We start from the raw sequence: 56,609 nt of genomic DNA, 5'->3' as shown, positions 1-56,609 counted from the left end.
GCTTCACGCCGAGTCGCTGGGCATTGGAGTCGCGACCGTTCCGGGTGGACGATGCGCCCTTCTTGTGTGCCATTTCTCCTCAGTCCCTTACTTCGCAGCCGCGGGGATCTCAGTGACCTTGATCGCCGTGTACTGCTGGCGGTGGCCCTGGCGACGGCGGTAGCCCGTCTTGTTCTTGTAGCGCAGAATGTCGATCTTCTGGCCCTTGTGGTGGTCCACGACCTCGGCCTGGACCTTGATGCCGGCCAGCACCCACGGGTCGCTGGTCACAGCGTCGCCGTCGACAACGAGCAGGGTCGAGAGCTCGACCGTGTCGCCAACCTTGGCGGTGGAAATCTTGTCAACCTCAACGATGTCGCCGACAGCAACCTTGTGCTGGCGACCACCGCTGCGCACGATGGCGTACACGCGGATCTCACTCTCTCGCTCGGGAACGGCACCCCCGCAGTCCAGCCGCCCGGGCATGAACACGGACAGCCTCTCCCGGCCGCCGAGGCACCCGGGAGGAAGAGGTTTACGGGGATGTGGCGTGTCACTCGACACGCCGACGGTCTAGGTTACGGGGCCACGGCCGAAGGGGTCAAACCGGGCCCCGTGGGCGCGGGGCCGGTCACGTGGACCGGCCCCACTTCCCGGGGCGTCAGCCCTCGTCGCCGGCGGGGACCGTGGTGGTCTTCTTCGCCGTCGTCTTGGCGGCGGCCGTCTTGGCGGTCTTGGCCGCCTTCTTGGCCGTCGTCTTCTTGGCGGCCGTCTTCTTGGCCGCGGTCTTCTTGGTGGCCGCCTTCTTCGCGGTGGCCTTCTTGGCGGTCTTGCGGGCCGCCTTCTTGGCCGGAGCCGGCTCCTCGACGCCCTCTTCGGCCGCCGGAGCCTCGCCCGCCGCCTCCGCGGCGGCCGGGGCCTCCTGCGGCGCGGCCGACGGGACGACCGTCACGGCCGTCTCCTCGGACGCGGTCGGCGCGGTGGCCTTGCGCACCGCACGGCGGCGCGGGCGGGCCGGGGCGGCGCTCTCCGCCTCGGCGGCCGGCGCCGGGGCCTCGGCCTCGGGCTGCTCCACCGGGGCGGCGGGCGCGGTCTCCGACACCGTCACCACGGCGGCCTCGGCTCCCGCGGGGGAACCGGCGGGCGCCGACACCTTCCGGGTCGCCCGGCGGCGCGTACGGCCCTTGGGCGCGGCTTCCTCGGCGGGCGCGGCCTGCGGCTCCGGGACCGTCTGGTCCTCGGCGGCCGCAGGCTCGGCCAGCGCCTCGGCGGCGGGCTCGGGACGCACCGGGCGCGCCGCCGCCTCGTCGGCGGTGACCTCCTGGGCGGTCGGCGCGGCGGCGGCCACGGCGGCCTCCGGCTCCGGAGCCTGCGCGGCCTTCTCCGCCTTCGGGGCCCGCTCCGCCTTCGGCGCACCGGCCGGCGCCGAGGCCCGGCGGCTCGCGCGGCGGCGGGAACGGCCGCGGCCGGCGGCCGCCTCCGCCTCGGCGACGCTGCTGTACAGCTCCTCGTCCGGCGCGAAGTCCGGCCCGGGCAGCGCGACGGGCTCGGCGAGCTCGGCGGCCACCTCGACGGCGGTCTCCACCTCGGGCTCGACGGCCTCGCCGGTCTCCACCGCCACGGCGGCGGTCTCGTGCACGTGCTCCTGGGCGTCACCGCCCCGGCCGCGCTTCTTGCGCTTGCCGCCACCGCCACCGCCGCCGGCCGCGACCGGCTGCTCCATGTGGACGATGACACCGCGGCCGTTGCAGTGGACGCAGGTCTCGGAGAACGACTCCAGCAGGCCCTGGCCGACCCGCTTGCGGGTCATCTGCACCAGGCCCAGCGAGGTCACCTCGGCCACCTGGTGCTTGGTCCGGTCCCGGCCCAGGCACTCCAGCAGGCGCCGCAGCACCAGGTCCCGGTTGGACTCGAGCACCATGTCGATGAAGTCGATGACGATGATGCCGCCGAGGTCGCGCAGCCGGAGCTGGCGCACGATCTCCTCGGCCGCCTCCAGGTTGTTCCTGGTGACGGTCTCCTCGAGGTTGCCGCCCTGGCCGGTGAACTTGCCGGTGTTGACGTCGACGACGACCATCGCCTCGGTCCGGTCGATCACCAGCGAACCGCCGCTCGGCAGCCAGACCTTGCGGTCCAGCGCCTTGGCGAGCTGCTCGTCGATCCGGTAGGTGGCGAAGACGTCGACCTCGCTGGTCCACTTCGACAGCCGCTCGGCGAGGTCGGGCGCCACGTGCGAGACGTAGCCGTGGATGGTCTGCCACGCCTCGTCACCGCTGACGACGACCTTGGAGAAGTCCTCGTTGAAGATGTCGCGGACGACCCGGACGGTCATGTCCGGCTCGCCGTAGAGCAGCGTCGGGGCGTTGCCGCTCTTGGCCTTCTTCTGGATCTCCTCCCACTGCGCCTGGAGCCGCTCGACGTCACGGCGCAGCTCGTCCTCGCTCGCGCCCTCGGCGGCGGTGCGCACGATGACGCCCGCGTCCTCGGGGACGATCTTCTTGAGGATGGTCTTCAGCCGGGCCCGCTCGGTGTCGGGCAGCTTGCGGCTGATGCCGGTCATCGAGCCCTCGGGCACGTACACGAGGTAGCGGCCCGGGAGAGAGACCTGGCTGGTCAGGCGGGCGCCCTTGTGGCCGATGGGGTCCTTCGTCACCTGGACGAGCACCGACTGGCCGGACTTGAGGGCGGCTTCGATGCGGCGCGGCCCGTTGCCCATGCCGAGCGCCCCGAAGTTGACCTCGCCGGCGTACAGGACGGCGTTGCGGCCCTTGCCGATGTCGATGAAGGCGGCCTCCATCGACGGCAGCACGTTCTGGACCTTGCCCAGGTAGACGTTGCCGACGTACGAGGTCGACTGCTCCTTGTTGACGTAGTGCTCGACGAGCACGTCGTCCTCGAGCACGCCGATCTGGGTGCGCTCGCCGTGCTGGCGCACGACCATCACGCGCTCGACGGCCTCGCGGCGGGCCAGGAACTCGGCCTCGGTGATGATCGGGACCCGGCGGCGGCCCTGCTCGCGGCCTTCGCGGCGGCGCTGCTTCTTGGCCTCCAGACGGGTCGAGCCCTTGATGGACTGCACCTCGTCGGACGGCTCGGCGGGCTTGCGGGGTTCGCGGACCTTGACGACCGTGCGCTCCGGGTCGTCGGTGGACGACTCGGCCTCGCCGCCGCTCTCACCGGCGCGGCGACGGCGACGGCGGCGACGGCGGCTGGAGCTGGAGCCCCCGGACTCCTCGTCCCGGGCCTCCTCGGCGTCCTCGTCCTCCTGCTCGGCGGTGTCCTCGGCGTCCTGCGCCGCCTGCTCGGCGGCCAGTTCGTCGGACTCGGCGTCCGCGCCCTCACCGGCCTCGCCCTCGGCGGCGTCACCACGGCGACGGCGACGGCCGCCCCGGCGGCGACGGCGGCGCGAACCGGACTCCTCGGAGCCCTCGGCCTCATCGCCCTCGTCACCCTCGGCGAGGTCCTCGGCGGCCTCCTCGGCCTCCTCCGGCTCCTCGGTCTCGGCGGGACGCGTCTCCTCGGCGGCGGCGCCCCGGCGGCGACGGCGGCGGCGCGCGCCGGCCTCGGCGCGCTCCTCCGCGTACGCCTCGGGCTCCTCCTCGGGCTCCTCGGTCCCGGCCGCCTCGGCCGCGGCCTGGGCGGCGGCCCGCTGCGGGGTCTGGAACTGCGGCTCGGCGAACACCGGCGCCTGGAACACGGCCACGGCGGGCCGGGCCGGGCGGCGCGGCGCCCCGGCCTCGTCGGCCTCGGACTGCGCGGGCGCGGCGAAACCGGTCGCGGCCTGCCGGACGACCCGGCGACGGCGGCGCGGGGCGTCCTCCTGGGCGGGAGCCTCGGCGGCGGGTGCCTTCGGCTCCTCCGGGGTCTTGGTCTCCTCGGCGGCCGCGGGGGCCTCCTCGGCGGCGGGAGCGGCGGCACCGCGGGTGGCGCGGCGGCGGGTGCGGCGCGGAGCGGCCTCTTCGGCCGCCGGGGCGGCCGTGGGCTCCTCCACCGGGGCCTCCGCCTCGGGGGCGGGCTCGGCGGCGGCCGGTGCGACGGCCTCGGCGGTCTCGGCGGCGGCCGGGGCTCCGGCGGGCGCGGACGCACGGCGGGGCGCCCGACGGCGGGTACGGGCGGCGGGCGCGGCATCCTCCGTCGCCTCGGGAGCCTCGGCGGCGGCCGGGGTCTCGACGGCGGGGGCGGCCTCGGCGGCGGCCGGAGCGGACTCCGGAGCGGCTGCGGTCTCCGCGGCCTTCGGCGCACCGGCGGGCGCGGCGGCGCGCCGGGTGGCGCGGCGGCGCGGGCGGGCGGGCGCGGCGTCCTCGGTCACGGCCTCGGGCTCCACGGCTGCCTCCGCCTTCGCCTCGGTCTGTGCGGCCTCGGTCCCGGCGGCGGGCGCCACGGCCTCCGCCTCGGCCGGGGCTCCGGCGGGCGCGGACGCCCGGCGGGTCGCCCGACGGCGGGTACGGGGCGGTGCGGGTTCCTCAGCGGCCTCGGGAGCGTCAGGCGCCACGGCAGCCTCGGCCGGCGCGGCGGACCCGGCGGCCCCGGCGGCCGGTACGACCGTCTCGGCGGCCTCGGCGGCGGCCGGCGACCCGGCCGGCGCGGCGGCACGCCGGGTGGCCCGGCGGCGCGGCCGGGCGGGAGGTGCGGGCTCTTCCGCCGCGGCGGGTGCCTCGACGGCCTCCGCCTCGGCGATGTCGTCGACTTCCGCGGCCGGTATGGCCGGCACGGTGACCTCGGCGGGTGCCTCGGCCGCGCCGGGCGGGCCCGCCGGGCGGGAAGCGGCACGGCGACGCCTGCGCGGGGGCAGGGTGTCGCTCGGCGTGTTCAGTTCGGAACCCTCGTTGGGTTCGGTCGGTTCGAGCATGCGGGCGTTTCTCCCGTCAGGCTCCCGGGCGCCGCGCCTGGTCCGGTGCCGGTCCCGGGGAACCGGTCACCGTTGACGTCCGCGGTCCGCGTGATACGCGGTGACCGCCGTCCGGGGCGCGGGCGCCGCACGGGAGCACTCTGTGTCCTGTCTCGCCGGTTCCGTACGCCTTGTCGGTACGGCCTGGCGAAAGTCTTCTGGTCGGTGCGCTGCCCGACCCAGGTGGCTCCCGAGTACCAGGGCGGCGCTACGACGTCCGTCCCTACGCGGAACCTTCCGGCGTCGGCGCCGTCGCGGCGGCGGCCGGTGCGGCCGTCAGGGCCTCGGCTGCCTCGCGGTCGGGCGCGAGCGGGTCGGTCACCGTGCCGGTCTCTTCATCGAACAGCCCCTGCGCCAGCCTGGTCACCGCTGCGGGGACCGGCGGCGCCAGGTCGGCCACGGCGCGGAGACCGGACAGGACGTCGTCGGGTCGTACGGCAGGCGTCACGTGCCGAACAACCAGCCGCAGTATCGCACAGGGCTGGTCGGTCGGCCCATCAGCGCGCGAACTGTGCGTTTCCAGGTTCGCGACCGCCGGGCGTGCGTCGAAGGTGCGGACGCCGTTCTTGGTCATGCGCTGCACCTCGACGGTGTCGGCCTCGATGAAGGCCTCCACCGCGCGCCGGGCGTCGACCGGGTCGACGCCGTCCAGCCGCAGCTCCCACACGGAGGCCGTGAGCCGGTCGGCGAGTCCCGAGGTCCGCGCCTCGACCGCGTCGACGATGTCGAGCCCGGTGGGCAGCGACTCGTCGAGGAGGACGCGCAGCGTCTCGGGGTCCCGCGCCGCGGTCAGCGCGATCTCCAGGTACTCCGCCTCGCTGCCCGTGCCGGTGGGTGCGGCATTGGCGTACGACACCTTCGGATGCGGTGTGAACCCCGCCGAGTACGCCATGGGCACCTCGGCGCGGCGCAGCGCACGCTCGAAGGCGCGCTGGAAGTCACGGTGGCTGGTGAACCGGAGGCGGCCGCGCTTGGTGTAGCGCAGTCGGATGCGCTGCACCGCGGGTGCGGGCGGCGGGCCTTCGGGCTGTCGCTTGCCCAGTGTCCTAGTCCTTCGTGAGTGCGGTGGTACTCCTACCAAGAGTACGTGTCCCGCGGCCTCCGGGTTCCCGCCGGTCCCCGGCCGCCGGCGGGCCGGGTTCGCCGAGCAGCGTCCGCCTGAGGTCGGCACGGGCCTGCCGTACGGTGGCGCGCGCGGCGGCCAGCGCCTCCCGCACCCCGCGCCCCACCGCGCGCGCCGCCTCGGCGGCGGGCCGCAGCACGAGGTCCCGTACGGCGTGCCCGACGGGGGTGAGCACCGTCCGGTACACCCAGCGCACCGGCTCCACGAAGACCCACCGCAGGACGGTCCCGAGCACCCACCCGACGGCGCGCGAGATCCGCCCGGCGATCCGCCAGGCGTGCCGGAAGGCCTCCGCGGTCTCCCGGGCGACGACGGCCAGGACCCGGCCCACGGGCGCCAGCACCCAGTGCCACAGGGCGAGGGCGGGCAGCACGAGCAGGACGCGGGCCGTCCAGTGGAGGACGGCGCCGACGCCCGTGACGACGGCGGTCGCGAGCCACGCCAGCGCCCGCCCCACGGGCGCGAGCACCCATGCGTACAGCAGGCGCGCCGGGACGACCAGCAGGCACCGCGCCAGCCAGGCCACGGCGGCGAACACCCCGGCCCCGGCCGCCGCGAGCAGCAGGCCCGCGCCCTTCAGCAGCCAGGCGATCCCCCGCCCGACGGGTGCCAGCACGCGCGCGTACAGCCACCCGAGCGCGGCCCCGATCGCCCGCGCGACCCGGGCGAGCCCATGCCCGAGGGGCGTCAGCGCGTACCGGTACAGCCATCGCGCCGGTACCACGACGAGTACGTTCCCGAGCCACCCCAGCGCCTTCCCGGCGGGCACCGCGACCCACCGCCACAGCGCGACGAACGGCCAGACGAACAGGGCCCGTCCGAGCCACCGCACAGCCCGGCCGAGCGGACGCAGCACCGTGCGGGACAGGAACCGCCCCGCGACGGTCAGCGCGTCCCACGCCAGCCGCACGGGCACCACCAGCACGAGCACGGCGATCCGCACGGGAACGCGGATCGCCACGGTCAGGCAGCCTTGCGGATGCTGCGGCCGGGCGGGCGGCTTGTCGAGGTCCATACCCGGGTAGACGCGGCGGACGCCCCCGCGGATGCGCTAGACCGCGCGTGCCTTGTACGACTCCGGGTAGCGCTCGGTGAACCTGACGACCCCGACCAGCAGGACGATCGGGACGACCCAGTTGAACCAGTCCTCCATGGACGGGTTCCGGACGGCCAGCCAGGTGGAGAGCGCCATGAGGGCGAAGACGACGCCCCAGGCCGCGGTCAGCACCCGGTTGATGTGCGCGAAGACCGGTGAGTCCCAGTATTCGCGGGGCGTCTGCTGCCGGGCGTACTGCGCCGTGAAGGGATCGGCGAACAGCGACCCCAGCGCGACGACGGCCACGACGCCGTTGGAGATGACCTGGGCGTAGGTCTCCAGCCAGAGGAGCTGCGAGCGGTCCAGGGCGAGCGCCAGGACCGTGAGGACCGCGAAGAACACGATGCCGACCATGTCCAGGAGGAAGAACCTGCCCCGGAGCATGTCCTTCCCCGACAGCACGATCGCGGCGATCAGCGCGGCGAGCGCCGCGTACTCCCAGGTGCTCGGGCTCGCGACCACTCCGAAGATGATCCAAGGGGCGAACGAGAAGAACACGCCACTCGTGCCCACGGGCTTCTGCGTCGGTGCCTTCGTCGCCGTCTGCTGCGCCATCGGAGTCCTCCCGTCGGCCGTCGGGCCCCCTTCCCCCATCGTCCCGTGACCGGGCGCCCGCCGCCCGCTGACCGCCGAGCTGCCCCGCATCTACTCGACGACCGTCGTCAACGGCAACGGCGCCGCCATCACCCGTGCCGCCACCGCTCCCGCCTTCCGCATCCTCACCGTCGACGGCGGCAACCTCACCCTGCGGGCGCTCACCATCACCAGGGGCGACGCGACGGGCAGCCCGATCCAAACCGGGGCCGGCGGCAGCGTCGTCGTCACCGGCAACGGCACCCTGAACGCCAACGCGGTCGTGATCCAGGGCAACCGGGCGGACTTCGGAGGCGGCGTCAGCACCTTCAGCGGCTCGACCACGACGATCAACGCCAGTGTGGTCGCGGGCAACACCGCCGGCAGCGACGGCGGCGGCATCGCCAACATCGGTCAGCTGACGGTGCGCGCCAGCAACATCAGGAGCAACGAGGCGAACACCGGCGGCGGCATCGCCAACGGCGTCCCCGGCGTCCCCGGCGGCACCTCCACGATCAGCATCAGCAACAACACCGCCCACGGCAACAACCCGGGTGGCATCTACAACAACGGCGGCACCGTGAACCTGACGCTGTCCACGGTCATCAACAACACCCCCAACAACTGCGCGACCAGCCCGACCCCGGTCCCCGGCTGCTTCAACTGACGGACGACGCCGGCACGAGGCGCCCCCTCCGGTCGGGAAGACGGCCGGCGGGGGCGCCCGCATCCGCTCACTCCCCCGCGGGCCCGGGCGACTCGCCGTCCGCCGACGGCAGGTCCTGCTCGGTCCAGAGGGTCTTGCCGGTGGGGGTGTACCGGGTGCCCCAGTGGTGGGTCATCTGGGCGATGATGAACAGGCCCCGGCCGCCCTCGTCGTCGCTCGCGGCGTGGCGCAGGTTGGGCGTGGTGTGGCCGGTGTCGGAGACCTCGCAGATCAACGTCCGGTCGCGGATCAGGCGCACTTGGATCGGGCCGCCGACGTAGCGGATGGCGTTGGTGACGAGTTCGCTGACGATGAGCTCGCTGGTGAACGCCAGGTCCTCCAGTTCCCAGTCCCGCAGCTGCTTGCCGACGGCCGTGCGGATGCCGGCCACCCCCGCCGGGTCCGGCGGCAGCTCCCACTGGGTGAACTGGCTCCGGTCGAGCAGCCGGGTGCGGGCCACGAGCAGCGTGGCGTCCACGTCCACCGGCCCGGGCAGCAGGGCGGTCACCGCGCGTTCGCACAGCTCGTCCAGCGACGCCCGGTCCTGGTCACCGGCGAGGACCCCGGAGAGCCGCGCGAGCCCGGCGGCACGGCCGGGGGCGGCCTGCAGCAGGCCGTCCGTGCACAGGGCGACGAGACTGCCCGGCGGCAGCCGCAGTTCCATGCTCTGGTAGGGCGCACCGCCGACGCCCAGCGGCGGTCCGGGCGGCAGCTCGGGATAGCCGACCACTCCCGTCGGTTCGACGACAGCCAGCACCGGGTTCCCGGCCCGCGCCAGGCTGCACTGCCCGGAGACCGGGTCGTACACCGCGTACAGGCAGGTCACGCCCCTGGCCTCGTCAGCATGCGACTTCGGGGGGCTCGGGCCGCCGTGGCCGTCCCCGCGCTCGTGCGCGGTCTGCTCGACCAGGTCGTCGAGCCGGGACAACAGCTCGTCCGGGGTCAGATCGAGCCGGGCCAGGACGCGGACGCCCGTACGCAGCCGGCCCATCGTGGCGGCGGCGCGCAGGCCGTGCCCCAGCACGTCCCCGACGACCAGGCCGACCCTGGTGCCGGACAGCGGGATCACGTCGTACCAGTCGCCGCCCACCCCGGAGCCGTTGTCGGCGGGCAGGTAGCGGCTCGCCGAGGCGAGAGCGGTGTGCGACGGCAGGCGGCGCGGCAGCAGGCTCCGCTGGAGCTTGAGGGCGACCCCGTGTCCGCGGGTGACCACCGGCATCAGCAGCAGACCGAGCAGCAGGGCGCCCAGACCGATGACGGTGACCCCGCCGGTCGGCCCGAAGAGCGGCAGGTCGACGCTGGTCGCGCCGTAGTCCGGGGCCGCGTAGACGTAGGTGGCGTAGAGGAACAGGGCGAGCATGATCACGCCGCCCAGGCCCGGCAGCACGCCCTTGAAGACGAGGTCCTTGGTGCTGCGGTCGAGGATCTTGCGGTAGTACCAGAGGCAGGCGAAGCCGGTCAGGCCGTAGTGGAAGGTGATCGCGAGGCCGACCGAGTCGACCGAGTCGGCCAGCGCGTTCCCGCTGAAGGACGTCAGCAGCAGGAGGAAGCCGATCGAGACCGCGCCCATCCCGACGGTCGACCAGGTCGGGGTGAGGAACCTGCGGTGCACCCGGGCGAACCGGGCGGGGACGGCCTTGTGGACCGCCATGGAGAAGACCGTCCGGGCCAGCGGCAGGATGGTGGTCTGGGTGGACGCCAGCGCCGAGGTCAGCACCATCAGGATCAGCAGCCTGGACAGCACGAGGCCCGTGTCGCCGCTGCCGAAGACGGCCTCGCCGAGCCCGGAGAAGACGTCGTCCGAGTTGTCGGCGTTGCCGAGCCCGACACCCGAGCCGCCGGTCCCCGCGAAGGCCTGCGCCGACGTGGACACCAGGGCGTACATGATCAGCAGCAGTACGGTGGACATGACCGCCGCGCGGCCGGGGATGCGGGTGCTGTCGACCGTCTCCTCGTTGATCGAGACCGCGGTGTCCCAGCCCCAGTAGATGAAGACCCCGGCCAGCAGACCCGAGGTGAGGGCCTTGACCGAGGTCACCTCGAAGGGGTTGAACCAGGAGGCGGAGACGTGGAGCGCGGTGGGCGGGGGGTCGGTGTAGACCCTGACCAGCGCGGCCACGGCGAAGACGAGCAGCATCCCCACTTCCATGCAGAGCAGCCAGCGCTGCAGGGCGGCGGAGAACTCGATGCCGACGTAGCAGACCGTGGTCAGCACCACGATCCAGACGATGCCGGCCGCGGTGGTCCACAATCGGTCCTCCGCCAGCCCGTCCTGGCCCACCAGCCGGAAGCTGTACGTGCCGGCGATCTCGGCGAGGCTCGCCATGACGATGACGTTGGCGACGACGATGCCCCAGCCGCCCATCCAGCCGGTGCGGGGGCCGAAGGCGCGGGTCGCCCAGGTGAAGGTCGTCCCGCAGTCGGCGTTGCTCGCGTTGAGTTCCCGGAAGGCGTACGCGATCAGCAGCATCGGTACGAACGACAGCATGATGACGATCGGGGCCTGCAGGCCTACCGCCGCGACGATCAGGCCCAGGGTGGCGGCGAGGCTGTAGGCGGGGGCGGTGGAGGCAAGCCCGATGACCACCGAGGAGAACATGCCGAGCGCGTCGTTCTTGAGCCCTTTGCGGCCGGCGCCCGTCCCGGGAGCGGGGCGGCCGGCGGACCCTGCGCCGCCAAAATGCCACACACTCGATTCCAACGCCGGGCCACAGACCCCGCAACAGCGCGGGGCGCCCGCGGATCCCTGATCCGCGGGCGCCCTCCGGCCGGTTCGAGCCGGTCCGCCGCTGGGCGGGGCCGGTCAGAACGCCTGGTTGTTGCAGCCCATGTCCGAGCCGAGGTGGCTCTGCTGCGCGCCCGGGTTGCCCTCGCCGTTCAGCAGGTTGCCCGCGAGGCCGGTGAGGGCGCCGACGCTGCCGAGCACCTCGATGTTCATGTCGTGCGAACGGCACTCGACGCCCTGCGTGACGTCGATGTCGTGGCCGGGCTCACCGTGTGCGGAGGCGGTGGTGGCGCCGAACGAGCCGACGGTGCCGAGCATGGCGCCGACGAGGACGGCCTTGTGGAGCTTGCGCATGGGTTCTCCGTTGTTTCGGGGGGATCTACGACGGGAGTGGATCGGTGGCGCCGCGGGCGTCCGCGGCGGGGCGGTCAGCCGAGCCGGGGAAGCCCGAGCTGGCCGACCGGCGGCGCCGCGACCTGACCGAGGCCGACCGGAGACAGCCCAGGGCCGCTCGGGGGCGCGATGATCGGGTTGACGAGCGGGTTCACCTGCGGGTTGACCTGGGGGTTCACCTGCGGGGCGACATGCGCCGGGGGCTCCTGGGCGGCCTGGGGCATGGCCACCTGCGGGGCGACCTGGGGCATCACCTGGGGCATGACCTGCGGGACGACCTGCGCCGGCTGCGCGGGAGCGGCCTGCTGGTACGGCGCCGGCTGCTGGTACGGCTGCTGCTGCGGGTACGGCGCCGGCTGCGCGTACGGCTGCTGCGGGTACTGCTGCGGCGCGTACGGCGCCGCCGTGGCCTGGGCCGAGCCCTGCGACACGGCCGACGCCGAGGCGTACCCGGTCTGGGGCGCCTGCGGAGCCGGGGCCGGGGCGTAGACCTGGGGGGCCGGCTGCGGAGCCGGGGCCGGGGCGGGAGCGTAGGCCTGCGGTGCCGGCTGCGGGGCCGGGGCGGGTGCGTACGCCTGAGGCGCCGGCTGCGGGGCCGGGGCGGGAGCGTACGCCTGAGGCGCCGGCTGCGGGGCCGGGGCGGGCGCCGGCGCGTAGGCCTGCGGCGCCGGCTGTGGAGCGGGGGCCGGGGCGTAGCCCTGCGGGGCCTGCTGATCGGGACCCGGCGCCGGTGCGGCGCTGCCCTGTCCGACTGGAGAATCGGCATGGCTGACGCCTACGCCGATGACGGACAGACCGCCGGCCGCCGCTACAACGAGCGCGGCCTTGTGAAGCTTGCGCATGAAACCCTCGGCCCTTCGATACCTGAAAAGGGAAAGCAATTGCGTTCGGTGCCGTCACGCGCATAATCGGTGCGATATTCACACCGCACCGTCAGTAGCGTTGCTCCTGATCGGCACGCGGACGTCGCGTGAAGCGGGCAGCGAAATTCCTCGCCCTTAGAGAGTCCACCTCGCTGCCCTCTCCCCGTCGGAACGAGAATTCCCACGCCGTGGTCACGGGTGCCGGAAGGCCTGTCACCCATTTGCCACATCCCGGTGAGAGGCGTCACGGCACATTGCGGCCTGCGCCTTTGCGTCGAATGGGTGACCCCCGGCCCGCGGCCGTGTCCGCGGCCGTTTTCGCCTCGTTCCCCACGGGCCGGACGCGACGGTCCATCGCAGCCGTCGGCCGCGCCGGGCAGCGGGACAGCGAAGGCCGTTCCGCACCGTCACCGTTTCACCAGGTTCCGCGCACAGGTCAACGAAGGGCCGAGGATTCCATGCGCAAGCTTCAGCACGTCGCGCTCGTCATCGCAGCTGCGGGCGGTCTGTCCGCCGTCGGCGCCGGCCCGAGCTCCGCCGCCCCCGCCACCTACAACGGGACCGTTCCGCCACCCGTGTCACAGCCGGACGCCCAGGCCGCGTCGGCCACCTCCTCCCAGGCGACCGCGCAGACCTACGGCTCGCCGGCCCCGCGGCAGGCGGCCGCCGCCCCGGAGCGCGGCGCCGAGGTCGCCCCCCAGCTCAACCCGCAGCTGAACCCGCAGATCAGTCCCCAGATCTCGCCCCAGGCCCAGCAGAGCCCGCAGGGCGCCCCGCAGACGGTCAACCAGGGCGGTGCGGTGAGCCAGAGCAACCTGTTCCGCCCGTACCAGGAGTGCAGCCCGCAGAACCTGCTCGACGCGAACGTCCCGGTCGCCCTGCTGGCAGCCGCGCAGACCCGTGGCGTCGACTGCACCCAGGCCAACAGCCAGTCGAACTCCCTGGCCAGCGCCCAGCAGTACTGACAGCCGGACGCCCCCGTCCGGGCCCGGCCCGGACGGCACGCGATCCGACGGTCCGTCATATCCGCTGCGCGGTACGGGTTTCTCCGAGAGGCGTGATCAAAGAACGGCGCGTCGTTGCCCGTTTTGGGATATTACGCACTAATGTCCCGTAACTGTAAAACGTCGATCTGCCACAGATCGCACCCCCCACTCCACCGGAGATGACATGCGCAAGCTTCGCAATGTTGCCGTCCTGGTCGCCGCCATCGGCAGCCTCGGACTCGTCGGCGGCACGGCCCACGCCGCGGGCGGCAAGGGCGGCGACCACGGTGACAGGTTCAACATCACGCAGAGCTCGAACTGCAAGTCGCACGACCTGAACCTGGACCTGCTCGGTGAGGTCGGCCTGCTCGACGGCGTGCTGGGCAACGGCCTGAACGGCGAGGGCAGCCCGGGCGCCCAGAACACCCACATCGGCTCGACCATGGGCTGCAACAACAGCGCCTTCTGAGCCCCGCTCCGGCGCACCGACGCCGGAGTGTGATCGGTCCCGGCACCGCGGCCCGCGCCCGGTGCCGGGACCGATGACGTTCCCCACGGACCTCACCCCCCTCACTCCTCGGGAGATCACATGCGCAAGCTCCGCACGACCGCCCTCCTCATCGCCACCATCGCCGGCGCCGGGTTCTTCGGGGCGGGCGCCGCCCACGCCGGCGAAGGCTGGGGCGGCAAGAGCGGCGACGAGTTCAACATCCAGCAGAGCAGCACCTGCCGCTCGCACGACCTCAACGCCGACGTCCTCGGCGAGGTCGGCATCGCCAACGGCCTCGGCGGCAACCTGCTGAACGGCGAGGGCAACCCCGGCGCGCAGGCCACCAAGATCGGCTCGACCATGGGCTGCAACAACACCGCCTTCTGAGCCCCGCTCCGGCGCACCGACGCCGTGCAGCGAATGGTCCCGGCACCGCGGCCCACGCCCGGCGCCGGGACCATCGGCGTTTTCGACCCCGGCCCCTGACGGGCCGCACGGCGAGCCCCGGTGTCCCGACCCGCGGTCGGGACACCGGGGCTCGCCGCTTTCCGCGGCGGTCCGCCCGTGCCGGCGGCCTTCAGAAGTCGAGGTGCGGCTTCTTGAAACCCTTGGGCAGCTCCGCCGTGTTGGAGCAGTCCACGACCTGGCCGGTGCTCGTGGACTCCTCGCCGGTGGCCTCGTCCCCCGAGAACATCACGTGCGGACGGTCGGCCGTCGAGCAGTCCTGCTTCTGCTGGACGATGTGCGTGCCGTCCTTGTCGACCCGGGAGTCGTTCTTCTGGACGCACACGGTGCCGCCCTGCGCGGTGCTCTGGCAGCCGCCCGGGAGCCCGGCCGCCTGCGCCTGGCCGCCGCCGAGGCAGAGCGCGGCGAGGCTCCCCACGAGCCCCGAGACCGTGGCGATCTTCCTTGCGTTGAACATGTGTGGTGTCCCCTTTCTCAAAACGGCAGGCCCGGACGCCTCGCCTGTGACCGGCGTGCGTCCGGGCCGATGTTCCTGAACACCGCCCCCGGCGGCCGGACTTGTCGTCCGGCACATCCGACGGCGGAATGGACGCAGCCCGGGCGCGTGCCGTTACGGCCGGCGCGCGCCCGGGCTGTCTTCGCCACGGTGTCACCAGGACACCGGTGGACGGAGTACGTCGTTACTGGTCCTCGCCGTGCTCGCCGTGCTCGCCGTAGCCCTGCTCGGGCTCGTCGTTCTTCTGCTCCTCCTGCGGCGGCTGGGCCTGCTCCTCCTGCGGCTGGGCCTGCGGCTGCTCCTCCGGCTGGCCCTGCGGCTGGACGTAGTAGCCGCCACCGACGGCGACGGCGTTGGCCGAGGAGTTGGCCACCGCACTGATCGCCGGAGGCGCGTCGTTCTCGCCGGCGAAGCTGGCTCCGGCCCCGAGCATGGACAGTCCGGCCACCGCCGCCGCTACGATTGCAGCGCGCTGAAACTTACGCATGGAATGACCCTTTCTTACCCGGGCGAGTGCCCGGATCGACTACGTGGTGTGAGGATATACACACTCTCCGTAGTTGCCGAGGATCTACACTCCCCATGTCGTATCCGCAACTCCAGCGGCGGCGGTCCGGCGGGGCCGGACGGCCGGGCCTCCCGGCGCTCAGGACATGAGGCCGAACAACCCCTTCTCGCCGTCGCTCTCTTCGGGTGGCACGCCCGTCGTCGCCGGATCACAGGTGACCTCGGGTCCGAGCCGGGTGACCCCGGCGCCGAGGGCGGCGGGCAGCCTCACGGGCTGCACCGGCACGCAGGTCTCCCGGTGGGGCATGACGCCGCCCTCGGGCACCTCACCCGTGATCCGCTGCGTACAGCTGATGTTGCCCTGGAGGTCGGGAGTACAGGGCGTCGGACCTGCCGCGGCGAACGCCGGGGTGATGCCGGCGCAGGCCACGGTGAGGCCGCCGACGAGCCCCGAGACGGCCGCGATCTTCATCCTGCTGAACATGTGCTGCGTCTTTCTCTGCGAGGGCGCCCGGGAACCGGTCGCGCCGGGCCGGACTCAGCCGTTGAAGGCGGTGTTGTACTGACCGCAGGTGGTGTCCAGGGTGCCGGCGATGCCGAGCACGCCGACCGGGATGCTGTTCTCGGCCACCGTCTGCGGGCTGCACTCCTGGTAGGGGCGGTAGGAGTCGGACACCTTCGGCCCGTTGTCGGAGGTGACGGCGGCCGCCGTGCCGACGCCGACGGCGGACAGTCCACCGGCCGCCACTGCTGCGATCACGACCTGCTGAAACTTGCGCATGGAACCCTCGGTCCTTTACCTGAACAACGAAACTGATTGCCTAGCGTGACGGGCCAGACACTAGCAGTAGCGATATGGCACATTCCACATCGCCGGTCCGGCCGGGGGCCGGACAACCCCGCAGAGGTCACCGCGGGGACGCCAATTGACCGCACACGGCGTCGTGTTGCCGAACTCCGGTGCGGTGGGCGGAAGTTCGTCAGAGGAAAGCCGGCTCCGCGACCCGCAGGCGACCGTGCGCGGGCACGGAGAGGATCAGGTCGCGCAGCGCCTCCACGTACAGCCGTACGTTCTTGTACGCGACCTCGGTGTCCGGGTACCGGCAGGCGAACCACAGGCCCTCGTGCAGCCGGTTGACCCAGGCGCACACCTGGTCGCCGTACGACACCCGGATCAGCCCGAACGCGTTCTGCTCGGCCCAGCGGGCCGATCCGGGCGTGGGGCGGGCGTCCACGTACGAGATGATCGAGTACATGTCGGGCGAGGTCGGGCGGAAGCCCGTGCCCAGCAGCCGCAGTACGCGGGCCAGCGGAATGCGCGCCAGCGACCGGTTGGCCCTCAGCTCGGCACGGACCGTGGCGAGCGCGCCCTCGAGGTCCCGCGCGGCGGGCACCTCGATCGGGGCGCCGCCGACGTACCAGCCGACCGAGTCCGACCACGCGGACTTCAGCCGGGTGTGGAACGGCACGACCGTGCGGTAGACCGGCTGCCCGCCCAGCTCGTGGACGATCAGGCTGGTCGCGGCCAGGACGCCCACCAGGCTGCCGCCGTAGGGCCTGCAGTACGCCTCGAACGCGGCGGCCGCGTCCGCGTCGACGAGGGGCTCGCACACCAGCTTCTGGGTGGGCAGCGGGTCACCGGGCCGCAGCCCGAGGTCGACGGGGAACTCCGGAAGCCGTCCGTCGCACCGGCCGATGAACTCCCGCCACCGGTCGACGATCGCGTGGGTGTCGTCGATCCCGTCCGCGCTCGTCCGCTCCTGCTCGCAGAAGTCGACGTAGCTGCCGGGAGGCGTGCCGGCCGCAGGTCGCCCCGTGACGTCCGCGGTGTACAACTCGCGGATCTCGTCGGGGATGCGCTGGAGCGAGTAGGCGTCGACGTTGGTGTGGTCGAAGGCCATGTACACACTGGTGGCGTCCTTGCGGACGACCGCGGCGTAGATGAGGTTCGGCCAGCCGAGCGCGTCCGCCGCCACGTCGAATCGGTCCTGCAGGTACCGGATCAGGGCGTTGGCGTCGGCGAAGTCGCCCACCACCTCGCGGTGCAGGGACACGTCGTCCTCGTCGAGGGTGAACCGTTGCATCTCGTCGTCGGCCAGCCGGAAGCCGCTGCGCAGCGTCTCGTGGCGCAACGTCCAGGCGCGCAGCGCCCGTTCCAGCGCGTCGAGGTCGGCCGGCCCCGGCAGGTCGAACGCGGTGCCCAGCCAGGTGGGTACGAACAGTCCGTCCTCCCGCACCGAACGGGCCGTCCGGATGTGCGACTCCTGGATGTACGCCGGCGGCCGCGGGTCCGGCGGCAGCACCGCCGCGGCCTCGACGGTCGCAGGGCTGAACGTCCACTCGACGAGTCGTCCGGGCCGGACCTCGCAGCGCTGGATGTCAGAAATTCGCACGGTGGCGTCTCCTTCGCAGAAGACACCAGCTTGATGAAGGGGGAGCCGCGCGCGAGCGGCGGCCGCCGTGTCGCCGCCATTTCAGCGGGACGTGTGACGCGTCGAACGGCGAAGCGATCATGCGGAGTTAACGCTCCGCCGTGCCTGACCTGTGGGTTCCCGGCGGCTCGGGTGTTCCGCCGGGTCGCGGGCCGCGGCCGGTGCGGGTTCACAGGAGGCTCAGCGTGATCGCGGCGCCGAGACCGCCCAGGCCGAGGGCGAACGCGGCCGCCTTCCAGCCGCCCCCTCCCCAGGCGAAGAAGCGGTCGGCCGCCAGCCGGCCGGGACCGATGGCGGCCACGGCCAGCGCGACGACCGCGATGCAGACGCTGTACTCGACACCTCCGTCCGCCTCCCACAGACCGTGGGCACCGGTGACCGTGGCCATCGCGTTGATCATGACCCCGATCAGGGCGGCGGCGGCCAGCGGCGTCAGCAGTCCGAGAGCCAGGCCCAGTCCGCCGAGGAACTCGGACAGACCTCCGATCACGGCGTAGAGCCGTCCCGGTCGGTAGCCGAGCCCCGCGAAGCCCTTGCCGGTCGCGGTGAGGCCCGGGCCCCCGAAGAGCCCGAAGAGTTTCTGGGCCCCGTGGGCGGCCATCAGCAGGCCGAAGGCCAGTCTGATGAGCAGCAGGCCGGCGTCGGCGGCGGTGACGGGACGCGCCACCGATTCCCCGGAACGGGCGGGGCGGTTCAGGATGCGCTTGGTCAACATGGCAGTGCTCCGGTCGGAACGCCGGAACGGGCGTCTTCCCCCAGCTCGGGCGGACGCCGAGCAACCGGTGGCGGGCCGGGCCCCGCAGGGACGGCGGAGCACCTGCTCCACACACGATCCTTGCGCCGGGAACGGCATCGGGCATCCGGACGCCGTGATCCGGACGACTTGCCCCGCGGCGCGAGGCGACACTTCGCCGGTGTGCGGGCGATATACGCCAGGACTAGGCTTTTTCCCGACAGGGTCAGTGTCGGCCCCGCCTGGTCACCGACCCCCCGCCGTACCGCCGCAGCCCCATCCTCCGCGGCCCGATCCACCTGCGGGTCGCACGGGAAGCGGGCTGACCGGGCGCGGGTTCGAGCCCGGCCCGCCCGGCCGGGGTCAGGTTCGCCGGACCGCGTCCGTGACGCCTCCGGGGCACGCGAGCGTCGCGATGTCCCACTCGGCGCGTCCGGCCCCGGCCCGGTAGGCGCTCTCGTAGAAGGCGAGGACGGCGGCACGGGGATCGGGCTCGGCGCGGGCCGCGTCGTAGGGCAGCACGGCCAGGTGGCTCTCGCCGCGCGTGACCCACCGCGCGGACGCGGGGCTGAGCGGCTCCCCGGCCAGGCCGGCGGGCTCGGGGGCGGTGTAGGAGTAGAAGGCGGGCTCGGTGAAGGTGTCGTCGCCGAACCAGAAGCCGAAGCTGATCACTTCCCTGGAGTACGCCTCCCGGGTGACCGGGTCGGCCTGCCGGGGCTGGTCGGTCCGCCGCCCGGAGAACCGGCTGTGGGCGATGTCGAAGGTGTGCCAGAAGTGGTGCACCGGGCTGCTCTTTCCCGAGTAGCCCGCCGCGAACTCCTCCAGCACGGACGCCACCTGGCTCAGGATCCGCCAGTAGCGGTTGGCGGCCTGCGGATCATAGGTCGCGTGCTCGGTGTCCTCGGCGAACGGCCGGCCCGCGTCGGGCAGGTCGAAGGGCCTGGGAAGGGCGATGTCCGCCCGGACGCCCAGCGCGGCCAGAGCGGCCAGGGTCGCGTCGTGGAAGGACGCGACGGACTGGCCCGTGAGCGGGAAGGACCGCTCCTCGCCGTCCAGCGTCGCGACGACGAGCCGGTGGTCGACGAAGTCGAAGTCGATCGTGAAGATCGGATTCCCGTCGACCTGGCCCATCGGGCGCGTGGTGATGCCCCGTCCCGTGAGATGGAACGGGACGTTCCACCAGTGGTTCCGCCTGGCGCTCGACGCCAGGCGGATCTTGCCGACGATCTGCTCGAAGCGGTGCAGGGTCTCTTTGGTGTCCCGCCACTCCGCCAACGGCATCGGTGGGAATAGCTCCGTCACGGTCCCATGATGACCTCGTGGACGGCGTCCGGCATCCGCGCCGGAGCCGGAGCCCACGAGGTCCGGTCGGCTACTTGTTGACCACGGTCAGAGGCAGGAGCTTCTTGCCGGTCGGGCCGATCTGGATGCTCGTGTCCATCTGCGGGCAGACGCCGCAGTCGAAGCAGGGAGTCCAGCGGCAGTCCTCGACCTCGGTCTCGTCGAGGGCGTCCTGCCAGTCCTCCCAGAGCCAGTCCTTGTTCAGGCCGGAGTCGAGGTGGTCCCAGGGGAGGACCTCCTCGTAGGTGCGCTCGCGGGTGGTGTACCAGTCGACGTCCACGCCGAAGGGGGCGAGCGCCTTGTCCGCGCACGCCATCCAGCGGTCGTAGGAGAAGTGCTCGCGCCAGCCGTCGAAGCGGCCGCCGTCCTCGTAGACCGCGCGGATGACGGCGCCGATGCGGCGGTCGCCGCGGGAGAGCAGGCCCTCGACGATGCCCGGCTTGCCGTCGTGGTAGCGGAAGCCGATCGAGCGGCCGTACTTCTTGTCGCCGCGGATCTTGTCGCGGAGCTTCTCCAGGCGGGCGTCGGTCTCCTCGGCGGAGAGCTGCGGCGCCCACTGGAAGGGGGTGTGGGGCTTGGGGACGAAGCCGCCGATCGAGACCGTGCAGCGGATGTCGTTCGACCGGGAGACCTCGCGGCCCTTCTGGATCACGTGCGTCGCCATGTCGGCGATCTGCAGGACGTCGTCGTCGGTCTCCGTCGGCAGGCCGCACATGAAGTACAGCTTCACCTGGCGCCAGCCGTTGCCGTAGGCCGTGGAGACGGTCCGGATCAGGTCCTCTTCCGAGACCATCTTGTTGATGACCTTGCGGATGCGCTCCGAGCCGCCCTCGGGGGCGAAGGTGAGGCCGGAGCGGCGGCCGTTGCGGGTCAGTTCGTTCGCCAGGTCGATGTTGAAGGCGTCGACACGGGTGGAGGGCAGCGACAGGCCGATCTTGTCGTCCTCGTACCGGTCGGCCAGGCCCTGGGCGATGTCGCCGATCTCCGAGTGGTCCGCCGAGGACAGCGAGAGGAGGCCGACCTCCTCGAAGCCCGTGGCCTTGAGGCCCTTGTCGACCATGTCGCCGATGCCGGTGATCGAACGCTCGCGCACCGGGCGGGTGATCATGCCGGCCTGGCAGAAGCGGCAGCCGCGGGTGCAGCCGCGGAAGATCTCGACCGACATCCGCTCGTGCACCGTCTCGGCGAGCGGGACCAGGGGCTGCTTGGGGTAGGGCCACTCGTCCAGGTCCATGACCGTGTGCTTGGAGACACGCCACGGGACGCCGGACCGGTTGGGGACCACACGCCCGATCCGGCCGTCGGGGAGGTACTCCACGTCGTAGAACGCGGGGATGTAGACGCCGCCCGTCTTCGCCAGGCGGAGCAGGACCTCCTCGCGGCCGCCGGGGCGGCCCTGCGCCTTCCACTCGCGGATGATGCGGGTCATGTCGAGGACGGCCTGCTCGCCGTCGCCGATGACCGCCGCGTCGATGAAGTCGGCGATCGGCTCCGGGTTGAAGGCCGCGTGGCCGCCGGCCAGCACGATGGGATCGTCGATCGTGCGCTCGCGGGATTCCAGCGGGATGCCCGCCAGGTCCAGGGCGGTGAGCATGTTCGTGTAGCCCAGCTCCGTGGAGAAGCTGAGGCCGAACACGTCGAACGACTTCACCGGGCGGTGGGTGTCCACGGTGAACTGCGGGACGCCGTGCTCCCGCATCAGCGCCTCGAGGTCCGGCCACACGCTGTAGGTGCGCTCGGCGAGGACGCCCTCCTGCTCGTTGAGTACCTCGTAGAGGATCATGACGCCCTGGTTGGGCAGTCCGACCTCGTAGGCGTCCGGGTACATGAGCGCCCAGCGGACGTCGCACTCGTCCCAGTCCTTGACGGTGGAGTTGAGCTCACCGCCGACGTACTGGATCGGCTTCTGCACGTGGGGGAGCAGAGCTTCGAGCTGCGGAAAAACCGACTCGACAGGCATCTCGCGAACCTTCATGAGCTGACAGGGGTGACCATTCAGCCTAACCCGCTCCGGGGGCTGCCCCGTACGCTCAGACGGACGCCTCCGATTCGATCTTCGCCCACAGGCCGGGCAGCTCGGCCTCCGCCGCTGCCGCCCGCCGCTCCTCCCGGCCGTACAGCAGGCCGTAGGTGAAGGTGCTCTCCCCCGCCGCGTGGGCGACCGCGGCGAACTCACGCAGGGTGTGGCGGGCCATGACGCTGTCCTGGTGGTCGCCCAGCAGGGAGGTGAGGGACTTCATCGACTTGGCCAGGGCGGTGGCCGGGGAGCCCAGGGCGGGGATGGCGGCCTCGGCGGCGTAGCGGGTGCGCTTGGCCTTCTTGCGGGCCTCGTGCAGGGCGACGTCGCGTTCCTGGCCGGGCGGCAGGTCGAGCGCGTGGGTGATCAGGCGGGCGACCTTGGCGAGGTCCTTGCGCACGGCCTTGGCGAGCACCTTGGCGGGCTTCCGGGCGGCTTTGCCGCGCAGGGGCGGGTCGGCGAGAAGGGCGTCGAGGGTGTCGAGCAGCGCCTGGTGGCGGGCGGAGTCGAGGATGGCGAGGAGGTGGCCGCGGGTGCTGCCGTGCCGGGCCTCGGCCCAGGCGGCGACGCGCTGGGGCACGGGGCCGAGGACCAGTTCGCCCGGGAGTTCGTCCAGGGCGTTGGTGAGGCGCTCGGCCAGCACTTCCTGGTCGCGGTCGGCGCCCAGCTCGCGGGCCAGCCACTTCAGCTCGGCGGCGACGGGGGTGGTGACGGCGGGATCGAGGACCGTGCGGAAGGTGCGGAAGGTGCTGCGCATGCGGCGGGTCGCCACGCGCATCTTGTGCACCGAGTCCGGGATGTCCCTGCGTACGGCCGGGTCGCGGTCGAGGATCTCGTCGCGTTGCTCGCGCAGGTAGGCGAGGACGTGGTCGCCGGCGGTCACGGGGGGTGCGGGCTTGGCGGAGCGGGTCCGGGTGCCGCCGGTCCGCTCCAGCGCACGGGCCAGCTTGGACGGTGAGGTGGACGGCCGTACGCCCGCCTTGCGCAGGCGTTTGTCGACCTTGTCGAGGAGGGCCGGGTCGGCGCCTTCGGCCAGTTCCACCTCGATCTCGGTCCACCGGGTGGTGCCGCCGGCCCGGTTGAGCCGTTCGGCGGTGACCGTGTCCACGCTGGCCTCGGCCAGCAGCGCGCCGTCCGCGTCGACCAGGTGCCGTACGTCCCGGGCGGAGCGGAGCCGGACGACGGGGACCAGTTCGGCGCCCCGGACCCGGGAGCGGACCAGGGCGGCGAGTTCCTCGGGCACGGTGTCGGACAGGGGCGCCCTGATCTCGTCGCGGACGCCGGGGGCGACCGGGAACTTCAGGTGCCAGCCGGCGTCCGAGCCGCCGGTGCGGCGGCGCAGGGTCAGGGCGGCGGCGGCCAGGCGTTCGTCGGCGGTGTCGTAGTAGGTGGCGTCCAGCTCGACCAGGCCCTCGTCGAGGACGTCCGCCACCTTGCCGGCACCCGTCAGGTCGGGCAGCCCGTTCTCTTCGGCTTCGTACTTGCGCTCGATCTCGCGTTTCGTATCCGCCATGAACAGAATCTAGCCGCGATACGCCTGCTCAGTCCCCTTTCGTGCGGTTCGGTTATGCGGACATCGGACGTTGCACCTTGATGGACTGCAGGAGGCCGACTGCGATCCACACCGCGAACATCGACGTGCCGCCGTAGGACACGAAGGGCAGGGGCAGGCCGGTGACGGGCATGATGCCGAGCGTCATGCCGATGTTCTCGAAGGCCTGGAAGGCGAACCAGGCGATGATGCCGGCGGCGACGATCGTGCCGTACAGCTCGGTGGAGTCGCGGGCGATGCGGCAGGCGCGCCACAGGACGACGCCGAGGAGGAGGATTATCAGGCCGGCGCCGACGAAGCCGAGCTCCTCCCCGGCGACCGTGAAGACGAAGTCCGTCTGCTGCTCGGGGACGAACTGGCCGGTGGTCTGCGAGCCGTGGAAGAGGCCGGCGCCGGTGAGGCCGCCGGAGCCGATGGCGATGCGGGCCTGGTTGGTGTTGTAGCCGACGCCGGCCGGGTCGAGGTCGGGGTTGGCGAAGGCGGCGAAGCGGGCGATCTGGTACTCGTCCAGGATGTGCAGCTGCCAGACGGCGATGGCGCCGACGGTGCCGGCGGTGATCAGGCCGAAGACCCAGCGGTTGGAGGCGCCGGAGGCGAGCAGCACGCCGAGGATGATGACCACCATGACCATGACCGATCCGAGGTCGGGCATCAGCAGCACGATGAGGATGGGTACGGCGGCCAGGCCCAGGGACTGCAGGACCGTGCGGTGGTCGGGGTACTTCTTGTCGCCGGCGTCGACCCGGGCCGCGAGCAGCATGGCCATGCCCAGGATGATCGTGATCTTCACGAACTCCGAGGGCTGCAACGAGAAGCCGCCGCCGAGCACGATCCAGGAGTGGGCGCCGTTGACGGTGGAGCCGAGCGGGGTCAGCACGGCCAGGATGCCGAAGACGGACAGGCCGTAGAGGATCGGCACGGCGTTGCGCAGGGCGCGGTGGCCGAGCCAGAGCGTGCCGATCATCAGGGCGAGCCCGATGCCGGTGTTCATCAGGTGCCGGAGCAGGAAGTAGTACGGGTCGCCCTGGTTGATCTCGGTGCGGTTGCGGGTGGCCGAGTAGACCAGCAGGGAGCCGATGCCGGAGAGGGCGAGTGCCGACAGCAGCATCGGCCAGTCGAGCCGGCGGGCCAGTGAGTCGCGGGCGAAGAGCCGGGTCCAGCCGGCCCGCTCGGGTCCGTAGCCGGAGACGGAGAAGCTGTTCGGGCTGGTCATGTGAGCGTCCTCCGGCTCCCCCGCCTGCGGTGGCGCCTTCGGGTGTCGCGGTTGCCCGTGGTGGGCGAGGGCGAGGTGGCCGGGGTCTGGCCGCCGTCGTCGTTGCTGGGGTTGTCCTGCTGGGAGGCCTCGACGTCCTTGGCCGGATCGCCGGTGATCTTCGGGGAGGCGATGGTGCCGTCGGCGCGGACCTTGGGCAGGCTCTTCTGCGGTTCGGGCAGCAGGGCCCTGTTCTTGTCGATGGAGCCGTCGCCGCCGACGCCGTACATCGCGCTGTAGATGTTGCGCACGGCCTCACCGGAGGCTCCGGAACCCGTACCGGCCTGGGCGATCGTCATGATCACCGTGTAGTCCTTGGAGTAGGTGGCGAGCCAGGAGGTGGTCTGCTTGCCGTAGACCTCGGCGGTGCCGGTCTTGGCGTGCAGCGGGATCTTGTCCTGGGGCCAGCCGCCGAACTTCCAGGCGGCGGTACCGCGCGTGATGACGCCGGCGAAGGCGTCGTTCATGCCCGCGAGGGTGGCCTTGGAGACCGGCAGCCGGCCGTTCTTCCTCGGCTTGATCTCCGTGACCTTCTTGCCGTCCGCGCTGACGATCGCCTTGCCGATGGTGGGCTGGTACATGGTGCCGCCGTTGGCGACGGCGCCGTAGATCGCGGCCTCCTGGATGGGGGTGACCAGGGTGTCGCCCTGTCCGATGGAGTAGTTGATCGAGTCGCCCTCGCGCATCTTGTTGCCCTCGAGGCAGTTCTCGTACGCGATCTTCTCGACGTAGGTGCCGTCCTTCTTGCCGGACTTGCACCAGGCGTCCTTGTTGGCCTTCCAGTAGTCCAGCTTCCACTGGCGGTCCGGGACGCGGCCGGTGACCTCGTTGGGCAGGTCGACGCCGGTCTCCTTGCCGAGGCCGAACTGGTGGGCGGCCTTGTAGAAGTAGTCCTTCGGCTTGCCCTTCTTGGGGTTGATGCCGCCGTCGCGCTTCCACTCCCTGTCGGCGAGACCGTAGAAGACGGTGTCGCAGGAGACCTCCAGGGCCCGGCCGAGGGAGATGGGGCCGAAGTTCTCGCCCTCGAAGTTCTTGAAGACCTGGCTGCCGACGGAGTAGGAGCTGGTGCAGGGGTAGCGGCCGTCGAAGGGGTAGCCGGCCTCGACCGCGGCGGCCGTGGAGACCACCTTGAAGGTCGAGCCGGGCGCGGCCTGGCCCTGGATGGCCCGGTTGAGCAGGGGGTAGTCCGAGTCCTTGCCGGTGAGGGCCTTGTAGTCCTTGGCGGAGATGCCGCCGACCCAGACGTTCGGGTCGTAGGTCGGGGCGGAGGCCATGGCGACTATCCGGCCGGTTTTGGCCTCCATGACCACGACGGCGCCGGAGTCCGCCTTGTAGTTCTCGCCGGTGATCTTGTCGTACTGCTGGCGGGCGACCTTCATCGCCTTGTCCAGCTCGTACTCGGCGACGCGCTGCACCCGGGAGTCGATGCTGGTGACCAGGTTGGAGCCGGACTCGGCCGCGTCGGACTGGGCCTTGCCGATGACCCGGCCGAGGTTGTCCACCTCGTAGCGGGTGACGCCGGCCTTGCCGCGCAGCACCTTGTCGTACTGGCGCTCGAGGCCGGAGCGGCCGACCATGTCGGAGCGCAGGTAGGGCGAGTCGGTGTCCTTGGCCTTCTGGATCTCCTCGTCGGTGACCGGCGAGAGGTAGCCGAGGACCTGGGAGGTGTTGGACTTGCCCGGGCCCGGGTAGCGGCGCACGGCCTCCGGCTCGGCGGTGATGCCGGGGAAGTCCTCGGCGCGCTCGCGGATCTGCAGGGCCTGCTTGGCGGTGGCCTCGTCGGTGATCGGGATGGGCTGGTAGGGCGAGCCGTTCCAGCAGGGCTGCGGGGTCTCGGCGTCGCACAGCCGGACCTTGCGCATGACGTCGGCGGGCTTCATGCCGAGGACGCCGGCCAGCTTGGTGAGGACGGCCTTGCCGTCGTCCGCCTGCTTGAGCAGGTCGGTGCGGGAGGCGGAGACGACCAGGCGGGTCTCGTTGTCGGCGAGTGGCACGCCGCGGGCGTCGAGGATGTCTCCGCGCACGGCGGGATCGACGACCTGCTGGACGTGGTTGCCGGAGGCCTCCTTCTGGTACGCGGCGCCCTCGCGGATCTGCAGGTACCACAGGCGGCCGCCCAGGGTGCCGAGAAGGGAGAGCACGAGGATCTGGATGACGACGAGGCGGATCTGGACCCGTGGGGTCCGTCCGGTCTCGGGAATGTTGGTCACTGCGGCTGTCTCCCCCTCTCAGTGCGCTGACGTGTGTGCGCGGACGAATGATGAACGATCGGCCTGTGCGCCGCCGTTCCGCCGCGATTGCCCCGTTCGGGTGAACTCTGGTGCGTTCACAGCCGCTTGACCCCCTTGATACGGCCGACCCTGGTGGAGCGGGTGCGGGCCTTGGCCTTCAGGGTGCCGAGGCGGCGCCGGTTGCCGACGCTCAGTCCGGTGCCGGAGGAGAGCCAGCCGGAGGAGATGTCCCCGGCCTTGGCTGCGGGGCTGGTCTCGGCGAGCGGGTCGTTGTCGGAGCGGCGCGCCAGCCACATGATCCCGGGGACCACGAAGGGGGCCAGCAGCAGGTCGTACAGGGCGGCCGAGAACAGCAGTCCGGGCAGGCCGACATGGCGGGCGGCGGTGTCGCCGACCAGGGCGCCGACGCCCGCGTACAGCAGGGTGGAGCCGACGGCGGCGGCGACCACGACGGCCATCGGGCCGGTGGCGGACTTCAGCCGGCCGTTCTCCGGCTTGATGAGCCCGGCGAAGTAGCCGATGACGCACAGCACCAGGGCGTAGCGGCCGGCCGCGTGGTCGGCGGGCGGGGCGAGGTCGGCGAGCAGTCCGGCGCCGAAGCCGACGAGGGCGCCGCCGACGTGGCCGTAGACCATGGCGAGGCCGAGGACGGTGAGCAGCAGCAGGTCGGGGACGGCGCCGGGCAGGTGCAGGCGGGCGAGGACGCTCACCTGGATCACCAGGGCGACGACGACCAGCGCGATCGAGAGCAGGATCCGGTTGAGGCGCATGGGGATTCCGCTCCTACTGCTGCTCGTTGGTGTCGGACGCGCCGGCCGAGGCCGACGGACTGACCGTGACGGTCACGGTCGGCGTCGGGGTCGGCTTGGGCTTGGCCGGCAGGACCTCGTCGCGCGGGTCCCGCTTCGGGCCCTGGACGACCACGCCGACGACGTCCAGCTTGGTGAAGCCGACGTACGGCGTGACGTAGAGGGTGCGGGTGAGGCCGCTGCCGGAGGGGTCGATCCGGGAGACCACGCCGACCGGGACGCCGGGCACGAAGGGCTTGTCCGCCTGCGAGCCGAAGGTGACGAGCCGGTCGCCCTTCTTCACCTCGGCCTTGCCGTTGAGGAGTTCCACCCGCAGCGGGCGGTCGCCCTGACCGGAGGCGAAACCGAGTTCGTCGCTGTTCTCCATGCGGGTGCCGACGGTGAAGTCGGGATCGTTGGCGAGCAGGACGGTGGAGGTGTCCGGGCCGACGGTGGTGACGCGGCCGACGAGTCCGTCGCCGTTCAGCACGGTCATGTCCCGCTCGATGCCGTCGTTGGCGCCCGCGTCGATGGTGATGGTCCAGGAGAAGCCCTGCGCCGACCCTATGGCGATGACCTGGGCGCCCTTGATGCCGTACTGGCCCTCGCCGGCGATCTTCAGCATCCTGTCGAGCTGGTTCAGGCGGCTGCGGTTGCGGTCGTCGCTGCCGAGCTTCGCCTTGAGGGCCGCGTTCTCCTTCTCCAGCGTGGCGAGCCGGTCGTGGCGGGTGCCGGAGTCACGGACGGCGGAGACGGCGTCGCCGACCGGGTTCACCGCCGAGGACAGCCCGTTCTCGATCGGGCCGAACGCCGCCGCGGCGGCCTGCCGGGCTCCGTCGACGGGGGAGTTCCGGCCCCCTCGGATGTCCACCGTGATCAGCGCGAACGCGATGGCGACCAGCAGGACCAGGAGCAGCCGGCTCTCTTTCGTGTCCCTCACGTGCGGCGGCCGTGCCCTTCCTCGAGTGGAATTGGGGGACCCCCGGTGGTGCGCCGATGGTGGAGCGCCGAGCCTGGGGGTCTGTATGCGGGAGCTTGTGCCTATGTCAACGACCCGCCGTACGAGAGGGATCGTCTCGTACGGCGGAGTCCCGGAGCCGCCCGTTCGGCGGATCCGGGGAGCCCGCTCATCGGCGGGGCTGGGCGTCCAGTACCTGCTGCAGCGCCTCGAACTCCTCGACGCACTTGCCGGAGCCGAGCGCCACGCTGTCCAGCGGGTCCTCGGCGATGTGGATCGGCATTCCGGTCTCGCGCCGCAGCCGCTCGTCCAGACCGCGCAGCAGGGCGCCGCCGCCGGTCAGCACGATTCCCCGGTCCATGATGTCGCCGGACAGCTCCGGCGGGCACTTGTCGAGGGTGGTCTTGACGGCGTCGACGATGGCGTTGACCGGTTCCTCGATGGCCTTGCGGACCTCGGCGGCGGAGATGACCACGGTCTTCGGCAGCCCGGAGACCAGGTCGCGGCCGCGCACCTCGGTGTGCTCGTCGGCGTCGAGTTCGTACGCGGAACCGATCGTGATCTTGATCTGCTCGGCCGTGCGCTCGCCCAGCAGCAGGCTGTACTCCTTCTTGATGTACTGGATGATCGCGTTGTCCAGTTCGTCGCCCGCGACCCGGATGGACTGGGCGGTGACGATGCCGCCGAGCGAGATGACCGCGACCTCCGTGGTGCCGCCGCCGATGTCCACGACCATGTTGCCGGTGGCCTCGTGGACCGGCAGGCCGGAGCCGATGGCGGCCGCCATGGGCTCCTCGATGATGTGCACCTGGCGGGCGCCGGCCTGGGAGGACGCCTCGATGACGGCGCGGCGCTCGACGCCCGTGATGCCCGAGGGCACGCAGACCACGACGCGCGGGCGGGCGAGGTAACGCCGCTTGTGGATCTTGAGGATGAAGTAGCGCAGCATGCGCTCGGTGATCTCGAAGTCGGCGATCACGCCGTCCTTCAGCGGACGTACGGCGACGATGTTGCCCGGCGTGCGGCCGATCATCTTCTTCGCCTCGGCGCCGACCGCGAGGATGCCGCCGGTGTTGGTGTTGATGGCGACGACGGACGGCTCGTTGAGCACGATGCCGCGACCCCTGACGTACACCAGCGTGTTGGCGGTCCCGAGGTCGACAGCCATGTCACGGCCGATGAACGACATTGAGTTCCCCATCCGGATTCATCTGGCCTTCCTGGGCTTTTGAGGGCATATCAGGTCGGCGAGGCGGGTGCTGTGACGTGAAGGCTTCCATCGTAAACGCGCCTGCACGAACACTGCGCGAGGGTCTCCGCCATTGTCATCAGATGGCGGGCCGCCCCGCTTCTGGAGACGGCCCATCGGGGGCACACGTTCCCCCGATCGGCAACGCATATGCCGAAGGACGGCCGAAAAGGTACGGCCGTCCCTGGTCAGGGCTCCGAGCAGACCTGACGGCCCATCAGAAAAATTCGCGGAAATTCCGCCAGGTGGGGGCTCAGGCGCGGCCCGGGAAGAAGATCTTCACCTCGCGTTCGGCGGACTCCTCCGAGTCCGACGCGTGGATCAGGTTCTCCCGGACGATCACGCCGTAGTCGCCCCGGATGGAGCCGGGCGCGGCGGCGATCGGGTCGGTCGGGCCGGCCAGCGCGCGCAGCCCCTCGATGACCCGCTCGCCCTCGACGATCAGCGCCACGACCGGGCCGGAGGCCATGAACTCCACCAGCGGCTCGTAGAAGGGCTTGCCCTTGTGCTCGCCGTAGTGCTGCTCCAGCGTGTCCTGGTCCAGGGTGCGCAGCTCCAGCGCGGTGATCTGCCAGCCGGCCTTGCGCTCGATACGGCTGATGATCTCGCCGGTCAGGCCGCGACGGACGGCGTCGGGCTTGAGGAGGACGAGGGTGCGCTGGCTCACGAAGGGCTCCTTACGACTGACATGTGCGGTGGCTCGAGGTTACAGGGCGTGTCCGCGCCGCCGTCACGCAGCGTCAGGTGTAGAGGGGCCGGACTCGGCCGGCTCCCCCTGGGCCGCGAACCTGGCCTTCGCCTCGTCGACCTTCCGCCCGTAGTGGACCGAGGCCCACCACAGGGCCGCGAACACCGCGCCCATGAAGTACATGGTCGGGACGAAGACGCCGGAGGCGATCAGGGCGAGCTGGAGCGCCCAGCCGAGGGCGACGCCGCCCGGCCGGGTCACCACGCCGCACAGCAGCACGCACAGGACCATGGCGATGCCGCTGACCAGCCATACCGTGGACGTGGACAGGTCCGGGTCCTTCATGGCCACGAGGGCGGCGAACCCGATGACGAAGAACTCGCCGATCAGGGTCGATGAACAGAGCGTACGCACGACGGACTCCTCAGCCCTTTCCCAGGAGCAGGCGGGCCTCGCCCACCGTGATGACCGAGCCGGTGACCAGCACCCCGCCGCCCGCGAACTCGCCCTCCTCCTCGGCCAGCGTGATCGCGGCCTCCAGGGCCTCCGGCAGCCGCGGCTCGACCTGGACGCGGTCCTCGCCGAACACCTCGACGGCGATCGCGGCCAGCTCGTCCGCGTCCATGGCGCGGTGGCTGGAGTTCTGGGTGACGACGACCTCGGCGAAGATCGGCTCGAAGGCCTCCAGCAGGCCGCGGACGTTCTTGTCGCCGCTCGCCCCGACCACGCCGATCAGCCTGCTGAAGTCGAAGGCCTCCCGCACGGCCTCGGCGGCGGCCTCGGCGCCCGGCGGGTTGTGGGCGGCGTCCAGGACGACGGTGGGAGAGCGCCGTACGATCTCCAGGCGCCCCGGCGAGGAGACGGCCGCGAAGGCCCTGCGCACCGCGTCGATGTCCAGCCGCTCCGCGCGCTGCGCGCCGACCCCGAAGAACGCCTCCACGGCGGCGAGCGCGACGGCCGCGTTGTGCGCCTGGTGGGCGCCGTGCAGCGGGAGGTAGACCTCCTCGTACTCACCGCCCAGGCCGCGCAGGGTGAGGAGCTGGCCGCCGACGGCGATCTGCCGGGCGGTCACGCCGAACTCCAGGCCCTCGCGGGCCACGGTGGCGTCGACCTCGACGGCCTTCTTCAGCAGCACCTGCGCCGCGTCCACCGGCTGCTGCGCCAGGATCACGGTCGCGCCCTGCTTGATGACGCCGCCCTTCTCCCCCGCGATCTCCCCCGGCGTGTTCCCGAGCCGGTCGGTGTGGTCGAGCCCGATGGGGGTGATCACGGCGACGTCGCCGTCGATCACGTTGGTGGCGTCCCAGGAGCCGCCCATGCCCACTTCCACCACGGCCACGTCGACCGGGGCGTCGGCGAAGGCCGCGTAGGCCATTCCGGTGAGCACCTCGAAGAAGGACAGCCGGTACTCCTGCGAGGCGTCGACCATCTCGATGTACGGCTTGATGTCCCGGTACGTCTCGATGAACCGCTCGGCGGCGATCGGCGCGCCGTCCAGGCTGATCCGCTCGGTGATCGACTGCACGTGCGGGCTCGTGTAGCGCCCGGTGCGCAGCTCGAAGGCGCCGAGCAGGGCCTCGATCATGCGGGCCGTGGAGGTCTTGCCGTTGGTCCCGGTGATGTGGATCGAGGGGTACGAGCGCTGGGGCTCGCCGAGGACGTCCATCAGGGCGGCGATCCGGCTGACGGACGGCTCCAGCTTGGTCTCGCCCCAGCGGGTGGCCAGCTCCGTCTCGACCCCGCGCAGGGCCCTGTCGACCTCGGGGTCCTCCGGCCGGGCCGGTACGTCGGCCTCGGGCGGGCCGCCCTGGGTGCGCAGGGTGCGGCTGCCGGCCTCGATCACGGCGAGGTCGGGGTCGCGGGTGGTCTCGGCCTCGATGATCTCGTCGAAGCCGTCGAGGGGGTCGGGGGTGTCGCTGGTGCCGGGGTGGTCGCTCACGCTGCCAGTCTACGGAGGCGCGGTGACATGGGTGGGCGAAGGCCCCCGGAGCCGTGGAGCACCGGGGGCCTTCGGCCGCCGTTCACGCGGGTCCCGCGCCCGCGCGGGCCGCGGCGCTAGGCCTGCGGGAGCCTGTCCAGCTGGGCCTGGATGCGGGCGATGTCCTCATCGGCCTTGGCGAGGCGGGTGCGGATCTTGTCGACCACGTTCTCCGGGGCCTTCGCCAGGAAGGCCTCGTTGCCGAGCTTGGCGGTGGACTGGGCCTTCTCCTTCTCGGCGGCGGCCAGGTCCTTCGCCAGGCGCTTGCGCTCGGCGGCCACGTCGATGGTGCCGGAGAGGTCGAGGGCGACCTCGGCGCCGGCGACCGGCAGGGTGGCCGTGGCCGTGAAGGACTCGCCCTCCGGCTGCAGGCGCAGCAGCTGGCGGATGGCGGCCTCGTGCGGGGCCAGCGCCGTGCCGTCCAGGGCCAGCCGGGCCGGGACCCGCTGCCCCGGCTGGAGGCCCTGGTCGGCGCGGAAGCGGCGGACCTCGGTGATGACGGACTGGAGGGTCTCGATCTCCCGCTCGGCGGCCGCGTCGCGGAAGCCGCTGTCCTTCGGCCAGTCGGCGATGACGACCGACTCGCCGCCCGTGAGGGTGGTCCACAGGGTCTCGGTGACGAACGGGACGACCGGGTGCAGCAGCCGGAGCGTGACGTCGAGGACCTCGCCCAGGACGCGCTTGGAGACCTCGGCCGCCTCGCCGCCCGCCTGGAACGTGGTCTTGGACAGCTCGACGTACCAGTCGAAGACCTCGTCCCACGCGAAGTGGAAGAGGGCGTCGGACAGCTTGGCGAACTGGAAGTCGTCGTAGAAGGCGTCGACTTCGGCGACGACCGAGTTGAGGCGGGAGAGGATCCAGCGGTCGGTGGCGGACATCTTCGCCGCGTCCGGCAGCGGGCCGTCCACCGTCGCGCCGTTCATCAGCGCGAAGCGGGTGGCGTTCCAGATCTTGTTGGCGAAGTTGCGCGAGCCCTGGACCCAGTCCTCGCCGATGGGCACGTCGACACCGGGGTTGGCGCCGCGGGCGAGGGTGAAGCGCAGGGCGTCCGAGCCGTACTTGTCCATCCAGTCCAGCGGGTTGACCGCGTTGCCGAAGGACTTCGACATCTTCTTGCCGAACTGGTCGCGGACCATGCCGTGCAGGGCGATGGTGTGGAACGGCGGGGTGCCGTCCATCGCGTACAGGCCGAACATCATCATCCGGGCGACCCAGAAGAAGAGGATGTCGTAGCCGGTGACCAGGACGGAGTTCGGGTAGAACTTCGCGAGGCTCTCGGTCTGTTCGGGCCAGCCGAGGGTGGAGAACGGCCACAGGCCGGAGGAGAACCAGGTGTCGAGGACGTCGGTGTCCTGCTTCCAGCCCTCCGCCTCGGTGCCGGGCGGCCGCTCGTCGGGGCCGACGCAGACGACCTCGCCGTTCGGGCCGTACCAGACCGGGATGCGGTGGCCCCACCACAGCTGCCGCGAGATGCACCAGTCGTGGAGGTTGTCGACCCAGTCGAAGTAGCGCTTCTCCATCTCCTGCGGATGGATCTTGACCTTGCCGTCGCGGACGGCGTCGCCGGCGGCCTTGGCCAGCGGGCCGACCTTGACCCACCACTGCATGGACAGGCGCGGCTCGATGGTGGTCTTGCAGCGCGAGCAGTGGCCGACGGAGTGGACGTAGGGGCGCTTCTCGGCGACGATCCGGCCCTCGGCGCGCAGCGCGGCGACGATGGCGGAGCGGGCCTCGAGGCGGTCCAGGCCCTGGAAGGGGCCGTGCGCGGTGATGACGGCGTGCTCGTCCATCACGGTGAGGGACGGCAGGTCGTGCCGCTGGCCGATCTCGAAGTCGTTCGGGTCGTGGGCCGGGGTGACCTTGACCGCGCCGGTGCCGAACTCGGGGTCGACGTGCTCGTCCGCGACGACCGGGATGGAGCGGTCGGTGAGCGGGAGCCTGATGAGCTTGCCGACGAGGTGCTTGTACCGCTCGTCGTCCGGGTGGACCGCGACGGCGGTGTCGCCGAGCATGGTCTCGGCACGGGTGGTGGCGACGACGATGGTGTCGTCCCCCTCCCCGTACTTCATGGAGACCAGCTCGCCGTCGTCGTCCTGGTACTCGACCTCGATGTCCGAGATCGCGGTGAGGCAGCGCGGGCACCAGTTGATGATGCGCTCGGCGCGGTAGATCAGCTCGTCGTCGTAGAGGCGCTTGAAGATGGTCTGGACGGCCTGCGAGAGGCCCTCGTCCATGGTGAAGCGCTCACGCGACCAGGCGACGCCGTCGCCGAGGCGGCGCATCTGGCCGGAGATCTGGCCGCCGGACTCGCCCTTCCACTGCCAGACGCGCTCGACGAACGCCTCGCGGCCGAGGTCGTGGCGGGACTTGCCCTCCTTGCCCAGCTCGCGCTCGACGACGTTCTGGGTGGCGATGCCGGCGTGGTCCATGCCCGGCTGCCACAGCGTCTCGAAGCCCTGCATGCGCTTGCGGCGGGTCAGGGCGTCGATGAGCGTGTGCTCGAAGGCGTGGCCCAGGTGGAGGCTGCCGGTGACGTTCGGCGGCGGGATGACGATCGTGTACGGCGGCTTGTCGCTCTTCGCGTCCGCCTCGAAGTAACCCCGCTCCACCCAGCGCTCGTACAGCGGCCCCTCTACATCGGCCGGCGCGTACTGGGTCGGCAGTTCGGTGTCGGGCGCGGGTGGCTGCTGCTGAGCGTTCTCGGTCACGGGGGTCAGTTTAGGGGTGTCACGGGGTGGTCCCGAAACGCGTTTGTTCTGTAACGGTGCGGCCCCCGGTGCCGTAGGCCCCCGCCACCTGGGACAGGATGTCAGGAACACATAAGCATCTGAGGGGGAACCCAGAAATGAGCAACAACCAGCCGGGCCCGTACGGCCAGCAGCCGCCTTCCGGTCAGCCGGGGCAGCCCGGTCCCTACGGCCAGCCGGGACCCTACGGCCAGCAGCCGCAGGCACCCCAGCCCCAGCCCGGCTACGGCTACCCCCAGCAGGCTCCCCCGGCCCCGCCGCAGCCCGGCTACGGCTACCCCCAGCAGGGCGGTGTGCCGCAGCAGCCGAACCCGTACGGTCAGCAGCCGGGCGCCTACCCCCAGCAGCCCTACGGCGTGCCGCAGCCGCCGGCCCCGAGCGACGGCAAGAAGAAGACGGGCCTGATCATCGGTGCGGTGGCGGTCGTCGCGGCGATCGCGGTGGGCGCGTACTTCGTGCTGGGCGGCAGCGGCGGCTCGGACGTCGCGGACGACGGCCCCCACAAGCTGACGACGCCGGCGACCGTGCTGGGCGACTACAAGAAGTCGGCCGCCCAGGACAGCGGCGGCTTCGACGAGAACGATGTCAAAGACGCCGAGAAGCACGGCGTGAAGAACGCCGAGGACGTTCACGCCGGCTACCAGTCCGGCGACAAGAGCAATCCGCTCGCCGGCAAGGTCATCAACTTCATGGGCGTATACGGCGACATCGAGAACCCCGAGGCCGTCGTGGACGGCATGTTCGCCGAGATGAAGAAGAGCGCCGCGAAGGACGGGAAAGAGGGCCAGGTCATCGGCAGCCCGCAGTCCTTCTCGCCCAGCGGGCTCGACGGCGCGATCCTCAAGTGCCAGGAGATCAAGTACAAGAGCGACTCGTCCACCGGATCCTCGTCCGGCGGCCCCAGCGCGATCAGCATGCCGGTCTGCATCTGGGGCGACCACAGCACGATGGGCGCGATCATCAGCCTCGAGATGGCGGACGCGATGGCGGGCAAGAGCGCCGATCTCGCCGGTGCGGCCGAGCTGACGGCCAAGTTCCGCAAGGAGGTCCGCGTCAAGGCCTGACGCTCCTCTGCGCAGCACTCCTCTTCCGGAAAGGCGGCTCGGGATCCGAGCCGCCTCTGCTGTCTCACCAGGTCCGAAGCCGGAGGAGGGCGATCAGCCGTCCTCTTGATCAGGCGCGCATGCACGCGTTCTGGACGACCTCGCCCTTGTTCACGCCGGCCCTGGTGAGTCCGAGGATGCAGGCGGCATTGGGAACCTTGATGACGCCCGAGAAGAGGGCCCCATGGCTGCAGGCCGCCTTCACCTTAGGGCCGACCAGGTATCCGTGGCTCCTCACGTAGTTCGCACAGGCGCCCTGTGTGGCGCTCGCTGGTGCGGCCGCCATGACCGGCAGGGCAACTGCCGCTGCCACCGCGCTTGCCGTCCCTAACATCCGCACCATTTGGAGCTTCATTCGAACCCTCCCGTTTTCGAGAGCCGACGACTCGCACGAGTGCCCGACTCGGTCTGGGTTCAGAAGATCACGGAGCTCTGCCGGATGCCAGAGATGTCCGGGAAACATGGCGCATATCGCCCGCGATGGCGCGAACGCGTCAGCGGGCAGGCGTACATCGAAAGGCGGCCTGCCTGCTGACGCGCGCCGCGGTGGCACGCGAAGGGGCCCCGGTCGGTGACCGGGGCCCCTTCGCGTGTTCCGCCGCGGCGGCTACGCCGTCTTCTGCTCGCCGGTGCCCCGGCCGCGGGCGTCCCGGGGGATCAGGGTGGGGTTGACGTTGGAGTGGACGACGTCGGCCGTGATGACGACGCGGGCGACGTCCTTGCGGGACGGGACCTCGTACATCACCGACATGAGGACCTCCTCCATGATGGCGCGCAGGCCGCGGGCGCCGGTCTGGCGGAGGATGGCCTGGTCGGCGATGGCCTCCAGCGCCTCGCGCTCGAAGTCCAGCTCCACGCCGTCGAGTTCGAAGAGGCGCTGGTACTGCTTGACCAGGGCGTTGCGGGGCTCGACCAGGATCTGGAGCAGGGCCTCGCGGTCCAGGTTGTGCACGGAGGTGATCACCGGCAGGCGGCCGATGAACTCGGGGATCATGCCGAACTTGACCAGGTCCTCGGGCATGACGTCCTCGAACTGGTCCTTGGCCTCCAGCTCGCGCTTGGAGTGGATCGTGGCGCCGAAGCCGATGCCCTTGGCGCCCGCCCGGGACTCGATGATCTTCTCCAGGCCGGCGAAGGCGCCGCCCACGATGAACAGGACGTTCGTCGTGTCGATCTGGATGAACTCCTGGTGCGGGTGCTTGCGGCCGCCCTGCGGCGGAACCGAGGCCGTGGTGCCCTCGAGGATCTTCAGCAGGGCCTGCTGGACGCCCTCGCCGGAGACGTCGCGGGTGATCGACGGGTTCTCGCTCTTGCGGGCCACCTTGTCGATCTCGTCGATGTAGATGATCCCGGTCTCGGCCTTCTTGACGTCGTAGTCGGCCGCCTGGATCAGCTTGAGGAGGATGTTCTCCACGTCCTCGCCGACGTAGCCCGCCTCGGTCAGCGCCGTGGCGTCGGCGATCGCGAAGGGCACGTTCAGCATGCGGGCCAGGGTCTGCGCCAGGAGCGTCTTGCCCGAGCCCGTGGGGCCGAGCAGCAGGATGTTGGACTTCGCCAGCTCGATGGCGTCTTCACGGCTCTGGGCGCCGCCGTTCTCGCCCGCCTGGACCCGCTTGTAGTGGTTGTACACCGCGACGGAGAGGGCCTTCTTGGCGGCCTCCTGGCCGACCACGTAGCCCTCGAGGAACTCGTAGATCTCGCGGGGCTTGGGAAGCTCCTCCCAGCGCACCTCGCTGGTCTCCGCGAGCTCCTCCTCGATGATCTCGTTGCAGAGATCGATGCACTCGTCGCAGATGTACACACCGGGCCCTGCGATGAGCTTCTTGACCTGCTTCTGGCTCTTGCCGCAGAACGAGCACTTGAGCAGATCGCCGCCGTCACCGATGCGTGCCACGGTGTGCTTCCCCTTCGCCTGGGAGACGACTGGACGCTTTCGAGTCCAGCGGCTCCTGGTGCTGCCTTATGTCCGACGGTACCTTGCCGGGCCCCGTGTTCGGGTCCCCCTTGGCAGGGTTCACTTTGACGTGAGTCCTGCCAAGGGGGCCTGAGCGTACGCCGCCCTGGGTCAGCGGACCGCTTCGTTGTTCATCTTCCGGGTGGAGATGATCTGGTCGACGATGCCGTACTCGAGCGCTTCCTCGGCGGTGAGGATCTTGTCGCGCTCGATGTCCTCGCGGACCTGCTCGATCGCCCGGTTGGAGTGCTTGGCCAGCATGTTCTCCAGCTGCTCACGCATCCGGGTGAACTCGTTGGCGATGATCTCCAGGTCGGAGAGCTGGCCGCGGCCGGTGGAGCCGGCCGGCTGGTGGATCAGCACGCGCGAGTTCGGCAGCGCCATGCGCTTGCCCGGGGTGCCGGCGGCGAGCAGGATGGCCGCGGCGGAGGCCGCCTGGCCCATGCACACCGTCTGGATGTCCGGCTTCACGAACTGCATGGTGTCGTAGATGGCCGTGAGGGCCGTCATGTCGCCACCCGGGCTGTTGATGTAGATCGAGATGTCCCGGTCGGGGTCCATCGACTCCAGGCACAGGAGCTGCGCCATGACGTCGTTGGCCGAGGCGTCGTCGATCTGGACGCCCAGGAAGATCACGCGCTCCTCGAAGAGCTTCGCGTACGGGTCGTACTCGCGGATGCCCTGGGAGGTGCGCTCGACGAAGCGCGGGATGACATAGCGGCTGTCGGGCCGGGGCCCTTCGTACATGCCGCTGGCGGCGCCGGGGAAGTTGCTCATGAGGGTGTTCACCGTCCTGGTGGCGTTCGGGGGGCTGGTTTCTCGGCGGTGCGTGGCGTGGCCGGGCCGGTCAGGCACCGGTGCCGCCGCCTCCCGGAACACCCGAGGCGTTCCTGATGATCTCGTCGATGAGACCGTACTCCTTGGCCTCTTCCGGGGTGAACCAGCGGTCGCGGTCGGCGTCGCGGAGGATCGTCTCCACCGACTGGCCGGAGTGCAACGCGGTCAGCTCGGTCATGGTCTTCTTGGTGCGCAGCAGGTACTGGGCCTGGATCTTGATGTCCGAGACCGTACCGCCCAGGCCCGCGGAGCCCTGGTGCATCATGATGTCCGTGTGCGGCAGGGCGAAGCGCTTGCCCGCGGTGCCGCCGGTGAGCAGGAACTGGCCCATCGAGGCCGCCATGCCCATGCCGATCGTGACCACGTCGTTCGGAATGAACTGCATGGTGTCGTAGATCGCCATGCCGGCCGTCACCGAGCCGCCCGGGCTGTTGATGTAGAGGTAGATGTCCTTGTCGGGGTCCGCGGCGAGGAGCAGCAGCTGTGCGGTGATCTTGTTGGCGATGTCGTCGTCGACCTGCTGACCGAGGAAGATGATCCGCTCGTTGAGCAGCCGGTTGTAGACCTGGTCGCCGAGGCCACCACCGATGGAAGGCTCGCCGGCGGCTGAAGGCATCAGATTCGTCACGTATCCACCTGCTCGTCTTACGACGGCGCCGGGCCGTCTCACGTCGTCCTGCCGGAGGCTTGGCTGGGGTCTCAGGAGACTCCCCTGCCCCCGTATTCAAGGACCCTAACGCTCAGGTCCCCTCGGGGAATCCCGGAGATGACAGTGTTCGCCGGGGGCGTAGCGGCCGCGCCGCCGGGGCGGGCGCGGATCCCGAGGCCGAACGGCACGGGCCCCCGGGAAGCACACTCCCCGGGGGCCCGTCCTACGCGCTTGGAAGGCGCCGTGGTGGCGCTCAGCCCTCGGCGTTCTCCTCGGAGGTCTCCGACGCCTCGACGGCCTCGGTCTCCTCCTCCTCGTCGTCCAGGTCGACGACCTCGCCGTTGGTGTCCTTCACCGTGGCGGCCTCGACCACGACGGCCAGGGCCTTGCCGCGGGCGACCTCGCCGACCAGGAGCGGCACCTGGCCGCCCTCGACGACGGCCTGGGCGAACTGGTCGGGGGACATGCCGGAGGAGGCCGCGCGCCGCATGAGGTGCTCGGTGAGCTCCTCCTGGTTGACGTTGAGGTTCTCCTTCTTGACCAGCTCGTCGAGGACGAACTGGGTCTTGATGCCCTTGACCGCGGCTTCGCGGGTCTCGGCGTCGAACTCCTCGGCGGTCTTGCCCTGGATCTCCAGGTACTTGTCGAGGTCGAGGCCCATCTGGCCGAGCTGGTGGTGCTCCAGGTTGTGCTTGCGGGTGTTGATCTCGTCCTCGAGCAGCTTCTCGGGGACCGGGACCTCGACCAGCTCGAGGAGCTTCTCCAGCACGCGCTCCTGGGCCTGGGTGGCCTGGTCGTACTGCTTCATGTCGGCCAGGCGCTTGCGGCTGTCGGCCTTCAGCTCGTCCAGGGTGTCGAACTCGGAGGCGAGCTGCGCGAACTCGTCGTCCAGCTCGGGCAGTTCGCGGGCGGCCACCTGGGTGACCTTGACGGTGACCTCGGCCTCCTTGCCCGCGGCGGAGCCGCCCTTCAGCTCGGAGGTGAAGGTGCCCTCCTCGCCGGCGGACAGGCCCTTGACGGCGTCGTCGATGCCGTCCAGCAGCTCGCCCGAGCCGATGGTGTAGGAGACGCCGTCGGCGACGCCGTCCTCGAGGACCTCGCCGTCCACCTTGGCCTGCAGGTCGATGGTGACGACGTCGCCGTCCTGGGCGGCGCGCTCCACCGGGGAGGTGGAGGCGAAGCGCTCGCGGAGCTGCTCGACGGACTTCTCGACGTCCTCGTCGGTGACCTCGACGGCGTCGACCTCGACCTCGATGCCGGAGTAGTCCGGGATCTCCAGGGCCGGGCGGACGTCGACCTCGGCCGTGAAGTTCAGCGTCTCGCCGTCCTTCAGGTCGGTGATGTCGACCTCGGGCTGGCCCAGCGGGCTGAGCTCGGCCTCGTTGACCGCCTCGGTGTAGAACTTCGGAAGCGCGTCGTTGACGGCCTCCTCCAGCACCGCACCGCGGCCGAACCGCTGGTCGATGACGCGGGCCGGGATCTTGCCCTTGCGGAAGCCCTTCACCGTGACCTGCTGGTTGATCTTCTTGTACGCCGCGTCGAGGCTGTCCTTGAGCTCCTCGAAGGGCACCTCGACAGTGAGCCGAACCCGGGTCGGGTTCAGGGTCTCCACGGCGCTCTTCACGGTTCGGTCTCCTTGTGGCTGACTTCTTGGTTTCTGCCGGAGCCAGACTGGTCCGGCGGATTTCGCCGCCCGGAGGAGTTCGTAGGCCGAGTGGGCCGGGACACACGGGCGCGCAGCTTGCATAGTAACCGCAGCCGGTCAGCGCCCCAAAAGGCGATCATCAGGATGCCGCGAGCCGGTGGTCGGGGTGGCGGGATTTGAACCCACGGCCTTCCGCTCCCAAAGCGGACGCGCTACCAAGCTGCGCCACACCCCGTCTGGTGCGACACGTAGGGTACATGTCCCGGCCGGTTCCGTCGGCCGGTTTCACCACCGCCGCGCACACGACATCGCCGCAGTCCAACACGTTGGCCTCCGCGGCGGGCGACCCGCTACGATGCTCTCCAGTGCCACGGTCGCAGACCGGCGGCGCCTTGTCGCGGGCGTAGCTCAATGGTAGAGCCCTAGTCTTCCAAACTAGCTACGCGGGTTCGATTCCCGTCGCCCGCTCCACACGGTCCAGGGCCGGGTCGAGGATCACTCCTCCGCCCGGCCCTGATCGTTTCCCGCGGAGCCGCCGCCGCTCGGAAGCGGAGCGGCTCAGAAGCTGATCTGGTTGATCGTCTCCGCTATCGAGTTCATGAAGCGGTTGATCGACGGCGCCATGCCGGTGGAGGCGAGGAAGAAGCCGAAGAGGACGGCGACGATGGCCGGGCCGGCCTTGATGTTCCCCCCTCGGATCAGCACCACAAGGATGATCGCCAACAGCAGCACCACGGACAGTGAAATGGCCACAACTGATCACACCTTCGGTCGGTCCGCTCTCCCGGCCCTGGGATGCGGCCCCGCGCACCCCAGCCAGAACCATCGTGCCACCAACCCGGCCCTTGTATGCGGGTCGTGACGCAACGTCGGGCGGCGGACCGCCGCCCGCGAGACCCCGCACAGTAATTCGACGCGCACACCGGCACCTGCGGCACTGGGAATTGCGCAGCTTGGTTTCCATGTCCACACATCACGTGCGCAGGTAATTCGAATTGATGACACACGGGCGACGTATGCCCCAGTTGGTCACGATGAATCGGGACATCAGGGGTCAACGAGGGGTACCGCTGTGCCCACCATCACGTGGACAGCGGAGGCAAGTTATGAAAATCAGGGGGTACCCGGACGGGATAACCAGGAATAACAGGCGGGGTTTTACGGAATCCCACCGTCGACGCTAGGGTGCCTGAGATGTTTGAAGCCGCCTCGTCCCCCGGCCAGAACCGCAGACCACTCCCCCCGGCGCAGTCGCCGGCCGACGGAGTGCCCGGCCCGCGTACCCCAGTGAGCGAACAGAAGGGGCGGACGGCGGCGGACAGACCGGGCAGACAGCGCGACTCGTTCTTCGACAACGCCAAGTACCTGGCCATCGTGCTCGTCGCGATGGGCCACGCCTGGGAGCCGCTGAAGGGCGACAGCCGCATCCTGGAAGGCCTCTACACGGTCGTGTACACCTTCCACATGCCGGCGTTCATCATCATCTCCGGCTTCTTCTCCCGCAGTTTCGACATGCGCCCGGACCGGCTGAAGCGGCTGATCACCGGTGTGGCCGTGCCGTACGTCCTCTTCGAGACGGCGTACCCGCTCTTCAAGAACGCCGTCGACCACTCCCACGAGGAGATCAGCCTCCTCGACCCCTGGTACCTGACCTGGTTCCTGGTCGCCCTGTTCGTCTGGCGGCTCACCACGCCCGTGTGGAAGCTGGTGCGCTGGCCGCTCCCCGTCGCCATCGGCATCGCCATGCTGGCCAGCGTCAGCCCGAGCATCGGCGACGACCTCGACCTCCAGCGCGTGCTGCAGTTCCTGCCGTACTTCGTGCTCGGCCTGTGCATGAAGCCCGAGCACTTCCACATGGTGCGCCGGCGCTGGGTGCGGATCGCCTCGGTGCCGGTGTTCGCGGCCGCGCTCGCGTTCGGCTGGTGGGCGGTGCCGCGCATGAACACGGCGTGGTTCTACCACCGTGACTCCGCGCAGGAGCTGGGCGCGCCGTGGTGGATCGGCCCGGTGATGGTGCTCGCGATGATGGGCTGCTCGCTGCTGCTGACGGCCTGCTTCTTCGCCTGGGTGCCGCGCCGCCGGATGTGGTTCACGGCGCTGGGCGCGGGCACGCTCTACGGCTACCTGCTGCACGGCTTCCTGGTGAAGTTCGCCGACTACCGGGGCTGGTTCGACCACCCCGGGCTGCACCACCCGCTCGGCGAGATCCTGGTGACCGCCGTCGCGGCCGCCGTCGTCACCCTGCTGTGCACCGCCCCGGTGCGGCGGGTGTTCCGCTTCGCGATGGAGCCGAGGATGGCCTGGGCGTTCAAGCAGGACGCGGCCGAACTGGCCCGCGAGCGGCAGCAGAAGGAGCGCGAGCGCGAGAAGGTCAGCGCCTAGGACTCCGCCCTCTCGGCACCCGGCCCCGCCTGGCCCAGACCGAGAAGTGCCCGCATCCGCGCGTACTTCTCGGTCAGTCGTTTCCGGGTCGTCTCGTCCAGGACCGCCAGCCGGGCCGGATCGGCGTTGTGCGCCAGGTCGGCCTCCTTCACCAGCAGCGCGCCCGGAGTGGCGAGGATGCGCCGGGCGTACTCGCCGGGTTCCTCACCGGCCCGCTTGGTGACGGCGCGCACGACGGCCTTGGTGCGCTCCGTCAGGGCGGCCGACTCGAGCCACTCCTCGCTCAGCGCGCCGTCCTCCACGGCGTCGTGCAGCCAGGCCGCCGCGACCTGCTCATCGTCCCCGCCCCGGGCCCGTACCCCCTCGGCGACGGCGGCGAGGTGTTCGGCGTAGGGCCGTCCCGCCTTGTCGGTCTGTCCTTCGTGCGCGGCCCGCGCGAGGCTCTCCACCTCGCCGGGGCCGAGTGGCGTCCCGTTCATCGCCCCAGTGTCCCCGGTGCGCGGGGCTCCGGGTAGCCCGGTCAGCGGGGAGCCGAGGTGGCCTCGCGGCAGATCAGCAGCAGGGCCCGGTCGTCGTTGACGTCCTTGGCCACCGCCTCGATCAGGTGCCAGGCGGCGCCGTGGAAGCCGCCGGCGACATAGCGGTCGGCTTCGCCGGTGAGGCGGTCGATGCCCTCGACGATGTCCCGGTCGGAGGTCTCCACCAGGCCGTCCGTGAAGAGCATGAGCACGTCGCCGGGCCGCAGCGAGCCCTTGGTGGAGTCGAACTGGGCGCCGTCGTACACCCCGAGCAGCGGGCCCTCGGCGGCCTTCTCCTCCCAGCGGCCGCTGCCCGCGCTGAGCTGGAGCCCCGGCGGATGCCCGGCGGAATACAGCTCGTAGTCGCCGGAGTCCAGGTCCAGGACCAGGTGGATGGAGGTGGCGAAGCCCTCGTCCCAGTCCTGGCGGAGCAGGTAGCCGTTGGCCGCCGGGAGGAAGGCGTGCGGCGGCAGGGAGCCGAGCAGGCCGCCGAAGGCGCCGGACAGCAGCAGGGCCCGCGAGCCGGCGTCCATGCCCTTGCCGGAGACGTCCGTGAGGACGACCTCCAGGGTGCGGCCCCCGTTGGTGCGGGCCGCGACCACGAAGTCGCCCGAGAAGGACTGGCCGCCCGCCGGGCGCAGCGCCATCTCGTGGTGCCAGCCCTGCGGCAGCTTCGGCAGCGTGCTCTGCACCCGGATCCGCTCGCGCAGGTCGAACAGCATGGTGCCGCCGCGCCGCCAGGGCACGCCGACCCGGCTGCGGAACTGGGCGGTGAGGAGCCCGAAGAAGCCGCACGCGGCGACCACCAGGACCACGCCCGGGGTGACCCGCGAGGGCCCCTCCGTGTACGGGCCGAGCCGCACCGACTCCACGATCAGCGCGGTGGCCGCGGCGGCGTAGAGGCCGAGCAGGCTGGCCGGGCGCAGCACCAGGCCGCCCGCGACGATCGGCAGCACCAGCGCGCCCGGCGAGAACCACACCGAGTTGCCGAGTGTCAGGGCCGCGAGGACGGGAATGGTGAGCAGCAGGCCGACGAGCGCGATCCAGTCCGAGCCGTCGCCGCGGAAGTAGTCCACGGCGCTTCTGCGCAGGCCGATGCGGACCCGGTGCCACTGCATCTTCCACCGGGCCGTGAACGTCTCGGCCTTCGAGCGCCGCTCTCGTCCTGCTGCCATCAGTTCGGGACCCTATCCATCGGACCAGCCACTTGGCACGGGAGGTCCCACTTGTCCCCCGTGCGAGGCTCCGCTTCGCGGTTGGACTTCACAGTGAACGGCACTCGGGGCCGTCGCGCCCCCGCCTGGGAGAAATTCGCTGGCTCGTCCCGGGAGGCGCTGGTAGGCATGGCTCATGGCGACCGAGCGTGTGACCGAGCTGACAGTGCTGCGCCCCGAGGAGTGGGACGGGTGGTTCGACCACCTGATCCGCGCCTTCGGCGCCGGTGAGGCCTCCGCGGAGGAGCGCGAACTGGATCGGTCGGTCACGGAGTTCGACCGTTCCCTGGCCGCCCGGGACGGGGACACGCTCGTGGGGACGGCCGGGGCCTTCAGCTTCCGGATGACCGTCCCCGGCGGCGCGCGGGTGCCCACCGCGGGCGTCACCATGGTGAGCGTGGCCGCCACGCACCGGCGGCGCGGGGTGCTGACCTCGATGATGCGCCGGCAGCTCGACGACGTGCGCGCGCTCGGTGAGCCGCTGGCGGCGCTGACCGCCTCCGAGCCGGCGATCTACGGCCGGTTCGGGTACGGCGCGGCGACCTTCCAGTTGCAGGCGGAGATCGACACGAGCCGGGTGGCCCTGGCCCCGGTCGCCGGCGCCGGGGAGGTGCGGCTGCGGTACGCGGAGCCCGCCGAGGTGCTGGCCGAGTGCGAGGCGGTGTACGCGGCGCTGGTGCCCCGCAGGCCCGGGATGCTGGCCCGGCAGCCGAACTGGGAGCGGGCCGGCCTGGTCGACCCGCCGGGCGACCGGGACGGCGCGTCGGCGCTGCAGTGCGTGGTGGCCGAGCGGGACGGCGCGGTCACCGGGTTCGCCCGGTTCCGCACCAAGCTCGGCTGGGGTCCGAGCGGGCACGACGGCACGGTGACGCTGGAGGAGCTGGCCGCGCTCGACCCGGCGACCGACGCGGCGCTGTGGCGCTTCCTGTTCGACATCGACCTGATGACGACCCTGAACCTGCGCGGGCGGCCGGTCGACGACGCCTGGCAGTATCTGGTCTCCGACATCCGGCGCTGCCGGCCCCGCTTCCGGGACGCGTGCCATCTCCGGCTGGTCGAGGTCGGGGCGGCGCTGTCGGCCCGCACCTACCAGGCGCCGGTGGACGTCGTGTTCGACGTGGAGGACGCCTTCTGCCCCTGGAACGCGGGGCGTTGGCGGCTGACCGGCGACGCGAAGGGCGCGTCCTGCGAGCGCACCCGGGACCCCGCGGACCTGGAGCTGTCCGTGCGGGAGCTGGGGGCGGCGTACCTGGGCGGGGTGTCGCTGCTGTCGCTGGCGGCGGCCGGGCGGGTGCGGGAGCTGCGGCCGGGGGCGCTCGCGGAGGCGGCGGTGGCGTTCGGCTCGCCGGTGGCGCCGTGGCTGCCGCACGGCTTCTGACGCGGCTCGCCGGGCCCTTCCGGCCGCCTGGTCAGTGGTCCTGGCAGGTGGGGCACCAGAAGAGGTTGCGGGCGGCCAGCCCGGCGGTGCGGATGCCGGTGCCGCAGATGTGGCAGGGCTGGGCGGCCCGGCGGTAGACGTACACCTCGCCGCCGTGGTCGTCCACGCGGGGCGGGCGGCCCATGGCCTCGGGGGTGTGCTCGGGGCGGACGGTGTCGATGCGGTTGTGGCGCACGCCCTCGCGCATGAGCGCGACCAGGTCGGCCCAGATCGCCTCCCACTCGGCCGGGGTGAGGTCCCGGCCCGCGCGGTAGGGGTCGATGCCGTGCCGGAAGAGGACCTCGGCCCGGTAGACGTTGCCGACGCCCGCGATGACCTTCTGGTCCATCAGCAGCGCGGCGACGGTCGTACGGCTGCGGGAGATCCTTCGGTACGCGGCGCCCGGGTCGGCGTCCGCGCGGAGCGGGTCGGGGCCGAGCCGGTCGTGCACCGCGCGCTTCTCGGCGTCGGTGACGAGCGCGCAGGTGGTGGGGCCGCGCAGGTCGACGTACCCGGTGTCGCCGGCGAGCCGGAGCCGGACGGTGTCGGTGGGCGGGGGCGCGGGGGCCGGGCCGAAGGCGACCTTGCCGAAGAGGCCGAGGTGGATGTGGACCCAGTCGGCGTCGCGGAACCGGAGGAAGAGGTGCTTGCCGTGGGCCTCGGTGCCGGTCAGGAGGGCTCCGTCCAGCAGGTCCGCCGCGTCGGAGAACTTGCCCTGGGGACTGGTCACCCGGGGGGCGGTGCCCTGGAAGCGCTCGGCGTAGTCCTGGGCCAGCCGGTGGATGGTGTGCCCTTCTGGCACGGCTGAGGTGTCCTTTCCTGCCGCTTCCGGCCAGCCCGTCCCGGCCGGTGGAGAGGCTGCGGGGGCCCGGTACCGGTCCGGGCCCCCGGGGGTGCTACTGCTGCGGGTGGTGGGCCGGGATCGGGGGCAGGTCGCCGGTCGTCTCGTAGCCGGCGAGCATGTCGATGCGGCGGATGTGACGCTCGTCACCGGAGAACGGGGTGTTGAGGAACACCTCGACGAACTTCGTCGCCTCCTCCGTGCTGTGCATGCGCGCGCCCACCGCCACGACGTTGGCGTCGTTGTGCTGGCGGCCGAGGCCGGCCGTCTCCTCGCTCCAGGCCAGCGCCGCGCGCACGCCCTTCACCTTGTTGGCGGCGATCTGCTCCCCGTTGCCGGAGCCGCCGATCACGATGCCGAGCGCGTCGGGGTCGGCGGCGGTCCGCTCGGCCGCGCGCAGGCAGAAGGGCGGGTAGTCGTCCTGGGCGTCGTAGATGTGGGGCCCGCAGTCGACGGGCTCGTGCCCCGCCGCCTTGAGCCAGTCGACGAGGTGGTTCTTGAGTTCGTAGCCCGCATGGTCGGAGCCGAGATACACGCGCATGGGACGAGTGTGACACGCCGGTTTCGGGGCAGCAGCCGCGGGTGTGACATCGGTCGAATGTGAATCGGGCCATAGATCCTCAAGAGAACCTCAAGTAACAATCCGGATTCAGAGGTTCCTGAATTCGTTCACCTCGGATTCACTGGACCGGCTCGTACACCGCTCGTACGGGCAGCTCCACCTGGCGTAAAGGAAATCCGTCCATGACCCCTGGTTCGGGCCTTCAAGCAGGACTGAAAAACCGCCACCTGACGATGATCGCGATCGGTGGCGTCATCGGAGCCGGTCTCTTCGTCGGCTCCAGTACCGGTATCGCTACCGCGGGACCGGGCATCCTTCTGTCGTACGCCCTCGTCGGCACGCTCGTGGTGCTGGTGATGCGCATGCTCGGCGAGATGTCCGCCGCCAACCCCACCTCCGGTTCGTTCTCCGCGCACGCCGACCGCGCGCTGGGGCCCTGGGCCGGCTTCTCCATCGGCTGGCTCTACTGGTTCTTCTGGGTCGTCGTGCTGGCCGTGGAGGCCACGGCCGGCGCGAAGATCCTGGAGGGCTGGATACCGGCCGTGCCGCAATGGGGCTGGGCGCTCATCGTGATGACCGTCCTGACCGCGACCAACCTGATCTCGGTCGGCTCCTACGGCGAGTTCGAGTTCTGGTTCGCCGGCATCAAGGTCGTGGCGATCGGCGCGTTCATCGTCGTCGGCCTGCTGGCCGTGTTCGGCGTGCTGCCCGGCGCGCACACCGACAAGGCGAGTTTCGCCAATCTGACCTCGCACGGCGGCTTCCTGCCGCACGGCCCGGGCTCGATCCTCACGGGTGTGCTGCTGGTCGTCTTCTCCTTCATGGGAAGCGAGATCGCCACCCTGGCGGCCGGCGAGTCGGAGGACCCGCGGCGCGCCGTCACCAAGTCCACCAACAGCATCATCTGGCGTATCGGCGTCTTCTACCTCGGCTCGATCCTGATCGTCGTGACCCTGCTGCCGTGGAACGACCCGGCCATCGCGAAGGACGGCTCGTACGTCGCCGCCCTCGGCTCCCTGGGCATCCCGCACGCCGGCGAGGTCATGAACTTCATCGTCCTGACGTCGGTGCTGTCCTGCCTGAACTCCGGTCTGTACACGGCCTCCCGGATGGCGTTCTCGCTCGGCCAGCGCGGTGACGCGCCCAAGGCGTTCGCGCGGACCACGTCCCGCGGTGTGCCGCGGGCCGCGATCCTCTCGTCCGTGGCCTTCGGCTTCGCCGCCGTCTTCTTCAACTACAAGTTCCCGGACACGGTCTTCCTCTTCCTGCTCAACAGCAGTGGCGCGGTGGCCCTGTTCGTGTGGCTGGCGATCTGCTTCTCGCAGCTGCGGATGCGGCGCATCATCCAGCGGGAGGCGCCGGAGAAGCTCGTCGTGAAGATGTGGCTGTACCCGTACCTGACCTGGGCGACGGCCATTCTGATCATCGGCATCTTCGGTTACATGCTGACCGACACCGAGGGCGAGAGCAGCGGTCGCACGACCGTCGAGCTCTCCCTGCTGGTGGCCGCCCTGGTGATCGCGGCCTCCCTGATCAAGCAGAAGATCGCGGGCAGTCGGACGGCCCCGGCCGTGGAGGACACGGCGGAGAAGGTGTCCGTCGGCTGATCCCGCACGGCCCACCGGCATGACGAAGGGGAGGGAGTCCCACGGGACTCCCTCCCCTTCGTCATGCGTTCGCCCGCCCGGGGCGTCAGCGACGGCCGGTGAGCTTCCAGGCGGCGGGCAGCACGCCCATGGCCAGCGCGGCCTTCAGGGCGTCGCCGATCAGGAACGGAGTGAGGCCGGCGGCGACGGCCTGGGAGAAGGACAGGTGGGCGGCCAGGGCCAGGTACGGCACGCCGACGGCGTAGATGACCGCCTCGCCGAGGACCATCGTGCCCGCCATGCGCAGCGGGGAGCGGTCGGCGCCGCGGCGGGCCAGGGCGCCGACGGCGGCGGAGGCGAGCAGCATGCCGAGGACGTAACCGAAGGAGACGGCGCCCGCGCCGGAGCCGCCCTCCGCGAACCACGGCAGACCGGCCACGCCCGCGAGCGCGTACAGGGCGAGGGAGAGGAAGCCGCGGCGGGCGCCGAGGGCGGTGCCGACGAGCAGCGCGGCGAAGGTCTGGCCGGTCACCGGCACCGGGGAGCCGGGCACGGGCACCGCGATCTGGGCCGCGATGCCGGTGAGCACGGCACCGCCGAGCACCAGCGCGATGTCGCGGGTCCGCGAAGCGGGCAGCAGGTCGGCGAGGACTTCACCGGGGCGGACGGTTGCGGTGGCGGTGCTCATGGGGACTCCGCGGGAGGTGGGGACGGCTGGGACACCGTGACGCTATCCCGGCGGCCTCGCGGTGATCACCGTCAGCGGTCGACAAAGGGGGGAACGAGGGCTTGGTGGGCTCCCGACAAATGATGGTGGTTACACCCGGTACGGCGTGACAACGGTCACTGAGGCGGGGATGCGCAGCTCACTCGGGGAGCCGTCGGCGGGACTGTGGGACCCCGCCAACGAACCCTAGTGGACTGGTCGGATTCCCCCTTTCTGCCCTACGCTTCCGGCATGGTTGCCCAGGCCCGGTACTTCACGTCGCGTCGCTACGTCGACCTGCGACGGCAGGGCACGGCCACCTGTCGCCGTCCGGGGTAGGGCGCACCCCGGCGCGCCCTCGCCCTCCGAGAGGCTCCGAGACGTGTCGGCCCCGTTCCCGAGGACGGTCCCCATGCCCCGTACCGCGGCATCCACCCTTGCCTCCCCCGTTCCCCGCGCCGCCGACAGCGACCGGCGGCGCACCAGCGCCAGTGTCGTGCTGCGGTCCGTGCTGGAGCACGGCCCGGTGGCGCGCAGCACCGTCGCCCGGCTGACCGGGCTGTCCCCCGCGGCCGTGACCGAGCACTGCGCCCGGCTGGCCGGACTCGGGCTGCTCCGTGAGGAGACGGCCCCGCGCCGCTCGAACGGCGTGGGCCGGCCGCACGTCCCCGTCGACCTCGACACCGGACGGTTCGTGGTCGGCGGGGTGCACGTGGCCGTGCCGTACACGACGGTGGCGCTGCTCGATCTGCGCGGCCGGGTGCTCGCCCGATGCGAGCTGAAGCACGAACGGCCGGATCCGGGACGGGTGCTGGCCCGCGCCGCCGACGCGCTGGGGGCACTGCTCGCGCGGGCGCCGGAGCGCCGCCCGCTGGGGGTCGGTGTCGCCGCCGGCGGCTGGGTGGACCGGGAGTCCGGCACCGTCGTGGAGCACGAACTCCTGGGCTGGCGCGAGGTGCCGGTGCGGGAGCTGCTCGCGGACCGCACCGGTCTGCCCGTCCACGTCGACGGGCACGCGCGGGGGCTGGTGAGCGGTGAGCGGCTGTTCGGGCGGGCCCGGGACAGCCGGAGCGTGCTGCATCTGTTCGTCGGCAACATGGTCGACGCGGCGTTCGCCACGGGGGACGAGGTGCACCACGGGCCCCGCTCGCAGGCCGGCGCGATCGCCCACCTCCCGGTGCCGGGCGGCACCGAGCCCTGCGTCTGCGGCCGTACGGGCTGCCTGCAGGCCGAGTTGAGCGAGCGGACGCTGTGCCGCCGGGCCCGCGCGGCCGGCGTCACCGGCTCGGGCAACCCGATGCACGTGGTGGCCGCGGCGGCGGCCGGCGACGCGGTGGCCCGGCGGCTGCTGGTGGAGCGGGCCCGGGCCACGGGACGGGCGGCCGGGCTGCTGCTGGACGTGCTCAACCCGGAGACGGTCGTGGTCACCGAGGTGGGCACGATGCGCTTCGACGACTGCCTGACCGCGCTGCGGGAAGCGGCCGGGGAGCGACGCGCGGCGTCCGTGCTGCCGACGAGTTTCCCCGATTCGGTGCTCGCGGTCGCGGGCGGCTCGGTGATGCTGGACGTGCTGTTCCGGGATCCACTGGGCGCATCACCAGAGACTATTTAATTCAGAAACTCGGAATGTTGACAGGGGGCGGCGATGGCGACGAACATGCTGGTCATGAACCCGCTCACGAGTTGTCGCACCCTCTGTTGCTGACATGTTGCCGCGCATGAAGCGCGTGTTTCCGTCTGCGTGAGTTCTCTTTCCACAAGCTCTTCCATGAGCTTTTCTTCCGGCATTCCGCCGGAAATTCCGGCTGCCTTCCGGCCTGCCTTTCCGCTGTGCGTACCCAGGGAGTCCTCCCATGTCTGCTCCGCCCGTCACCGGTCTCGACCGCCGCCTGTTCCTGACCTCCCTGCTCGGCGCGTCCGCCGCCGTCGCGGGTCTCAGCGGCTGCGCGGACGGCAGCGCCGCCGCCGACACCGAGGGCGCCCTCACCCGCCCCCTCGCCGCCAAGGTCCCGGCCGGCACCAGCCTGAAGATCTCCTCCTACCAGAACGTCCAGCAGCTCCAGTTCAAGCTGGCCAAGCTGCCCCCGCTGCCGTTCGAGGTGTCCGACTGGCTCAACATCGGGGCCGGCCCGGACGTCATCAACGCCTTCCGCGCCAAGTCCCTCGACCTCGCCAACAACGCGGGCATACCGCCGATCCAGGCGCACTACCAGGGCTTCGACGCGAAGATCGTGGCGATCAACGTGACCCGCAAGCCCAACTACCTCTTCGCCACCAAGCCCGGCAGCGACATCCGCACGGTCGAGGACTTCCGCGGCAGGAAGATCGCCTTCTCGCAGGGCCAGGCCCAGGGTGTCGTGCTGCTGCGGGCGCTGAAGAAGGCGGGTCTGAAGTACGACCAGGTGAAGCTGGTCCCGCTGACCAGCAACCAGTTCCTGACCGCCCTGCAGTCCGGCCAGGTCGACGTGGCCCCGCTCGGCAACAGCCAGGCGCCCGCCTACCTCAAGCAGTACGGGGGCAAGGGCGCCCGCGTCATCAAGACCGACGTGGTCGACCTGCTCAGCCTGCTGTGGGCACCGCGGTCCGTGCTCGCCGACCCGGCCAAGGCCGCCGCGGTCGCCGCGTACATCCCGCACTGGGCCAAGGGACTGGTGTGGCAGTACGAGCACCCGGACGTGTGGAACGAGGAGTTCTACGTCAAGACGCAGAACCTGACCCTGGACCAGGCGAAGTCCATCACCGAGCTCGCCAACAAGCCGCTTTTCCCGCCGAGCTGGGACGAGGCGGTCAGGTGGGAGCAGGAGACGGCCGACCTGCTCGCCGAGGGCGGCTTCGTGAAGAAGTTCGACGTCTCCTCGCTCTTCGACCACCGCTTCGAGGCCATCGCCGCCCGGGCCGTCCCGGCGGAGTACCGGAGGTGAGCGCCGTGACCACGACCACGACCGCCGTGGCGGCACCGGCCGCCGCGGAACCGCCCCAGGTCCGCCGGCGCCGGCGGCTCTCCCCCGGGCGCCGGCTGCCCGCGGCCCGGCTCACCGGACCGCTCTTGGTGCTCGTCCTGTGGGCCGCCGCCTCGGCCGCCGGCGCCCTCGACCCGGGCGCGATACCGGCGCCCTGGACGGTGCTGCGGACCGCCGGCCACCTGTGGACCGACGGCACGCTGCCCACCGACGTGCTCACCTCGCTCCGCAGGGCCGCCTACGGCTTCGCGATCGGCCTGACCGCCGGGGTGCTGCTCGCGCTGGTCTCCGGGCTCAGCCGGGCCGGGGAGGCGCTGATCGACGGGACCGTGCAGCTCAACCGGGCGATCCCGACCCTCGGCCTGATCCCGCTGTTCATCCTCTGGCTGGGCATCGGCGAGACCTTCAAGATCGCCATCATCGCGATCGTCGTCTACATCCCCATCTACCTGAACACGCACGCCGCGCTGTCCGGCATCGACACCCGGTTCGTCGAACTCGCCGAGGTGCAGGGGCTGTCGAGGTTCGCCTTCGTCCGGCGGGTGGTGATCCCCGGGGCGCTGCCCGGATTCTTCGTGGGTCTCCGGCTCGGCGTCACCGGCTCCTGGCTGGGTCTGGTGGTCCTGGAGCAGATCAACGCCACCAGCGGCCTCGGCTACCTGATGTTCCAGGCGCAGAACTACGGCCAGAGCGACGTCATCCTGGTCGGCCTGCTGATCTACGGCGTCTTCGGCCTGATCTCCGACAGCGTGGTCCGTCTCGTCGAACGGAGGGTGCTGTCATGGCGCCGCACACTGAGCAACTGACCCGGCCCGCCGTCCGGCTGCGCGAGCTGACGAGGTCGTTCGACGGCCGCACGGTCCTCGACGGCATCGACCTGGATCTGCCCGCCGGCCAGTTCACGGCCCTGCTCGGGCACAGCGGCTCGGGCAAGTCCACCCTGCTGCGGGCCGTCGCCGGACTCGATCACGGAGTCGCCGGCAGCGGTCGGCTCAGCGCCCCCGAGCGGGTGTCGGTGGTCTTCCAGGACTCCCGGCTGCTGCCCTGGGCCCGGGTGCTGGACAACGTCCTGCTCGGCACCGAGGGCAAGGAAGCCGAGCCGCGCGGCCGGGCGGCCCTGGAGGAGGTGGGGCTGGGGGGCCGCGAACGGGCCTGGCCGGGCGAGCTGTCCGGGGGCGAGGCGCAGCGCGCCGCGCTCGCCCGCTCCCTGGTCCGCGAGCCCGAACTGCTGCTGGCCGACGAGCCGTTCGGCGCGCTTGACGCACTGACCCGCATCAAGATGCACAACCTGCTGCGCGAGCTGTGGAAGCGGCACCGGCCGTCGGTACTGCTCGTCACCCACGACGTGGACGAGGCGATCGTGCTCGCCGACCGGGTCCTCGTCCTGGACCGGGGCCGCATCGGCCTGGACCTGACCATCGACCGTCCCCACCCGCGCTCCTACCGGGAGCCGGTGCTGGGCGAGTACCGCGAGCGGCTGCTGGCCGCGCTCGGTGTCACGGAGGACCACGAGTGACCACGAGAGAACTGCACCTCAACGCGTTCCTGATGAACACCGGCCACCACGAGGCGTCGTGGCGGCTGCCGGAGAGCGACCCGTACGCGCACGTCGACCTCGCCCACTACGTGCGGCTGGCCCGCATCGCCGAGCGCGGCACCTTCGACTCGCTCTTCCTCGCCGACGGCCCGCAGCTCTGGAGCAACCTCGCCCAGCGTCCGGCCGGCGCCCTGGAGCCGCTCACCCTGCTCACCGCGCTGGCGACGGCCACCGAGCACATCGGGCTGATCGCCACCGCCTCCACCTCCTACAACTCCCCCTACAACCTGGCCCGCCGGTTCGCCTCGCTGGACATCGTCAGCGGCGGCCGGGCCGGCTGGAACATCGTCACCACCGCGGGCCGGGAGGCCGCCCGGAACTTCGGCCTGGACGCCGAGCCCGCGCACGCCGAGCGGTACGCCCGCGCCGCCGAGTTCCTCGACGTGTCCCTCAAGCTCTGGGACAGCTGGGAGGACGACGCGATCGTCGCCGACAAGGCGGCCGGCGTATGGGGCGACGACCGCAAGATCCACCCGCCCCGGCACAAGGGGACGTACTTCGCCGTCGAGGGCGCCCTCAACGTGCCGCGCTCCCCGCAGGGCTACCCGCTGCTGGTGCAGGCCGGCTCCTCCACGGACGGCAAGGCCTTCGCCGCCCGGTACGCGGAGGCGGTCTTCACCGCCCAGCAGACCCTCGCGGACGCCCAGGCCTTCTACGCCGACCTGAAGTCGCTCACGGCCGGGGCCGGACGGGACCCGGAGCACATCAAGGTGCTGCCCGGCATCGTCCCGGTGCTCGGCGCGACCGAGGCCGAGGCGCGGGCGAACGAGCGGGTGCTGGAGGACCACATCGTCCCCGAGCACGGCCGGGCCCGGCTGGAGAGCCTGCTGCACCTGGAGCCCGGCGCCCTCGACCTGGACCGGGAGCTGCCCGGGGACCTGCCGCCGGAGTCCGCCATCGAGGGCGCCAAGAGCCGCTACACCCTGGTGGTGGAGCTGGCCCGGCGCGAGCGGCTGACCGTACGGCAGCTCATCGGCCGTCTCGGCGGCGGACGCGGCCACCTCACCTTCGCCGGGACGCCCGAGCAGGTCGCCGGCCAGATAGAGACCTGGTTCACCCAGGGCGCCGCCGACGGCTTCAACATCATGCCCGCCGTGCTGCCCTCCGGTCTGGAGGCCTTCGTCGAGCACGTCGTGCCGCTCCTGCGCCGGCGCGGCCTGCTGCGCGACGCGTACGGCCCCCGCCGGACCCTGCGGGAGCGCTACGGCCTGCCCCGCCCCGCCAACCAGTACCTCACCCCCGCCCTCGTCTGAAAGGACCACCGCACATGTCCCTCGAGATCACCAAGGTCACCGCCCGCATCGGCGCCCGCGTCTCCGGCGTCGACGTCTCCCGGCCGCTCGCCGCCGAACAGGTCGCCGGCATCCGCGAGGCGCTGAACG

52 protein-coding genes and 2 tRNA genes (2 of these 54 only partly in view) are annotated in these 56,609 nt (G+C 71.4%); 15 read left to right on the top strand and 39 right to left on the bottom strand.

Annotation, left to right across the window (positions count from 1 at the left end):
* From rpmA to ACZ7JA_RS06405, 6 genes are all read right to left on the bottom strand, one after another.
* Positions 1-73 carry the beginning of a 50S ribosomal protein L27 gene (rpmA, locus tag ACZ7JA_RS06430; protein WP_018846648.1) on the bottom strand. 182 nt of this gene lie to the left of the window's left edge, so 73 of the gene's 255 nt are visible here — the first part of the coding sequence; it begins with the start codon at positions 71-73; its stop codon lies off the left edge, out of view.
* Between the two features lie 14 nt (positions 74-87).
* Entirely contained in the window at positions 88-408 is a 321-nt protein-coding gene (gene rplU / locus ACZ7JA_RS06425) for a 50S ribosomal protein L21 (RefSeq protein WP_004931419.1), read from the bottom strand.
* 232 nt (positions 409-640) lie between these two features.
* Positions 641-4,828 (bottom strand): Rne/Rng family ribonuclease, encoded by a 4,188-nt coding sequence (locus ACZ7JA_RS06420; RefSeq protein ID WP_470807478.1) that lies wholly within the window; start codon positions 4,826-4,828, stop codon positions 641-643.
* Between the two features lie 262 nt (positions 4,829-5,090).
* On the bottom strand, positions 5,091-5,867 hold the full coding sequence (locus tag ACZ7JA_RS06415; RefSeq protein WP_351659381.1) for a TIGR03936 family radical SAM-associated protein: 777 nt from the start codon (positions 5,865-5,867) through the stop codon (positions 5,091-5,093).
* Positions 5,868-5,913: 46 nt separating this feature from the next.
* Complete coding sequence (locus ACZ7JA_RS06410; protein WP_470807473.1) at positions 5,914-7,005, bottom strand: hypothetical protein; 1,092 nt, start codon at positions 7,003-7,005, stop codon at positions 5,914-5,916.
* 36 nt (positions 7,006-7,041) lie between these two features.
* Positions 7,042-7,641, bottom strand: coding sequence for a DUF3159 domain-containing protein (locus ACZ7JA_RS06405; RefSeq protein WP_470807471.1), 600 nt, complete (start codon positions 7,639-7,641; stop codon positions 7,042-7,044).
* Positions 7,642-7,942: 301 nt separating this feature from the next.
* On the opposite strand from ACZ7JA_RS06405, the gene ACZ7JA_RS06400 reads away from it, so the two are divergent.
* Positions 7,943-8,326 (top strand): hypothetical protein, encoded by a 384-nt coding sequence (locus tag ACZ7JA_RS06400; protein WP_470807469.1) that lies wholly within the window; start codon positions 7,943-7,945, stop codon positions 8,324-8,326.
* A gap of 67 nt (positions 8,327-8,393) precedes the next feature.
* On the opposite strand, the gene ACZ7JA_RS06395 is transcribed toward ACZ7JA_RS06400, so the two are convergent.
* The 3 genes from ACZ7JA_RS06395 to ACZ7JA_RS06385 form a co-directional block, all read right to left on the bottom strand.
* On the bottom strand, positions 8,394-10,964 hold the full coding sequence (locus ACZ7JA_RS06395) for an amino acid permease (RefSeq protein WP_470807467.1): 2,571 nt from the start codon (positions 10,962-10,964) through the stop codon (positions 8,394-8,396).
* A 204-nt stretch (positions 10,965-11,168) separates the two neighbouring features.
* Positions 11,169-11,444, bottom strand: coding sequence for a hypothetical protein (locus tag ACZ7JA_RS06390; RefSeq protein WP_351659367.1), 276 nt, complete (start codon positions 11,442-11,444; stop codon positions 11,169-11,171).
* 74 nt (positions 11,445-11,518) lie between these two features.
* A complete protein-coding gene (locus ACZ7JA_RS06385; protein ID WP_470807465.1) occupies positions 11,519-12,325 on the bottom strand; it encodes a hypothetical protein in 807 nt (268 codons plus the stop codon).
* Between the two features lie 479 nt (positions 12,326-12,804).
* Between ACZ7JA_RS06385 and ACZ7JA_RS06380 the strand changes: the two genes are divergently transcribed.
* The 3 genes from ACZ7JA_RS06380 to ACZ7JA_RS06370 all read left to right on the top strand — a co-directional run bounded on the left by ACZ7JA_RS06380 (position 12,805) and on the right by ACZ7JA_RS06370 (position 14,209).
* Entirely contained in the window at positions 12,805-13,311 is a 507-nt protein-coding gene (locus ACZ7JA_RS06380; RefSeq protein ID WP_351659362.1) for a hypothetical protein, read from the top strand.
* Between the two features lie 205 nt (positions 13,312-13,516).
* Positions 13,517-13,801 carry a hypothetical protein gene (locus ACZ7JA_RS06375; RefSeq protein ID WP_351659359.1) on the top strand — a complete coding sequence of 95 codons (285 nt, stop codon included), beginning with the start codon at positions 13,517-13,519 and terminating at the stop codon, positions 13,799-13,801.
* 120 nt (positions 13,802-13,921) lie between these two features.
* Complete coding sequence (locus ACZ7JA_RS06370) at positions 13,922-14,209, top strand: hypothetical protein (protein WP_351659356.1); 288 nt, start codon at positions 13,922-13,924, stop codon at positions 14,207-14,209.
* Between the two features lie 190 nt (positions 14,210-14,399).
* Here ACZ7JA_RS06370 and ACZ7JA_RS06365 read toward each other — a convergent pair whose 3' ends face one another.
* From ACZ7JA_RS06365 to ACZ7JA_RS06280, 18 genes are all read right to left on the bottom strand, one after another.
* A complete protein-coding gene (locus tag ACZ7JA_RS06365; RefSeq protein WP_470807463.1) occupies positions 14,400-14,744 on the bottom strand; it encodes a hypothetical protein in 345 nt (114 codons plus the stop codon).
* Between the two features lie 223 nt (positions 14,745-14,967).
* The gene (locus tag ACZ7JA_RS06360; protein WP_351659351.1) at positions 14,968-15,270 is read right to left on the bottom strand and encodes a hypothetical protein; all 303 of its coding nucleotides are present in this window, start codon (positions 15,268-15,270) and stop codon (positions 14,968-14,970) included.
* A 159-nt stretch (positions 15,271-15,429) separates the two neighbouring features.
* Entirely contained in the window at positions 15,430-15,774 is a 345-nt protein-coding gene (locus ACZ7JA_RS06355) for a hypothetical protein (protein WP_351659348.1), read from the bottom strand.
* A gap of 54 nt (positions 15,775-15,828) precedes the next feature.
* On the bottom strand, positions 15,829-16,071 hold the full coding sequence (locus tag ACZ7JA_RS06350) for a hypothetical protein (protein ID WP_351659346.1): 243 nt from the start codon (positions 16,069-16,071) through the stop codon (positions 15,829-15,831).
* Between the two features lie 199 nt (positions 16,072-16,270).
* Positions 16,271-17,683, bottom strand: coding sequence for a condensation domain-containing protein (locus ACZ7JA_RS06345; RefSeq protein WP_470807460.1), 1,413 nt, complete (start codon positions 17,681-17,683; stop codon positions 16,271-16,273).
* Between the two features lie 208 nt (positions 17,684-17,891).
* A complete protein-coding gene (locus tag ACZ7JA_RS06340; RefSeq protein ID WP_351659340.1) occupies positions 17,892-18,437 on the bottom strand; it encodes a DoxX family protein in 546 nt (181 codons plus the stop codon).
* A 381-nt stretch (positions 18,438-18,818) separates the two neighbouring features.
* Entirely contained in the window at positions 18,819-19,736 is a 918-nt protein-coding gene (locus ACZ7JA_RS06335) for a DUF5996 family protein (protein ID WP_351660164.1), read from the bottom strand.
* Positions 19,737-19,827: 91 nt separating this feature from the next.
* Positions 19,828-21,756, bottom strand: coding sequence for a TIGR03960 family B12-binding radical SAM protein (locus ACZ7JA_RS06330; protein WP_470807458.1), 1,929 nt, complete (start codon positions 21,754-21,756; stop codon positions 19,828-19,830).
* Between the two features lie 70 nt (positions 21,757-21,826).
* Positions 21,827-23,326: a CYTH and CHAD domain-containing protein gene (locus ACZ7JA_RS06325; protein WP_389446729.1), complete on the bottom strand. Its 1,500-nt coding sequence runs from the start codon at positions 23,324-23,326 to the stop codon at positions 21,827-21,829.
* Positions 23,327-23,378: 52 nt separating this feature from the next.
* Positions 23,379-24,578: a rod shape-determining protein RodA gene (rodA, locus tag ACZ7JA_RS06320; RefSeq protein WP_351659333.1), complete on the bottom strand. Its 1,200-nt coding sequence runs from the start codon at positions 24,576-24,578 to the stop codon at positions 23,379-23,381.
* Positions 24,575-26,827 (bottom strand): penicillin-binding protein 2, encoded by a 2,253-nt coding sequence (gene mrdA, locus ACZ7JA_RS06315; protein WP_470807456.1) that lies wholly within the window; start codon positions 26,825-26,827, stop codon positions 24,575-24,577. Before mrdA ends, rodA begins: the two co-directional genes overlap by 4 nt.
* Positions 26,828-26,943: 116 nt before the next feature.
* On the bottom strand, positions 26,944-27,618 hold the full coding sequence (mreD, locus tag ACZ7JA_RS06310) for a rod shape-determining protein MreD (RefSeq protein ID WP_351659327.1): 675 nt from the start codon (positions 27,616-27,618) through the stop codon (positions 26,944-26,946).
* 13 nt (positions 27,619-27,631) lie between these two features.
* Complete coding sequence (gene mreC, locus ACZ7JA_RS06305; RefSeq protein WP_351659324.1) at positions 27,632-28,576, bottom strand: rod shape-determining protein MreC; 945 nt, start codon at positions 28,574-28,576, stop codon at positions 27,632-27,634.
* A 187-nt stretch (positions 28,577-28,763) separates the two neighbouring features.
* Positions 28,764-29,783: a rod shape-determining protein gene (locus ACZ7JA_RS06300; RefSeq protein WP_116151120.1), complete on the bottom strand. Its 1,020-nt coding sequence runs from the start codon at positions 29,781-29,783 to the stop codon at positions 28,764-28,766.
* A 313-nt stretch (positions 29,784-30,096) separates the two neighbouring features.
* Positions 30,097-30,510, bottom strand: a complete 414-nt coding sequence (gene ndk / locus ACZ7JA_RS06295) for a nucleoside-diphosphate kinase (RefSeq protein WP_104780585.1) — start codon at positions 30,508-30,510, stop codon at positions 30,097-30,099.
* A gap of 63 nt (positions 30,511-30,573) precedes the next feature.
* Complete coding sequence (locus ACZ7JA_RS06290) at positions 30,574-30,945, bottom strand: DUF4233 domain-containing protein (RefSeq protein ID WP_351659320.1); 372 nt, start codon at positions 30,943-30,945, stop codon at positions 30,574-30,576.
* Positions 30,946-30,955: 10 nt separating this feature from the next.
* A complete protein-coding gene (gene folC, locus ACZ7JA_RS06285; protein WP_470807455.1) occupies positions 30,956-32,470 on the bottom strand; it encodes a bifunctional tetrahydrofolate synthase/dihydrofolate synthase in 1,515 nt (504 codons plus the stop codon).
* 116 nt (positions 32,471-32,586) lie between these two features.
* On the bottom strand, positions 32,587-35,217 hold the full coding sequence (locus tag ACZ7JA_RS06280; RefSeq protein ID WP_351659314.1) for a valine--tRNA ligase: 2,631 nt from the start codon (positions 35,215-35,217) through the stop codon (positions 32,587-32,589).
* Positions 35,218-35,354: 137 nt separating this feature from the next.
* On the opposite strand from ACZ7JA_RS06280, the gene ACZ7JA_RS06275 reads away from it, so the two are divergent.
* Positions 35,355-36,320: a hypothetical protein gene (locus ACZ7JA_RS06275; protein WP_351659311.1), complete on the top strand. Its 966-nt coding sequence runs from the start codon at positions 35,355-35,357 to the stop codon at positions 36,318-36,320.
* A 109-nt stretch (positions 36,321-36,429) separates the two neighbouring features.
* Here ACZ7JA_RS06275 and ACZ7JA_RS06270 read toward each other — a convergent pair whose 3' ends face one another.
* From ACZ7JA_RS06270 to ACZ7JA_RS06245, 6 genes are all read right to left on the bottom strand, one after another.
* A complete protein-coding gene (locus tag ACZ7JA_RS06270) occupies positions 36,430-36,672 on the bottom strand; it encodes a hypothetical protein (protein ID WP_351659308.1) in 243 nt (80 codons plus the stop codon).
* A 294-nt stretch (positions 36,673-36,966) separates the two neighbouring features.
* Positions 36,967-38,253 (bottom strand): ATP-dependent Clp protease ATP-binding subunit ClpX, encoded by a 1,287-nt coding sequence (gene clpX / locus ACZ7JA_RS06265; protein ID WP_389299495.1) that lies wholly within the window; start codon positions 38,251-38,253, stop codon positions 36,967-36,969.
* A 171-nt stretch (positions 38,254-38,424) separates the two neighbouring features.
* Positions 38,425-39,090, bottom strand: coding sequence for an ATP-dependent Clp protease proteolytic subunit (locus ACZ7JA_RS06260; protein ID WP_351659302.1), 666 nt, complete (start codon positions 39,088-39,090; stop codon positions 38,425-38,427).
* A gap of 70 nt (positions 39,091-39,160) precedes the next feature.
* The gene (locus ACZ7JA_RS06255) at positions 39,161-39,766 is read right to left on the bottom strand and encodes an ATP-dependent Clp protease proteolytic subunit (RefSeq protein WP_199213517.1); all 606 of its coding nucleotides are present in this window, start codon (positions 39,764-39,766) and stop codon (positions 39,161-39,163) included.
* 286 nt (positions 39,767-40,052) lie between these two features.
* Entirely contained in the window at positions 40,053-41,423 is a 1,371-nt protein-coding gene (tig, locus tag ACZ7JA_RS06250; RefSeq protein WP_351659299.1) for a trigger factor, read from the bottom strand.
* Positions 41,424-41,602: 179 nt separating this feature from the next.
* Positions 41,603-41,679: transfer RNA gene (locus ACZ7JA_RS06245), tRNA-Pro, on the bottom strand.
* 162 nt (positions 41,680-41,841) lie between these two features.
* On the opposite strand from ACZ7JA_RS06245, the gene ACZ7JA_RS06240 reads away from it, so the two are divergent.
* A tRNA-Gly gene (locus tag ACZ7JA_RS06240) sits at positions 41,842-41,915 on the top strand.
* 87 nt (positions 41,916-42,002) lie between these two features.
* Here the strand turns inward: ACZ7JA_RS06240 and ACZ7JA_RS06235 are convergent.
* Positions 42,003-42,197, bottom strand: coding sequence for a hypothetical protein (locus ACZ7JA_RS06235; protein ID WP_143632335.1), 195 nt, complete (start codon positions 42,195-42,197; stop codon positions 42,003-42,005).
* A 513-nt stretch (positions 42,198-42,710) separates the two neighbouring features.
* On the opposite strand from ACZ7JA_RS06235, the gene ACZ7JA_RS06230 reads away from it, so the two are divergent.
* Positions 42,711-43,826, top strand: coding sequence for an acyltransferase family protein (locus tag ACZ7JA_RS06230; RefSeq protein ID WP_389299942.1), 1,116 nt, complete (start codon positions 42,711-42,713; stop codon positions 43,824-43,826).
* Here ACZ7JA_RS06230 and ACZ7JA_RS06225 read toward each other — a convergent pair.
* Complete coding sequence (locus ACZ7JA_RS06225; protein WP_470807446.1) at positions 43,823-44,305, bottom strand: HD domain-containing protein; 483 nt, start codon at positions 44,303-44,305, stop codon at positions 43,823-43,825. The two genes, ACZ7JA_RS06230 and ACZ7JA_RS06225, sit on opposite strands and share 4 nt — an antisense overlap.
* 41 nt (positions 44,306-44,346) lie before the next feature.
* Positions 44,347-45,519 (bottom strand): PP2C family protein-serine/threonine phosphatase, encoded by a 1,173-nt coding sequence (locus tag ACZ7JA_RS06220; RefSeq protein ID WP_351659289.1) that lies wholly within the window; start codon positions 45,517-45,519, stop codon positions 44,347-44,349.
* Positions 45,520-45,694: 175 nt separating this feature from the next.
* On the opposite strand from ACZ7JA_RS06220, the gene ACZ7JA_RS06215 reads away from it, so the two are divergent.
* The gene (locus ACZ7JA_RS06215) at positions 45,695-46,936 is read left to right on the top strand and encodes a GNAT family N-acetyltransferase (RefSeq protein WP_351659286.1); all 1,242 of its coding nucleotides are present in this window, start codon (positions 45,695-45,697) and stop codon (positions 46,934-46,936) included.
* 31 nt (positions 46,937-46,967) lie between these two features.
* On the opposite strand, the gene ACZ7JA_RS06210 is transcribed toward ACZ7JA_RS06215, so the two are convergent.
* A complete protein-coding gene (locus ACZ7JA_RS06210) occupies positions 46,968-47,777 on the bottom strand; it encodes an Fpg/Nei family DNA glycosylase (RefSeq protein WP_351659283.1) in 810 nt (269 codons plus the stop codon).
* 94 nt (positions 47,778-47,871) lie between these two features.
* Complete coding sequence (locus ACZ7JA_RS06205; RefSeq protein ID WP_199210544.1) at positions 47,872-48,357, bottom strand: ribose-5-phosphate isomerase; 486 nt, start codon at positions 48,355-48,357, stop codon at positions 47,872-47,874.
* Positions 48,358-48,560: 203 nt separating this feature from the next.
* On the opposite strand from ACZ7JA_RS06205, the gene ACZ7JA_RS06200 reads away from it, so the two are divergent.
* Positions 48,561-49,985, top strand: coding sequence for an amino acid permease (locus ACZ7JA_RS06200; protein WP_470807441.1), 1,425 nt, complete (start codon positions 48,561-48,563; stop codon positions 49,983-49,985).
* A gap of 85 nt (positions 49,986-50,070) precedes the next feature.
* Here the strand turns inward: ACZ7JA_RS06200 and ACZ7JA_RS06195 are convergent, their stop codons facing one another.
* Positions 50,071-50,652 carry a biotin transporter BioY gene (locus ACZ7JA_RS06195; protein ID WP_351659277.1) on the bottom strand — a complete coding sequence of 194 codons (582 nt, stop codon included), beginning with the start codon at positions 50,650-50,652 and terminating at the stop codon, positions 50,071-50,073.
* 430 nt (positions 50,653-51,082) lie between these two features.
* On the opposite strand from ACZ7JA_RS06195, the gene ACZ7JA_RS06190 reads away from it, so the two are divergent.
* The 6 genes from ACZ7JA_RS06190 to ACZ7JA_RS06165 form a co-directional block, all read left to right on the top strand.
* Entirely contained in the window at positions 51,083-52,282 is a 1,200-nt protein-coding gene (locus ACZ7JA_RS06190; protein ID WP_351659274.1) for an ROK family protein, read from the top strand.
* A gap of 241 nt (positions 52,283-52,523) precedes the next feature.
* On the top strand, positions 52,524-53,591 hold the full coding sequence (locus tag ACZ7JA_RS06185) for an ABC transporter substrate-binding protein (RefSeq protein ID WP_389299475.1): 1,068 nt from the start codon (positions 52,524-52,526) through the stop codon (positions 53,589-53,591).
* Positions 53,588-54,436, top strand: a complete 849-nt coding sequence (locus tag ACZ7JA_RS06180) for an ABC transporter permease (RefSeq protein WP_389299472.1) — start codon at positions 53,588-53,590, stop codon at positions 54,434-54,436. Before ACZ7JA_RS06185 ends, ACZ7JA_RS06180 begins: the two co-directional genes overlap by 4 nt.
* A complete protein-coding gene (locus ACZ7JA_RS06175; RefSeq protein WP_470807438.1) occupies positions 54,412-55,146 on the top strand; it encodes an ABC transporter ATP-binding protein in 735 nt (244 codons plus the stop codon). The genes ACZ7JA_RS06180 and ACZ7JA_RS06175 overlap by 25 nt, the downstream gene beginning before the upstream one ends.
* Positions 55,143-56,480: an LLM class flavin-dependent oxidoreductase gene (locus ACZ7JA_RS06170; protein ID WP_403678775.1), complete on the top strand. Its 1,338-nt coding sequence runs from the start codon at positions 55,143-55,145 to the stop codon at positions 56,478-56,480. The genes ACZ7JA_RS06175 and ACZ7JA_RS06170 overlap by 4 nt, the downstream gene beginning before the upstream one ends.
* Before the next feature lie 14 nt (positions 56,481-56,494).
* Positions 56,495-56,609, top strand: the 5' portion of a protein-coding gene (locus ACZ7JA_RS06165) for a TauD/TfdA dioxygenase family protein (RefSeq protein ID WP_470807436.1). It continues 776 nt past the right edge of the window; only the first 115 of its 891 coding nucleotides appear in the window; its start codon is at positions 56,495-56,497; the stop codon falls past the right edge of the window.

This window comes from Streptomyces sp. NPDC038135 (genome assembly GCF_055601245.1).
The sequence above is the reverse complement of the archived record's forward strand: the minus strand, read 5'-3'. Positions and strand labels throughout refer to the sequence as shown.

What these genes read in the sequence shown, in the direction of transcription:
- ACZ7JA_RS06420 (WP_470807478.1), bottom strand. Translation starts at nt 4,828, where the DNA reads ATGCTCGAACCGACCGAACCCAACGAGGGTTCCGAACTGAACACGCCG.
- ACZ7JA_RS06410 (WP_470807473.1), bottom strand. Translation starts at nt 7,005, where the DNA reads ATGGACCTCGACAAGCCGCCCGCCCGGCCGCAGCATCCGCAAGGCTGC.
- ACZ7JA_RS06405 (WP_470807471.1), bottom strand. Translation starts at nt 7,641, where the DNA reads ATGGCGCAGCAGACGGCGACGAAGGCACCGACGCAGAAGCCCGTGGGC.
- ACZ7JA_RS06395 (WP_470807467.1), bottom strand. Translation starts at nt 10,964, where the DNA reads ATGTTCTCCTCGGTGGTCATCGGGCTTGCCTCCACCGCCCCCGCCTAC.
- ACZ7JA_RS06390 (WP_351659367.1), bottom strand. Translation starts at nt 11,444, where the DNA reads ATGCGCAAGCTCCACAAGGCCGTCCTCGTCGGCGCCATGCTCGGCACC.
- ACZ7JA_RS06385 (WP_470807465.1), bottom strand. Translation starts at nt 12,325, where the DNA reads ATGCGCAAGCTTCACAAGGCCGCGCTCGTTGTAGCGGCGGCCGGCGGT.
- ACZ7JA_RS06380 (WP_351659362.1), top strand. Translation starts at nt 12,805, where the DNA reads ATGCGCAAGCTTCAGCACGTCGCGCTCGTCATCGCAGCTGCGGGCGGT.
- ACZ7JA_RS06375 (WP_351659359.1), top strand. Translation starts at nt 13,517, where the DNA reads ATGCGCAAGCTTCGCAATGTTGCCGTCCTGGTCGCCGCCATCGGCAGC.
- ACZ7JA_RS06370 (WP_351659356.1), top strand. Translation starts at nt 13,922, where the DNA reads ATGCGCAAGCTCCGCACGACCGCCCTCCTCATCGCCACCATCGCCGGC.
- ACZ7JA_RS06365 (WP_470807463.1), bottom strand. Translation starts at nt 14,744, where the DNA reads ATGTTCAACGCAAGGAAGATCGCCACGGTCTCGGGGCTCGTGGGGAGC.
- ACZ7JA_RS06360 (WP_351659351.1), bottom strand. Translation starts at nt 15,270, where the DNA reads ATGCGTAAGTTTCAGCGCGCTGCAATCGTAGCGGCGGCGGTGGCCGGA.
- ACZ7JA_RS06355 (WP_351659348.1), bottom strand. Translation starts at nt 15,774, where the DNA reads ATGTTCAGCAGGATGAAGATCGCGGCCGTCTCGGGGCTCGTCGGCGGC.
- ACZ7JA_RS06350 (WP_351659346.1), bottom strand. Translation starts at nt 16,071, where the DNA reads ATGCGCAAGTTTCAGCAGGTCGTGATCGCAGCAGTGGCGGCCGGTGGA.
- ACZ7JA_RS06340 (WP_351659340.1), bottom strand. Translation starts at nt 18,437, where the DNA reads ATGTTGACCAAGCGCATCCTGAACCGCCCCGCCCGTTCCGGGGAATCG.
- ACZ7JA_RS06335 (WP_351660164.1), bottom strand. Translation starts at nt 19,736, where the DNA reads ATGCCGTTGGCGGAGTGGCGGGACACCAAAGAGACCCTGCACCGCTTC.
- ACZ7JA_RS06330 (WP_470807458.1), bottom strand. Translation starts at nt 21,756, where the DNA reads ATGCCTGTCGAGTCGGTTTTTCCGCAGCTCGAAGCTCTGCTCCCCCAC.
- ACZ7JA_RS06325 (WP_389446729.1), bottom strand. Translation starts at nt 23,326, where the DNA reads ATGGCGGATACGAAACGCGAGATCGAGCGCAAGTACGAAGCCGAAGAG.
- rodA (WP_351659333.1), bottom strand. Translation starts at nt 24,578, where the DNA reads ATGACCAGCCCGAACAGCTTCTCCGTCTCCGGCTACGGACCCGAGCGG.
- mreD (WP_351659327.1), bottom strand. Translation starts at nt 27,618, where the DNA reads ATGCGCCTCAACCGGATCCTGCTCTCGATCGCGCTGGTCGTCGTCGCC.
- ACZ7JA_RS06300 (WP_116151120.1), bottom strand. Translation starts at nt 29,783, where the DNA reads ATGTCGTTCATCGGCCGTGACATGGCTGTCGACCTCGGGACCGCCAAC.
- ACZ7JA_RS06275 (WP_351659311.1), top strand. Translation starts at nt 35,355, where the DNA reads ATGAGCAACAACCAGCCGGGCCCGTACGGCCAGCAGCCGCCTTCCGGT.
- ACZ7JA_RS06260 (WP_351659302.1), bottom strand. Translation starts at nt 39,090, where the DNA reads ATGAGCAACTTCCCCGGCGCCGCCAGCGGCATGTACGAAGGGCCCCGG.
- ACZ7JA_RS06255 (WP_199213517.1), bottom strand. Translation starts at nt 39,766, where the DNA reads ATGCCTTCAGCCGCCGGCGAGCCTTCCATCGGTGGTGGCCTCGGCGAC.
- ACZ7JA_RS06225 (WP_470807446.1), bottom strand. Translation starts at nt 44,305, where the DNA reads ATGAACGGGACGCCACTCGGCCCCGGCGAGGTGGAGAGCCTCGCGCGG.
- ACZ7JA_RS06220 (WP_351659289.1), bottom strand. Translation starts at nt 45,519, where the DNA reads ATGGCAGCAGGACGAGAGCGGCGCTCGAAGGCCGAGACGTTCACGGCC.
- ACZ7JA_RS06215 (WP_351659286.1), top strand. Translation starts at nt 45,695, where the DNA reads ATGGCGACCGAGCGTGTGACCGAGCTGACAGTGCTGCGCCCCGAGGAG.
- ACZ7JA_RS06205 (WP_199210544.1), bottom strand. Translation starts at nt 48,357, where the DNA reads ATGCGCGTGTATCTCGGCTCCGACCATGCGGGCTACGAACTCAAGAAC.
- ACZ7JA_RS06200 (WP_470807441.1), top strand. Translation starts at nt 48,561, where the DNA reads ATGACCCCTGGTTCGGGCCTTCAAGCAGGACTGAAAAACCGCCACCTG.
- ACZ7JA_RS06195 (WP_351659277.1), bottom strand. Translation starts at nt 50,652, where the DNA reads ATGAGCACCGCCACCGCAACCGTCCGCCCCGGTGAAGTCCTCGCCGAC.
- ACZ7JA_RS06190 (WP_351659274.1), top strand. Translation starts at nt 51,083, where the DNA reads ATGCCCCGTACCGCGGCATCCACCCTTGCCTCCCCCGTTCCCCGCGCC.
- ACZ7JA_RS06185 (WP_389299475.1), top strand. Translation starts at nt 52,524, where the DNA reads ATGTCTGCTCCGCCCGTCACCGGTCTCGACCGCCGCCTGTTCCTGACC.
- ACZ7JA_RS06175 (WP_470807438.1), top strand. Translation starts at nt 54,412, where the DNA reads ATGGCGCCGCACACTGAGCAACTGACCCGGCCCGCCGTCCGGCTGCGC.